The organism is Cohnella sp., assembly GCF_041640265.1.
Classification (GTDB): domain Bacteria; phylum Bacillota; class Bacilli; order Paenibacillales; family Paenibacillaceae; genus Cohnella.
On sequence record NZ_JBEQAP010000010.1, the window covers coordinates 1 to 57,671 of the forward strand.

Here is a 57,671-nt window from a genome sequence, read left to right on the forward strand (position 1 = left end):
ATTTGCCGCCGACTTCCTTCAGATTCCACCTCACGGAGGACACCCTTGTCTTAAGCTAATGACTACTACTGCCTTCGCCATTCGGGACTTGCACCCTATAGATAACGCCCATGCTGGGCGACACTAATAAAAAGCGGTCAAGCAGGGAGGGCATTCTCTCGCTTGACCGTTTTTGGTTTTTATAATCGAGGTAAATGGTGAAGCTTATCCGGGTTTATGACGATGTAAATATCGGTTACGACATTGTCCTCTATTCGAAACGTCATGACATTGTTCGGCTCCTTGCCAAAGTAAGAGACGATAGCCGGCTGGTCATTATATGTGACGATACGATAAGAATAGTCAGCAGGAAGCTTGCTTAAGATACCAAATAAGAACATTGCAATTTTCTCAGCACCCAGTATAGGCCGGATGGCAGCGGTAACCTTCCCGCCCCCGTCTGAGTATAACGTCGCATCCGATTTCATCTGGCTAACCAGCTGTGCGGAATTACCAGATATCAAAGCTTGCACGAATTGCTCTACCTGCAGCTTGATCGACTCCGAGCGCGGAGACTCGGTACCTTCCGAATCAGCCGAGACTTTCAGACCGCTAATTCCGTTCTTCGCTCGATGGAAGATTTGCCGGCAGTTTGCACTGCTCTTCCCCACGATGTCGGAGATCTCGTCATACTCATATTGCAGTACTTCTCTGAGGATAAACACGGCTCTCTCGACCCATGAAAGCTGTTGAAGCAGGAGCAAATAAGCCGTTGAAAGTGATTCTTTATGCAGGTAGGTTCCAGATGGGCGATCGAAATCCTCGACATCGGTCAGAAGCGGCTCGGGTAACCATGGGCCGACGTAAACCTCGCGTTGTCTGCTCGCAGCTCGAAGTCGGTCAATACAGCGGTTAGTTACCATCTTGCACAGATAGGCCTTCTCATTAAGAACCTGTGGAGGCTTACCCTCACTCCAGTATAGAAAGATTTCCTGAACAACATCCTCCGCGTCCATTACGCTTCCAAGCATTCGATAGGCCAAGGAGAATAACAGAGGTTTATAAGTGCGATACAACACATCCGGCGACTGATTAAGAGTCACACAAACACCTCCCAGGAGAAAGATGATTAGCGCGCATAAGCAATAAGAGGTTTAATTGGGGCACCGAGTTCCAATTGGTTTCCGATAATATGTCGGGCAGCTCTTCTGGCGCTTGCAGCTGAAGCATCAGCTAACATTTCTCCATGGCTAACCCAATCACCTGCAACGTAAAGCCCTTGAATTTCCGGAACGATTGGACCTATATTCTGTTCCGTACGACCGAGGTGGGGATAATCGTGAACGACTGTCATATTCGGCAAGTACTGCCGGGAGACGACTTCCTTCTCCCAGCCAGGATGCAGCAAGCTCATCGTTTGCTCTAACATTCGTTCGTCAGCTTTAGGGTCCTGTTCCCCTTGACCGTTATACTTCGTTAGGTGCACAACAATTGCTCCATTCTCGCTCAACTTAGCTGCTCTTGAGTGATTCGAGAAAAACACAGGCTGATCCACCCCGATGGCGAAGTCACGCTTCGCCACGGGCAGACGCTTCAAGGCAAGGTCCAGACTTGCAGCAATCGAAGGTCTTGCTTCATCTTTCCAGCGTTTCAAGATGGTTTTCTCCGCTTCCTTTGTCATCCGATAAGTGTCTGCAGGAGAAACCGTACTAATCACGTTCGGGACCTCAAGCAATGTCCCATCTTTACAAAGCACACCTCTTACCTGCCCGCTGTCATGCATGATATCCACTATTGTTTTGTTCATTAGGATGCTGACTCCATTCTGTATCGCCAGATCTCGAAGCTGATCCACAATCGTTTGCCAGCCGCCATCCAAATACTTTACTCCTGACTTTAGCGCGCGTTGAACCTGTTTCAGTACAGGTCCTGCCCGTTGAAAATCAGGATCTTGGGTGTAGGTTGCCGTTCGACAAAGCGCGTAGAAAATATGGCGTACCATCGGATCGTGTATTTCCCCTTCCGCCCAAGCACGGAGACTCATGAGCGGAAGTGTAGCGGGCTTCGCTTTGATCATTTTACCTAACGCTTTTATCAGCTTAGCTTTACCAGACCACCCCAGTAAGGGCGATGTTAATAGCCCCATCGGATCTCCCGGCATCGACATGACCTGGTTATTCCATATGGCTGATCCTTTAGAGGAAGGTTTTTTACCTTCCAACTTAAGTCCATACTCCTGTAAAATACCGTTCGCCTCGCCGCCGAGATACAGCGCATGTCCGCCAAGGTTAAATAAAGTCCCATGCTTATTGATCGTTATTGCCCTTCCACCCACATGGCTAGATTTCTCGAGAACAACGACTGATCTGCCGGCTTTCGCTAATTCAATTGCTGCAATCAGACCTGCCAGACCACCCCCGATAACCGCCGCGTCGTAGCCTTGTATTTCTCTGATTTCCATGACTATCGCCCTCCGTCTTATACGTTCTAATAAATAAGTCGATAACGGAGAGTATTTTGTGACACGCGGAGTGAAAAGTTTGCAATCCATATCCGGAGTAACCTCCGTCGAATTGGGTCATTCTAACCCACAGGAGGTGATACCATGACCGGAAGAAACAGCAAGCCGGACAATAACGGACCCGCGAGTCACCCGAGTCAACTAGATCAGTTCGGAGATAAGCTTGGCTCCGACAATGATGAGGAATTCAGCTCCGCCGCCAACAAAGCTTGCGAGGTTACCGAGAATGTGGAGCCAGACCACTAATAATCAGTCTACATGCTGAAAAAAAAGAGGCCAGGGATCATCCCAGCCTCTCGTTTCCTATTTTTGTAAGAATGACATCACAGATTCTCCAAAAATCTTTCACAATCCAATGCAGCCATACATCCCGTTCCTGCAGCGCTGATCGCCTGACGATAACGATGGTCCTGTACATCTCCGCAAGCGAATACGCCTGGGATATTGGTTTCCGTCGTGCCTGGATTCACTAGCAAGTAACCCGTTTCATCGGTCTCTAGCTGCCCGTCCAAGAATCGCGTATTCGGAGTATGTCCAATCGCAACGAAGATACCGTCCGCAGCGATGACTTCCTCTAAACCTGTTTCATTGTTCGTTACCTTCAAACCGGTTACGCTCAACGGACCACTCTGCACCTCTAGCGGAGTCCGATTAAGACTCCAGCTGATTTTCGGATTGCCGCGAGCGCGATCCTGCATGATTTTCGATGCGCGAAGCTCATTACGACGATTGACGAGAACAACTTCCGAAGCGAAACGGGTCAGGAAGTGAGCTTCCTCCATTGCGGAATCTCCGCCGCCGATGACGATGATTTTCTTGTTGCGGAAGAAAAATCCGTCGCATGTCGCGCAAGTACTTACGCCCCGCCCAACATTATCTTTTTCACCTGGGATACCTAAGTATTTAGCAGAAGCGCCAGTAGAGATAATCAACGACTCTGCCGTAAGCTCACCCATGCCCTCAACAGACAATGTGAATGGACGCTTTGACATATCTACGCTATTTACCCATCCCGAGCGGAACTCTGCACCGAAGCGCTCTGCTTGCTTACGCATGTTAGCCATTAGCTCAGGGCCCATAATGCCGTCCGGGAATCCCGGAAAATTCTCTACCTCGGTCGTAGTCGTCAGTTGACCTCCTGGTTCCGGTCCTTCAATAACGAGTGGATTTAAGTTGGCCCTTGCCAAGTAGATCGCCGCTGTTAGTCCCGCAGGTCCTGTCCCGATAATAATTGTTTTGTGCATCTCTCTCCACGTCCTTCATCTTTCTCTATTTAGAGTCCACTGAAAAAAATCATACCATCCATGCTACAGAACTGCATGAAGGGTTGATTAAAGTTCGATGAAGGTTTTATGAAGATAACTAAAACACTCCCATTTTAAGCTTATTCCTAGAACTATCAATCTCTATACTTGGTGAATGAAAGCAAACTTAAGCCCTTGCGAATAGTCTCCGAAATTCTCCACAAATAGGTTAAGTCCTCTAACATTCACGACGTCTTCTCGAACACCACTCCTGACAAGATAGGACGATTAAATGGAGGTCTAGCTGTTCCAGAATAAAAGATTACGGCTGCTATTATTTGCAGAACAAACTGTAAAAAGTGCAGGTTCTTTCGCCAACAACTGCTTTTAGAACGTTTGAACTGCAAAAAATACAGGTGTTTGGGGTTAGTCGAGTCATTATAGCCAATTTTGGGTTGAACACCTGTAGGAAATGCAGGTTGGTTGGTGAATATCTCGTTTTAAGCTACATTTACTGTAGTAAATACAGGTTCCACCAATAAACATGGGCTGACTCCAAGTCTTTAACGACCTTAAGGGACAATCCCTATACATTCCGGTAGTGGTTATCCTGAATGAAGCGTGCTGTTGCAGGAGCAGTTCTAATTATTGAGTTGAGTTACGAAACCGTTTCAAGCTTTCCACTAGATTATCGTATGCCCACTGCACATGCTCTTTATTTTCGTATTTACGATAAGCGCATTCGATATGGAGGATGAGGTCGAGATAGAGGTCATAGAGTGTCCGTCTAGCCATTTGCGATGGTTCCGTCAGCCATAAACCATATCCCTGTCTGAATGCCGCCGATGGGTTAAAGCGACCGAAATACACTTCCATCAGAGGATCTCCCCACAGCGCTCTCTCGAAATCTATAATACCTGTTACCTTACCATCCTTAACGAACACATTGCCGTCCCATAAATCCCAGTGAACGAGCTGAGGTTCTTTCACTTCGTCTAAGACACCCAACCGAAGCTCGATCTGTTCCTTCAGCTCAGAATACGGAATTGTTAAAGTTACTTCGGCATCTTCACCGTCCTCCAGAACGCCAAAGATCATCTCCCGGAAAGCATCCTTCCATGAATCGTGCTGAGTGCCCGAATAAAACCCGAACCGCTTACCCCTAACTTGGTTAATAAGCCGGTTCATCACACCCAGTTGATGCTCGACCGCCTCCCGCTCCGTCTCGGGCATGGATTCTTTCACATGGTTGTAAGGAGTGCCTTCAAGATGCTCCATCATATAATATTCGACAGGTAACAACGTAAAAGATGCATCATAACGGTAGATTCGAGGAATCGGCAGGCCTTCGATCCCTGCTAATTGGTTCATGGCATTAACCTCAGTCCTCATCGTATCGACCTCACTGCGCATGAATTGAGTAGTGACAGGGGGGCGCGCCTTAAGAACAACCCGTCTCCCATCATCCAATTGAATTGAATAGGCACTGTTTGCCCAACCATCCGACAATTCAATCAAGGAAACAATGGAACAGCCAAACGCTCTTTGGGTAACCTCGTTTAACTGTTGTTCCGATAATTTGGTTTTATAAAGTCCTTCTATTTCATTCGCCTCCCTGCTAATTGATTAATAGAATATCCTTTATTTGTCATCTTGCATGACGGTGGCCTTGACTGTCAATTTAAAACTAGATTTCTGACGAGATCACCCTCACGGCTTCATTCCTCTTCTTCCCCATTCCCGTATTCTGGTTTATGATGATCGAAGAGATTTCCGCACGCTAATCATTCCTTAGGAGGCTCTACACCATGCACGAAAATCCCGTACCCAAACCGTATATTGCCGAGTTCGAACACCTCGGTTTCGGCATGTTCATCCACTGGGGGCTGTATTCCCAGCTCGGACAAGGCGAATGGGTCATGAAGCTGCGCAAGATTCCGAAAGAAGAATACAGGCAGTTGAAGTCGACGTTCACCGCTGAGGACTTCGACGCGAAAGCGATCGCCCGTTTGGCCAAACTCGCAGGCATGAAGTACATCGTGCTCACGACCCGCCATCATGAAGGGTTTTCCCTCTTCGACACACTGAGATTGAGCGATTATGACGCGGTTCATAGCCCTGCCGGTCGAGATCTGATCGCGGAATTCGTGGAAGGCTGCCGATCCGAAGGCATCGTTCCCTTCTTCTATCATACGACCGCGGATTGGTACCAAGAGTCGTACGTGAATGATTTTCCGGCGTACTTGGCCTATTTGCAGAAATCGGTGGAGATCCTGTGCACTCGTTATGGGAAAATCGGCGGCTTCTGGTTCGACGGCAACTGGGACAAGTCGGACGCCGATTGGCAGGATGACGTGCTGTATGGCATTATCCGTAAACACCAGCCGGAAGCGATCATCGTCAACAACTCCGGCCTTCATCAGCAGGGCGAATACGGACATCCGGAAATCGATTCCGTCACGTTCGAGCAAGGCCGCCCGAAGCCGCTCGACCGCCGGGGCCGCTCGAAGTACGTCGCCGCCGAAATGTGCCAGACGCTGGCCAGCTATTGGGGCTACAGCAGCATTGATTTTCAATACAAATCGGTGAAGGAGTTAATCCTCACATTGGCTGCTTGCCGGAAAGCGGGAGCCAATTATTTACTCAATATCGGGCCGACAGCCACGGGTAAAATCGTAAAGCTGCAGGAAGCCATGCTCGAGACGGTCGGGGAATGGGTCCGTTTGTTCGCTTCCGCCCTTTATACGGCCAAGCCTTGCGGTATCAACGGACACGGCAGTGATTTCGGCTTGGCAGGCGAGGACGCGAAGCTATACTTTTTTGTACACGATCTGGCGGTATCCGGCGACTGGAATGTCACTGTACCTTCCGGCGGCGTGGGGCCGCGCACGTTCACCGGCGTAGATAAGCGCATCCGGTCGATCAAGTGGCTGGATAACGGCGAAGAACTGAAATTCGTACAGGATGCGGATTCCGATCTGTTCACGTTCCAGGCGACGGGTTATCCGTACGGCGTCGACTATGTGGTGCGGGTGGCGGAAGCGACGCTGTAAGAAATCATAATAATATGGGGCTTTCCGTCAAAAAGGAGCTATCCCGAAAGTAAGTAAGCTCACTTCAGGGACAGATCGCTTTTAGTTGACGAAAACGGTACGGAGCAGATCCAGCATTCTTCTCCGTCCCGTTTCTTTTTTGTTAATGGTGTCCAAACAAACTTTCTTCAGAACCGTGAACTGTAAAACATACGGTTAATTCAGTTATATAATGTTGAACAATATCCTCTGCCTGCACATACATCTAATTTAACTGTTTCTGGCCTCATATCGGGAAATGATCTTTTTTACCTGCACCTTCTACAGTAAAACTTAAAATTGCATGCGATTGATCGATAATTACTGTTTGTTTTACAGTTATTTTTTCCACATCGACTCCAATCCTAGGGGCCATCCATGATCCTCCACATCTTTTGGCCGGGTTGGCCGAGCTAGGCTGGCAGCTAGACGGATCACTTCGTTCTCCTCAAAAAAGGCCCGCTTTACTGGGGTTTGGCTCGTTTCATACTGGCTTAAAAGCATGCGCATAAGAGCGACGATAAGCCCAGCGTTGCTCTCCACATCGTCATATGCGATGGAAATGACACGAAAGCCCAATGCCTCGAGATAGAGCTCTCGCCTGCACCTTTCCATCCGGGGATTCTATAGGTAAAATCCGCTAAGTAGGACTCCCACGCCAATCCGTTACCTCGTATTGATGCCCTTCAAAATCCCCCCTTAACTCCTACCAAATAACGCCCCAACCCCCGTGTTTGTACGGTGGATCAGGACGTTCTTCGTCTCTTCCCGTATTCTACCATAAGTGATTGTACCGCAAAGTCATCGGTTATGACTTATGGGACAGCTCCTTGTATGAAGAGCCGGCTTCCAGGAAGCTGCCCAATAATGCTATTCCCTTCTTGCATGAACTTGGATCGGTATGATTAGAGACCTTTTTTCTTCAGGTCGACGAGATGCTTCTGATACATTGCTTTCTCAACTTTCTCTGCCCCTACTTTGTCCATTTGACCGAGAAACGTGTTGTAAGCATCGTCGAAATCAGCGTCGGATTTGGCTAGGACAAGCTTCGGAATCGTTTTGTTCCACAAATCCTTCACCTTGCCGTTGATGATGCCTTCCGGCGTGGAGCCCTCAGGCTCGATAACGTTAAAGTCCATTGCGTAGTTATCGAAGTTGAACCTCGCGAGCATTTTCATTGCCTCGAATTGATCCGGATAATTCTCAATAAATGTTTTGTTGCCGGCGTTATCCCACAGCTTTCCGGATCTCCACATCAACGTGGTGTCGTCGAAACCATATTGGGCGTTATACGCCGCATTGTCGTTTTTCTCCAGATCCTGGATTTCCTTCTTCTTCACCGGAGAGCCGTCCACCATGTCGTAAGTCTCTCCTTCTTTGCCGAAACGGAAATCCAATTGGCCTTCATCGGACAAAGCGTACTCGAGGAATTTGATCATCCGCTCCGGATTTTCCGCTTTTTTGGTAATGAAGAAGCCTTGCCATCCCATTAAACGAGACACCGGGTAACGGGGGTCCTGACCGTTTACCTTCAAACCGTCGAGGGCCTGGTACGTTTTGTCCTCTCCAATCGTGCTCGCGATCTTGGGATTGTACATTCGGTACATATTGTCCATGTACTGGGAAGGAACTACGTAATTTGCTCCGTACAGCTTCTCTTCGTATTGCTCCTGCTTATAAATGAGCAACTGAGGATCGAACAGCCCGGCTTGACTTAGCGTGTTAAGGTAACGGAATGCTTCCTTGAACCCTGCGTTGCGCATCGGGAATTCAATTTTTTGTTGATCGGCTTTTAACCGTTCCTGATCGAGGTTAGGCGAGAAGGAATAGATCAAATAATCCATCGAACGGCTGCCCTTTAATCCATTAGCGTTAACATCGAATACTTCCAGACCGACCGACGAAACGTCCGGATACTTTTCCTTCGCTTGCTTCAAGACGTTTAACAAATCGTCCGGCGACTCGATCTTAGGATTGCCGAGTGCTGCATATATATCTTTTCGAATAAACCAAGGGCGGATCCCGATCGGAGGGATTTCCGATTGCAGGCGATCCTTCGTTTCGTAGAAATTCGGCACGTAGTACAGCTTGCCGTCTACCGAATGGTATTGGACCATTTCCTTGTCGAGCACGTCCCACATCTTCGGAGCGTATTTGTCTATCAGTTCGTTCAGCGAGTATACCTGATCATTCTTAATAAGCTTGGAAACTGCCGGGTTGCCCCAATCGAGCATGATCGAATCCGGCAGATCGCCTGACGCTATCATCGTATTCAAGTATTCGTCGTCATTTCCGGTCGCCAGGAAACGATCGATCTTAACTCCAGTCTTGTCGGTGATGAGTTTGGCAGCGTACTGGTCTTTCCATAAGTAGTTCGTTGCCCACGTTCCGTAGAAATACTGTGTAAAAGTGAATGGCGATGTGTCTTTCTTCCACGCAGGCTCATTAGGATCGACGGATGCCGAAGCGGAGGCAGATGGAGATACCGCCACCGATGGCGATGCCGATTCACTGGAAGCCGAAGGATTGTTGTTGCTCTTGGAACAACCGGCGAGAACCAGATTAACCGACAGTGCCATAGCGAGCAAAGCTGTCAAAGGCTTGCTGATCTTGCGATTCATGTTACAACCTCCCATTAGTATGTTTAAGTATATACTTTGAACAGCGGATGCCGTTAAAGCCATTTTCAACCTTTTACGGAACCAATCAGAATGCCTTTGACGAAATACTTCTGCAGGAACGGGTAGGTGAATACGATTGGCAGCGTTGTAATGACCATCGTTGCCAGCTTAACCGATTCCGCTGTCACGGCTCGGAAGCCGAGATTCCCCGCTGCAATGCTGACATTGCTGTTGGAATTGATGATTTGAATTAATATTTGCTGAAGCGTCTTCAGGTGCTGACCGCCGTAAAGCATCGCGTCGAACCAGGAGTTCCAATGAAACACGCCGTTATATAGAGCGATGGTCGCGAGTACCGGCTTGGAAACCGGAAGAATGAGCCGGAAAAATATCCTCAGGTCATTCGCACCGTCGATTTTGGCCGATTCCTCCATCTCCTTCGGGATGCCTCGAAAGAAGGTCACCATGATAATCGCATTAAAGGGATTGAACAGGTTCGGCAAGATATAAGCCAAAAAGTTGTTTTTCAGATGAAGGTATTTCGCAATCAACAGGTAGGAAGGGATGAGTCCTCCGCTGAAATATAAAGTGATGACAGCCAAGAGGATAATGAGCTTACGCCATAGCAGGTTCGGTTTAGAGATTCCGTATGCGAAGGCCCCCGTGAACAGAACTGCAGCAGCCGTGCCGATTACGGTCCGGGCAACCGTTACAACGAATGCATTCGAGATGCTGTCGTCCCTGAATACCATCTTGTAATTCTCTATCGACAATACCCGAGGCCAGAAAGTGATTCCGCCGCGGGCCGCATCGATCGGATCGTTGAACGAGTTAATCAATATGTTGTAAAAGGGATATATGGTAACGAAAGCTAACAGCGCCATCAGCACAATATTGATCGTATCGAACAATCTCTCCGGTAAGGTTCTTGCATGTGAGAGCATCGTGAGAGCCTCCTAGAATAAGCTTTCTTCTGTTAATTTACGTGATGTGTAATTTGCGCCCAATACCATGACGAAAGCAACGACGGATTGGAAGAGTCCGACGGCTGTGCCGTAAGAAAACCGACCGAGTATGATCCCTGATTTGTAAGCGTAAATGGACAACACATTGGCGGCATCCTGCGTCATCGAGTTTTGCAGGACATACATCTGATCGAAGTTCGAGTTAATGAGCCCGCCGACGGAGAAGATGAGCAGGATGATGATCGTCGGCTTCAGCGCAGGCAGCGTAATGTACCATATCCTTTTGAACCGCCCGGCACCGTCAACGACCGCAGCCTCGTAAAGTTGTGTATCGATTCCTGCAATCGCGGCAAGGAATATGATTGAATTCCAGCCGATGTTCTTCCAAATATCCGAGATGACGACAAGGCTCATGAATGTGTTCGTGTTGCCCATGACCATTGTGTTGCTGTCGATTAATCCGACGAATGCGAGCAATTGCGTAAGTATGCCCGTCTCAGGGCTTAGAAGCGTATACATGAACCCTGCCACCAATACCCAGGAGACGAAATAGGGCAAGTAAGTAAGCGACTGCACCAGCTTCTTAAACCGCGCACTTCGTATTTCGTTGAGTAACAGCGCCAGTATGATCGGAGCCGGGAACCCGAATAAGAGCTTGTAAATGCTGATTTTTAACGTCGTATTTAAGGAACTGATAAAGGTCGGATCGTTGAACAATTCACTGTAGTTGTCCCAACCAAGCCAAGGACTGCGGATGAAGCCTTGAATCGGGTTATAATCCTGGAAGGCAATGATAACGCCGTACATCGGAAAGTAGCTGAAAATAATGAGCCAAATGACCGCCGGCAGCGTCAAAATCATCAAATATCTTTGTTGCCAGAACGTATGCCCGATTCCGCGCCTTGGCATAACGGAGGCCGATTTCATGCTGTGACTTCTCTCCTTCGATGCGCACCTCTCTGAGAGATCATTGTGGATGCGCTTTCATTTTGAGCTATGTTCCTATCGTAATTTATTTATCCGCGCTCGAATATGCAAAAAAGCAATTCGAGTATTGTAAAACAACACAAATGAAAGCGCTGTACAAAGCGCCACGAAAAAAAAAAAAAAAACCGGGAGTGCATACTCAACTCCCGGCCCTCTCTTAATATTAATCCATCAGGTTAATACTCTGATATTCTCCCGGAGACATTCCGACCGCGCTTTTGAATACAACTGCAAAATACGAAGGATTAGGAATGCCGACCTCTTCCCCCACCCGCGACACTTTCTTGCCCGGAATCCGCAGCAATTCCTTCGCTTTCTCCATTCGCCATCCGGTCAAGTAATCGTTGAACGATTTTCCCATCGATTTTTTAAACATGACCCCGACATAATTAGGTGAGAGGAACAGAGCGGCGGCCGTTGTCTTCAAGTTAATGTCCGGCGAGCCGTAACGCTCTTCGATCATTCGGATGACTTTCTTGACCACATAATCTTCCGTGTCGTTCCGTTTCTCGCCCATGACAGCTATCGCCCGTCCAACATAGCCGGTCATATGGACTCGGACACCCGGCATGTCTCTTTCTTCGGCCACATTGCCATATAGCGTATTGTCATGAACAAGAATCGATATTTCATAAATCAAGCTGTTCAAATAGCTGCAGATAAAGTCTTTGGATGCTCCTCTGTGTGAGCCGAGTAAATCAAGCAGTTCTTTCAGCATGCGGACTGCTTTTCCTTCATCCATGCCGCTTACGGCTTGCAACATTTGGCGGGATAAAGTGTTTGCCTGATTCAGAACTGCGTGGGCGATGCTCACGAAATGCTCTTGCTGTGCCAACGTTTCGGAATAAGCCGCCGTTCCTTCAACTTCCCAGAACTCCCCGAATTTGCAAGCCAGCCGAGCTTGCCGGCAGCTTTCGCGAAATTCGGACGGAGAGTTTGAGGAATTACCGATTCCGATCCAGGACACGCCTGGATAAGATCCGTCACGGCGGGTCAATTGAGCGGCGAAGCGTTCCACCAAAGGAACTTGTTCCTCTGCCACTGACCATAATACGAGCCAGTCGCCTTCGGCTCCTTCTGCGAACAAGACATCGAGCTTTTCGGGAAGCTCATCTACTTTTCGTTCCATATCCGGAAGCTCAAGAACACCACAACCGCGCTTGACCGCCCAGACGACATATTGATGATCATTCTTCCGAAAAGGGTCCCCTTCCAGATGTTCGGGGCTTGCTTTGCCCTCCAGCACATCGAACCATAGCTGCTTACGCTCATCGGCCATTAGCGCCATGACCTGTTCCCGCAATCTTGCCGTTTCCTGCGAACGGCTGAGATCCAGCCTGCACTCATCAGCCGTCTTTCGCATCACTTGAAGCAAGTGTTGTTCTTCGACAGGCTTAAGTAAATAATCGTTAGCCCGGAATTGAATCGCCTCTCTCGCATAGCCGAAATCGTCGAAACCCGTCAGCAGAATGATCTTAATCTGCGGGTATTTAACCTTCAATCGTTTCGACATTTCTATTCCGTTCATCCCGGGCATCTTAATATCTGTGATCACGATATCAGGCACCAGATGATCTGCCTGTTCCATGCCTTCTATCCCGTCCCTGGCCGTGCCTGCGATTTCAATTCCAAGAGCACCCCAATCCAAATAATCGACGAGCCCTTCCCGTTCCCATCTCTCATCTTCGACGATAAGCAACTTGAGCATGCCGACTTACCTCCTATTGAGCTGCAGGTATGGAAACCATAATGACAGTTCCGATACCGGGTCTGCTGAAGATATTAAACCGATGGTTCTCCCCATAGTATCCGCTCAGCCTCTCGCGTATATTGTTCAGCGCGTAACCGCTGCCTGCCGTATTATCCACCTGTCCCGCCGCAAGGGCATTAAGAGTATCGGCGTTCATTCCTACTCCGTCGTCGATGATTTGGAGCTCGACCCGGTCTTCCTCCAACCGTCCAACGATCCGGATCGTGCCGTGCGCCCGCTTCGGCTCGATACCGTGAATCAAAGCATTTTCCACAATAGGTTGAAGCAAATTCTTGATGATACGACAGGCGTAAATCCGTTCGTCGATATCGAAATGGACGTCAAATACGCTCTCAAATCGGAATTTTTGGATATGCAAGTAGGCTTTCACCATTTCTATTTCATCCCGCAAGGGTATGAACGAGCTTCCTTTGCTTAGAACAAGCCGATAAAATTTGGCAAGCGTATGCGCCAGTTGCTCCGTCTCGGTTGAATTGTCTCTTCGCGCAACCCAAGAAATCGTAGCTAGCGTGTTGTACAAGAAATGCGGGTTCACTTGAGCTTCCAGCGATTTCAGCTCGGCTTCCTTCTCCATTAGCTGAATTTTGTAAACCGTCTCAACTAAATCATGGATACGGCTTGTCATATGGTTGAACGTCAAAGCAAGTTGGGTAAACTCATCGTTAGCCTTTACCGGTACGGAAATATCAAGCGAGCCTTCCTGAACCTTTTTCATCGCTCTAACGAGTCGTTTCAGCCTTCCCAGCAAAGCATTCGTGACGACATAAATAATAGCTCCCAACACGATCAAAGAAGCGGCTAACACGAGAATGATCGTTTTGACAGAGCTTTTCACTTTTTCGTTGAACCGCTCGGTTGGGAATATGCCGACGATTCGGCAATTCAACTCATCGATCGGTACGGAGATGACGATAGATCGGGCGCCGTCCACCGTTTCAACCAGATTTGCCGTTTCATTCTCCGTTCCGATTGCCCTTATGAAATTTGTCGTCCCGTACAAAGATGGGGTATTGCTGGATACAATCGTATTGTTTGCATCCACCACGAACACCTTACCCAGTTCGCTTGTGACCGCTTCCCGCAACACCTGGAAGAGATCAGATTCTTTTACTTGCATCTCCATCATGCCTACTAATTCGTTAGATGAGAGCGAATAGATTTTTCGGTAATAGGAAAAGACGTCAACAGGCTTTGAATCATACAATGAATATTGGAACATTTCGGCTTTATGAAGAGGCCTCCATCCGTCTGAACGGCTTAAATTGTCGACCGCCTGTCGGTACCATTCATTATCCGCAATACGGTCAACCCTGTAAAAGCTGTCGTACAGCTCCGGAATCGTATCGTTCGTCATAAAAACACGGAGCGCGAAGATGTTGCGATTCTGGCGCATTATATTTTCAACAAACGGCCGGATAGTCGATCGGTAATCCTCGATATTGTAAGCATCTTCAATAAATCCGTTAGACAAAAAGGTCTGCAGCTTATTATCGTACACGATAATTGGTGAAAGGTTTTCGATCCATTTAATTTGCTGGCGAATGCTTTCTCTCGTCTGCAGCATATTGTGTTCCATGACTATCTGAGCCTGCTCGATAGCGGACGCGGAAGCCTGCATATACAAATAAACTCCCGTCACGGATAGCGAAACGGCAAGCACAGACAAGTAAGTCAGAACGAATTTCCAAGCAACGCTAAAGCTGGTGTAATGTCGACCTTTGAATTTCACGTTCAGTTGCTCCCCAAGGATAACGTTATGAAATCATTATAACGAACCCAAGCCGTTTTGGGAGCGTTTACTTTACGTTAAGCTAGGCGCTGCCATAAAGTAAAAAAACCGCCAGGACGATAACATCCGTGACGGCTTCCGATGACTACCATAAACAAAACACTAACTCCGCCCCACCCTATTCGTACGGAAAGGTCCCGCCGGAAGACCGAAGCTATTCACCAGATTCGCATCCGGAAAGTTCGCCCAGCCATAGCGCACGGATACTGGAGCACCGACCTCTTCGCTCCACACTTCTACTGAGTTACCACGAATGGCCGCTTGAGCACGGACGTAAACTCCGTCTTCACCAGCGATCTGGAAACCCGTCAATTCATCATCGCGAGCGGCAAGCCCTTCACCGACATGATCGAAGTGAACAATCGCTTTCCCTGAATTCAATTCCATCCGATGATAAACCGGACCAGAGCTCTCCATATCCAAGCCATAGACGGAACGAAGAGCGGCCAACGCCAGACGCTCGCCAACCGGCTTCTTGTTCTGTGGATGAATATCGTTTAACTCTCCGCATTCTAACACGACGGCCATAGCGGTATTCTCAACCGTCTCGGTTACGATCAATTGGGATTCCCGAAGCAACGCCCACTCTTCCCCATCCGGATTGCCGTCACAGCCAAATCCCGGCAGCTGCACGAATAGGAAAGGAAGCTTCGGATCCCCCCAGTCACTGCGCCAAGTATGAATCATAGTCCCCAAGAGCCGATCGTACAATGTCGCCATGAACGCATCGCTCTCGCCTTGGTAATAAATAAAGCCTTTTAATCCGTAAGGCGCAGCTTTTCTAAGCATCGTCTCATACAACCCATTAGGACGCAGAAAGCTTCTAGGAGATACCGGAGGAGGCCATGGATAGTCGCCCAGCTCTACACCTTCCAAACCTAATGCTTGCTTGCGGATGTATTCATTTACTTGATAAGCATATTGCTTCACCGCCGCTTCAACCTCGGCTGGATCCTTGCCGGTGATTTCTGCATAATACTCATCAACATAACACTTAAGCTCCGGATCATCGGTCAGCACCTTTTCCGGTACCCAACAAGAAGCCGAGGTCCCACCCCAGTTGCACCCGACAATACCAATCGGAGCATCAAGCGCTTGCACGAGATCCTTGGCAAAATAGTAGGCAACAGCAGAGAACTCACTCGCCCGCTCGGGTGTGCATACTTCCCAGGAAGAGTCCGAAGATGACTTGCCCTCTTCCCCTTCGTAAGCGATTCTCGGCACGTCATAAAAGCGCACATTCGGGAATGAAGCAGCAGCGATATCCGCTTTTGTATCTGCTAGGCTGTTAAGCCGCCATTCCATGTTCGACTGCCCTCCGGCCAACCATACATCGCCGAATAACACGTCTTGAAGCACGATGGACTCTCCGCCAGACGAAATCGTCAGCTCGTAAGGTCCGCCCGCACCCTGGGCAGGAAGCTCCACCCTCCACTTCCCCTCAGCGATAACGGCTTCTGCCTCAGCTCCAACATATTTCACCGTGATTATTGCTCCGTCTGTTCCCGTTCCCCAGATCGGTACAATACTGTCCCTCTGCAACACCATATGATTCGTAAATATGGGGTTTACGCCAAATCGCGCCATCCGAAGCTTCCCGCCTTTCTGATCTTACCCCATATATCTCACAAAAACGGGTACCTGTCTATATTTATATCTGCCAATTAAAATGATAATTCCCAGAGCCTGCGGTAAGCTGGACTCCCGTAGCCGCTTGCTCCGCGGAGGCTATGCCAGTTACTTGATCGAGCAACAAGCCGTCCTCCGTTACCGACTCCAGCTTAGCATCAGGAAGAATGATCTTAGCCGTAGTATTAGGCGGTATGCTCACTTGAAGCTCAATAGCTCCTGCATCTGATTTCTTCCAAAAAGAGCGAATCTCTCCATACATCGTTTCCAGACGTCCATCTGCCCAAGCGAGCCCTTCACCAAGCTGCGGACGAATGGAAATACGCTTATACCCGACCTGCTCTTCATCGGTATCGATACCCGCGACAACTCGATAGAGCCAATCCCCAATCGCTCCATAGGCGTAGTGATTGAATGAATTCATATCCTTGCTCCAGAAGCTGCCATCTTCCTTGATTCCGTCCCAATGCTCCCATATCGTAGTCGCACCCTTAGTCACCTGATAGAGCCAGGATGGGTAATCCTGCTGGAACAGCAGCTTCAATGCTGCTGCATGCTGACCATTATTGCTTAGAACAAGATTCAAATAAGGCGTGCCGACAAACCCGGTCGTGAGATGGAACTTGCTCTCTTCCAGCAGCTCCATTAGCTTGGCAACGGCCCGCTCCTTGGCCTTTCCTTCCAGCAGCCCGAACATAAGCCCGAGCACTTGCGCCGTCTGCGTCGAGACCGACAACCGTCCTGAAGGAGTCACGAACTCTTCCGTAAATGCCGTCACTATCCGCTCGTATAACTCTCCATAGGCCTTAGCATCGTCCGGCTTTCCAATTATGGCTGCACTCTTCCGCAGCAGGGATACAGAATACGCATAGAAAGCAGTCGCGATATAATCTCTGTCCGTTGCCCCGATATAGGTATCCGGTTTAGAATCTAGTCCCAGCCAATCCCCGAAGTGGAAGCCCGTATTCCAAAGGTATTCATTATCCCCTTGGCTCCGAATGTAAGCAACCCAAGCCTGCATGCTCTCATACTGCTCTTCCAGTATTCGCTTATCTCCGTAACAGAGATAGATCGTCCAGGGACAAATCACGGCCGCATCGCCCCATGCTGCGGAAGAATAGGAATTCCCGTCCAGTACATGAGGGATGACGAACGGAACGCCGCCATCCTCTCGCTGATCCGCCTTCAAGTCGCGGCTCCATTTCGTAAAGAAGGGTGCTACGTTCTTCAAGTAACCTGCAGTTCGAATAAACATCTGAGCATCGCCCGTCCAGCCCAGCCGTTCATCGCGCTGCGGACAATCCGTCGGAACATCGAGGAAATTCCCCTTCAGTCCCCACTCGATATTGTGTTGAAGCTGATTAATGAGCGGATCGGAGCACTGGAAGCTTCCTGTCGAGACCATATCTGTATGCAGGACAACACCCGTGAAATCTTCAAGCCGGACGGAGTCCCCGAAGCCGATCAGCCGAACATACCGGAAACCTTGAAAAGTGAACCGCGGCTCATATGTTTCCCTTCCCTGCCCCTTCAAGACATAACGTATCGTCTGTTTCGCGGAGCGTATATTATCCGTGTAGAAATTGCCTTCCTTATCGAGCACCTCAGCATGATGAATCTGCACTTCCTGGCCAGGTTCGCCTTGGGCGGTAAACCGAAGCCAGCCGACCATGTTCTGACCCATGTCGATTACCGTTTCATCTAACGGTGTCCGAAATAATGCGATTGTCCGGATTTCCTCGATCTTCCGAACGGGATCATTCTCTTGTGAGATCAGGATATCGAGAGATTGCTCAACCAACTCGACTGATTTCCAGCTCTCGTCATCGAAACCAATCGAGCTCCAGTCTGCCAGCTCCAAGCGTGCATCATAGGTTTCTCCATGATAAATTTCGGACATTAATATCGGGCTGGCGGCTGCTTTCCATGTCTCATCGGAAACAACGGTAACTTCGCTCCCATCCTCGTACGAAATGGTCATTTGGACAAATAGCGCTAATCTATCCCCGTACAGGGCCTTATTGCCTTCCCATGCCAGATTTCCTTTATACCAGCCGTTCCCAAGCCATGCGCCCAGGACATTATCGCCTTCTCTGAGGAAATCCGTCACATCATAGGTTTGAACCTGAAGCCGATTCCTGTAGCTGGTCCAGCCCGGCGTGAAATAGCTGTCTCCGACTCTCTTCCCGTTCAGCTCCAATTCATAAAGCCCTAAAGCGGTCGCGTAAATGCGAGCTTGCCGAACCTTGCGGCCCACGCCAAAGCTGGTGCGTACAATCGGACATTGCTCCGAATCAGCAGCAATGACCTGCTCAGGTGCGCTAATCCACTTCGCCTTCCACTCGGATACATCAAGGATTCCCGTTTCCCAATAGGCACCTTCGGACCAGGAGGACTCTGCGCCTTTCGTATCCCAACCTTTAATCCTATAGTGATAACGCTTGCAGGAAACAATGTTGAACCCGATTAATTCCACATGTATGGATTGATCGGATTCCACCTTGCCTGAGTCCCATAGCTTGTTCTCAAAACTTGCATCCTCAGCCACTTCTATCCAATAGGCGGCCTGAATAACGGATCTTTCATCCGATCTCAGCTGCCAGCTGATCCGAGGCTTAACGCAGTCAATACCCACCGGATTTTCCTTATACTCGCAACGCTGCTTTATTATCTCTAGCATGAAATAGCTCCTCTCCAAATAGCAACTTCTACACTTCTGATGATATAATGGACCCGACAACTCTTATACGGGTAAAACAGACATCAACCACCGGCTAAATAGACATCCTCATTCAGGGGAGAGGAGCGGTTTTTACATGAAGCGTTCGATTGAAACTTACAAAGGCGAATATTTTTTCCGCGATACTCTACTGCTTTATATAAATCGATCGACAGAGGATTTCCATGTAGCGCTTCACGACCATGATTTTCTAGAGATAGCCTATGTCGCAGAAGGCAGCGGATTCCATTACCTCCAGAATGAAGTTCACAAGGTTCATAAAGGCCAGCTGTTCTTTATTCCCATCGGCATCTCCCATGTGTTCCGACCTCCTTCATCTGATACCGCCAAACATCCCTTGATCGTGTACAACTGCGTAATAAGCCCGCTTTTACTAAGCAAAATCGCCGATTTCTCAACGGATCTAAAGGTTGCTGAATATATTCAGCACCTCAAAAGCGGGGATGTAGCTTATTTCTCCTATACAGATGCTGGAGACCGCGCGGAGAAGCTATTCTTGTCTATGCACCGGGAATATACCCTTTCTCAGAGCGGCTCTTCAGACTACTTGTATGCCCTTCTGCTTCAGCTTCTCATTGTCATTTACCGCTTTAAACAGGACTCTAAGGAGCTTCCTGAACCGAAGCCGACTCCATTCGCCCACCTCCTCAGCTATATGGATCAGAATTCCCACACGGAGCTATCCCTTGCACATTTATCGCAGATTAGCAGGTGGAGCGAGCGCCATCTGCAGCGCTTATTCAAGCAGCATACGGGGCAAACATTTAACGCCTGCCTGCAATCCCTGCGCATTCAAAAAAGCTGCGAGCTCTTAAGAAGCTCACAACAGAAAATCAGTTCAATCTCCGAGACAGTCGGCTACAAAGATCTCGACTCCTTTAATTCCGTATTCAAGCGAATCACAGGAATGACACCAAGCCAGTATCGGAAGGAGCTTTCAGTTTTGCTCTGATGATGACAAGATGCAGGGGTGAAGGAATTTCCCAAAGCATAGTCCCCCTTATTAAACATACGATGAGAAGGAGTGAATAGCATTCCTTCTCGTTAAAGGGGACTTGTCATGTGGGATACTATATCGAAGTTGAAAGAGGCGTAAAGCTATACATTGAGGATGTAGGGTCGGGAGCTCCCGTACTCATGATCCATGGATGGCCGCTTAATCACAAGATGTTCGAGTATCAGGTCAATCAGTTCCCAAAGTACGGATTTCGCTGCATACAGATCGACCTTCGCGGGTATGGGAAATCTGATACCCCTTGGAGGGGTTATGGTTACGATCGGATGGCAGATGATATTCGTGTTGTTATGGATACTTTGCAGCTTAATGACGTTAGATTGGTCGGCTTCTCCATGGGCGGCGCCATCGCCATCCGTTATATGAGTCGTCACCAAGGTTACCGGGTGTCACAGCTTCTTCTGCTAGCAGCCGCCGCTCCCGCATTTACCCAAAGACCTGACTATCCATACGGGATGACCAAAGATGCTGTCAATCAACTCATTGCGCAAACTTATACAGATCGTCCTCAAATGCTGGAGAAGTTCGGGCAACTCTTCTTCGCAAGCGAAATAAGCCCAAGCTTCAGGAATTGGTTCCATTCGCTCGGATTTAATGCTTCATCTATTGGGACTATCGCTGGCGCAGTTTCTCTTAGAGACGAGGACATGAGGTCGGATTTACCGAAAATTCAAGCTCCAACAACCATTTTCCATGGGGTGCTAGATCAAATCTGTCCCTTCGTGTTCGCTCAGCTTATGAACCAAGGCATAAGGAATTCCACGCTTCTGCGCTTCGAGCAAAGCGGTCATGGCATATTCTACGACGAACTCGAGCAATTCAATCGAAGCTTCCTGCAGGTCTTGCAGTCCAGTGGGAATTAGTTGGATTTCATACATCTAAATTTTTCGGGTTTGACCTTGTTCTGATAAATAGTTGTATTACATACAACTAATTCGATGCCACCGAGCTGTTTAGGGATATATAGAGAACATTAGATGTATGAAATACAACTAGTTGCTCAAAAAACGAGTTTTTGAAGAAATTAGTTGTATGAAATCCAACTAATTTCGCAACAGGATGAATTTTGATCCAAGAAAGTTGCGAAGTTCCGGGTTCCGGGCATTAAATCACTGAAAGTGAGATGCTACCCCAGCGATTTTCAAATCATATAGAAAAGAGCCCGAAACTTTAGGTTTCGAGCTCATCAAGTATCCGACTTACCTGCTTGCACCGCCTCCGCCGGAGGAACCTCCTCCGCCGCGTCCGCCGCCTCCCCCGCCGCCTCTTCGACCGAGCAGGCTTAAGATGCCAAAGGTAATTGCTCCTCCCGTGAACTTGAAATCCAGGAAGATCAAGAAAACGACACCAATGCCCAGTATCAGCTTCATGTACCCAGGTATGTTGGCGAAAAAGCCAGAGCTGTCCTGAACGGGAGGCAATGTTATTCCTTCCGTGATCCCGGCGGGATCCAACCCGTATTCAGCTGCAATCTCATTGATCAGAGCGCTTTGCGTCTGGGAGAACGCCAACTCCAACTGCCCAGTATCTCTATTCGGCACGAAGTATTGATCCAGAATAGCCCCTGCTTTGCCATCCGGTATTCTTCCCTCAAGCCCATACCCGACCTCTATACGGACATGCCCATCCTCTGCGTTATACAGCAGCAGTACGCCGTCGTTTCGTTCCTTGCCGCCCAGTCCCATCTCGCGGAATCTACTGACGGCGAAATCCTCCAGCGTTTTATTATCCAGCGATTGGACGGTCACGATGCCGACTTGCGCTGTCCCGGTCTGCTGATTAAGCCATAGAGCACGTCGATAAAACTCTTCCTTCGCCTGCAAAGAGAGGAGGTCTGCTTCATCCTGAACATACACGCCGTAGGCCGAGTATCCTTGCGCTGCACTAGCTCCGCCCACTGTAAGCAGAAGACCCATCACCATCAGCCAGACAACAGCTACGTATCTTACTTTAGAGAAAAGCATCGTTAAAATTGAACTTCAGGAACGGTTTCAGCGCCAGGAGCAGCTTTGAATAAATCCTTCTTCTCAAAGCCGAACATCGAGGCATAGATAGCAGCTGGAAACCTCCTGATCCTCGTATTGTAGCCAGTCACGGAATTGTTGTAATCCTGCCTGGCCACAGCTATCCGATTTTCCGTGCCTGACAGCTCATCCATCAACCGGGTGAATTGCGCATCCGCCTTCAGGTTCGGATAGTTCTCGACGATGACAAGCAGTCTGGATAATGCGCTTTCTAGTTGACCGTTCGCCTCCGCCTTCTCTGCAGTTGTTCCCGCTCCTGCAAGACGGCTTCTTGCATCCGCAATCGCTTGGAACACTTCCTTCTCATGCGCCGCGTATCCCTTGACCGTATTCACCAGGTTCGGAATCACATCCTCCCGACGCTGTAATTGCGTATCGATCTGCGCTGCTTTATTATCCACGGCAGTCTCCGAGGATACGAGTCTATTGTAGGAGCCCACTGCCGAGAAAATAACGATTAACGCAAGAGCCCCCACTACTAGCAAAGTAACCATTGAACGTTTCATTTTTCCGCCTCCATTATCCTTCTACCTTGCTTAAGTTATAAGAACGCATAATGCTTATCTTCTTTCATTCTTAACGCAAAGGATACTTGTGACTTCAGTCATGAGAGGAATTTGCGTTTTTCTTGCTCCTGTCCATCTCTCCAAAAATCACTCCTTCGCCCCTCCCTCCGTATGAAACATGCAATCAGAATCTGGAAATTAGACTGTCGATGCGAACTGATGTTTGGTATAATGGGGATGAGTGGAAATCGCCCATTATCTCATCATTCCCCTTATATTGTGAGGTGAATCCTATTGAAGCTAACGTTGACAGCGAAAGTAAAAATCATGCCAACGCCTGAACAGATAGCATTATTACGGCAGACGCTACAGGCTTACCGTCATGCCTGCAACTTTGTCTCCAAACAGGTGTTTGAAACGAACGAACGCTCCAAGGCAAAGTTGCATCTGCTGACCTACCGGAAACTGCGTTCTACCTTTTCACTGCGTTCGCAAATGGCCCAGTCCGTGCTCATCACAGTGTTAGCGCGATACAAGTCTCTTGCCGGCAATCGCCACCCCTGGACGGAGGTAAGATTCAAGAAGCCGGAATATGACCTCGTATGGAACCGGGACTACTCCCTAACCACGCACACATTCTCCATCAACACGCTAACCCGTCGCATGAAGGTCCCCTTTGAAAGAAAGGGCATGGAAGCCTACTTCGACGGGACCTGGAGATTCGGTACTGCAAAGCTGGTCCACAAGCGGGACAAGTTCTTCCTGCATATTCCTATGACTAAAGATGTGGATGATGTGTCCGAGTCCTCCTTGCATGAAGTCGTCGGCGTGGACTTGGGCATCAACTTTGTCGCGACGACCTATGATTCAAGGGGGAAGTGCATGTTCTTCCGCGGAAGGCCGATCAAGGACAATCGATCGAAATTCAAACATACGCGAAAGCGACTGCAGCAAGTCGGAACCGCTTCAGCCAGAAGAAGATTAAAACGAATCGGAGAGCGAGAAAACCGCTGGATGACGGATGTGAACCACCGTGTATCGAAGGCACTCGTTCACCAATATGGAGCCAACACCTTGTTCGTTGTGGAAGACTTGACCGGCGTTCGAGGAGCTACAGAGCGTGTTCGGGTGAAGGACCGTTATGTAACGGTATCCTGGGCGTTCTATCAGTTACGCAAGATGATCGAGTATAAGTCAATCAAGTATGGCGCCAAGGTAATTGTCGTCGATCCGCGATACACGTCCCAAAGCTGCCCGAAATGCGGTCATACGAAGAAAGCGAATCGGAACAAGAAAAAGCATCTTTTCTGTTGCAAGGCATGCTCCTACCGCTCGAATGATGATCGCGTCGGGGCCATGAATCTTCAGCGCAAGGGAATCGAGTACCTCGCCGAAGTGGTTGCATAGGTATACCTGTGCAATGGGGCAGTCGTCAACCTGCCTATCGTAACGCCACCTTAAGGAAGGAGGCTGCCAGCCGTTCTCACTTCCGGGCAGTTACAAGCTCGTGACTTCAGTCATGAGTTGTTGACCTTTCTCTTAATCCATTTTGGTTAATCCCACTTCGTATCTCAATGTTACATATTTACAATTCCATACGGAGGATTATGTCCAAGTTTCGGCTTGAAAATAAAATAAGCCGTCTCCGCGGAGACAGCTGAAAAATTATGAAACGGCAATGGCTCGAATTTCTGCAAGTGTCGTTTCATCAAGCGTGACATCTACCGCAGACAACACGCTTAGGATGTGGCTTGGTTTACGAACGCCTACCAGTGCGCTGGTCAGTGCTGGATGAGCAAGCACATAAGCGACGGCTAGCTGGGGAAGTGTAAGGTCGAATCTAGCTGCGACTTCCTTCAGCTTGTTCGCGCGATCTACATTGGCGATCAAGCCTTCGCCTGTGTGAGCTTTGTTGCGGGAGCGCCAATCGTCCTCAGTAAATTTCGTGTCATAAGTATAATTGCCTGAGAGTAATCCGGAAGTGAGTGCGCTGTAAGCGACGACCCCAATCCCTTTCTCCTGACAGTAAGGCAGAAGTTCTTTCTCGATCGCAGGTCGAAGAATTGAATAGGGCGGTTGTACAGAGTCGACATGCCTTACAGTCAGAGACTTCTCCAAGAGAGACACATCATAATTGCTCACACCGACATACCGAACCTTCCCATCCTGAACGAGCTTGTCCATCGCCTGCATCGTTTCCTCCGCAGGAGCATCCTCCGCAGGCCAATGCATCTGGTACAAATCGATGTAATCTGTGCCCAACCGACGGAGAGAAGCTTCCGCCTCCCGAATGACCGAGTCGAACGCGCCGCTTCTCTTCGTGGCTTTGTTCTCATCCCAGACAAGACCGCATTTTGTAGCTAATATAACTTTATCGCGATCATTCTTAAGGGCTTGGCCGATCACTTCCTCGGAATGTCCAAGTCCGTATACAGCTGCCGTATCATAGAAATTCACGCCTGCATCTAAAGCAGCTCTTACGCTGTCGATGGAGAGCTGATCATCCTGATTACCCCAAGCACTCGCCCAGCCGCCGCCTCCGATTGCCCAAGAGCCGAAGCCGATTACCGATATTTCCGGTCCGTTCTTACCTAGCTTGCGGTATTTCACTAGATCATCTCCTTAATTCGTCTTCAACTCATTATAACCGTCGGTAACCAACTCAAGCTTACCTGTCTCCGGGTCCATAAGAAAGCCATGAACGGGAATAAAGGAAGGTACGAGCGGATGCTTGCGAATCATTGATATACTGTGCCGCACACCTTCCTCAGGAGAATCAAAGCCTTTAAGGAAACGGTCCATCCGAATTCCCGAATTCTCTAACGTTTCGATCACAGTTTCAGAAATTCCATTCTGCTTAAATTTCTCCACAAGGGATTTGGAATCCAGCTGGGTCATTCCGCAGCCATGATGTCCGATAACCAGCACTTCCTGCACGCCCATTGAATGAATGGCAACCAATATGCTTCTCATAACGCTGCCGAAGGGCTGTGTTAGAATAGCCCCAGCGTTCTTAATAATCTTGCAATCCCCATTGCGTAAATTAAGAGCCTTAGGCAATAATTCAACTAGACGAGTATCCATACAGGTCAGAATGGCAACTTTCTTATCAGGATACCTGCTTGTTGCATACTTCTCATATTTTTTGCTCTCAACGAATTGACGATTATGCTCCATTATTTCAATAATGATAGACACTAAGATCCTCTCCTTTTAAACTTTTTGTAGATACCAAAAAAACATTGATGTCCCTCCTAGTGTAATACATAACACACATATTTCAAAACTACCGTAAGCTTTATTGCTTTAATGGGTTATCATTTTACAACCTAAGAATTATTTGATATAGTTACATTAAGTAACTAAGTGACTAATTGAAATCTTTGGAGGGATGATAATGTCTCACTCTATACATCCGAACACCGTTCTCGGTATAGTTAAGCTGAAGGTTAGCCATCTGAAAAGGTCCCTTCAGTTCTACACAGACGTTGTTGGCTTGCGTATTCTGAACCAACAAGCTACTACCGCTGAAATGACGGTTGACGGTATAACTCCAATTCTCAGCTTGGAGGAAATTTCGTCAGCCACAATTACTCCCAGAAGATCCACTGCAGGATTATATCACTTCGCTATCCTTGTTCCTACTCGAGAAGCACTCGGACTATCCTTGCGCAACCTGATCAAATCTGGGATTCACATCGGACAGGGAGATCATCTCGTAAGCGAAGCCTTATACATCTCTGATCCGGATAATAATGGAATTGAAATTTATTGCGACCGTCCGCGATCCACCTGGAAGAGAGATGTGAACAACAACATTATTATGGCGTCTGATCCGGTTGATACCGAGAGCTTGCTGAGGGAAGCAGGAGATAAGATTTGGTCCGGGTTAACAACGGATACCATCATTGGCCATATTCACCTGCACGTGAGCGATCTTGCTAAATCCAGAGCATTCTATTGCGACATATTGGGCTTCGACATGGTCGTAGATGGCGGGAGTTTTATGGGCGCCTTGTTCATCTCCGCAGGAGGATATCATCATCATATCGGCTTGAACATATGGGCAGGAGTCGGAGCGCCGCCTCCGCAAGAGCATGGAACAGGACTTAAGTATTACACGATCATCCTGCCCTCAGAATCAGAGCTCGATATTGTCCTTGAGAGAATCAAGAATGCTCAGATTCCATTGATTCAGCAGGATGAAATATGGATCGTTGTAGACCCATCAGGAAATGAAGTCAGACTAACCGCTGCCTGAGCTAACTCCCTTTTCCCCTCTTTTATCGAAAAACCAAACAGACTTGCCGCACGTCTCCGAAGAGATGTCGGGCAAGTCTGTTTTTGTGAGTGTCCAGTTTCTTAAGTAGCTGCGGAAGGTTCGGCTGCCTCCGTCTCGGCTGGCTTCTCTCCGCCAAAGCCTCGACCTATTCCGCCACGATGATGATGACCTTTACCTAACCCTTTACCATTCACAACTCTTTCAGCGAGCTCTGTGACTTTCGCTAATTGCGTCTCTGCTTGCTCTTGTGTAAGCTTACCATCTGTAACGGCTTGGTTAATACTTGCGGTAATGACTGCTTTCTGTGCATCGATTAGCTTCTGAACGTCTACGCCTTTTTCTTCAGCTAGGTCAGCTAAAGATTTGTCTGCGCTTAACTGCTCCTTCACTTCATCAACCGTTAGTCCGAGCAATTTAGCCGCTTCAGTGAAATCCTTAGCAGCGAGGAAGCTGCCGCCCCGGCCCGCCTTCAGCGTTGCCTTCAGGTCAGAGTCGAGCACCTTGTCCAGATTCGCAGTGAAGTCTGCCTTCTGCTCTGCTTGTTTCGTATTGAAGGTGTCCGTCATCACTTTCTTAAGACTGTCACGTGAAACCCCTTGCTCCTCGGCAATCTCGGCTAAAGTCGAACCTGCTTCAACTTTCACTTGAAAGGCTGCTTTATCAAGCTTCAACAGGTCGAGCACTTCCTGGCTGACAAAGCCTTTATGTTTCCCGAATCCACCGCGACCTTCGTATACACCGCTTGTAGCAGACAATTCTGTCTTATCCTCAGATGTATTTCCCGTAACAGTTGCCGCATACGCGCTTAAAGGAATCATAACGGCCAAAACAGCCGTAATCCCTAGCGTTCTTACCTTGTTCTTCATCTTCATTGTTATTCCTCCTGCTCAGTGGGTTTATCTTACTTCACCCATTATCAGCAGCTTTCCTGAAAGTGGAATGAAATAAACCTTAGCAGAACATAAGGATTGGCTGAATGAATTCTGAAAAATTCCTTATTACCTTAACAACTCGCCGGCCAGCTTGATGTAGCCTTTCTTCAGAATGAATCGCAGGCTCTCTACTACTTCTTGAGCGCTGCCCGTCGCCAGCCTTTGAATCAAAGTTTCGTCCTCGATTAACGACATGCTGATCTCTCCGACCAGTTCGGAGTATTCCTTGGGGGTGTCCAAAGGTACGAGGATCGTAAGCACCGTACTCACCGGTACCTGTCGCCCTTTCGCCTGCCAGATGACGTTCTTGTCTAACCGGATGATGGAGATGGCCAATTCGCTGATTCCTTTGCTGCGGCAATGAAGCATGGCTAGCCGGCCATCTTCGACAAGCAAGGGCCCCTGCTCTTCCCTTCTTTCAAGATCCCTTCGCAGCAGCTCGATATCCGTTATTCGAAAACGGATTTGGACAAGCTCCATGATTTGCATGATCAAACTCTGCTTGGAATCCGCTTGCAAGTGATCCGCCACCTCGATATTGTCCAGCAGTGCAGCCAGCGCTTTTCCGAAGCGATCGACCTTGTCTACCGTATCCTCGATTCCGGAGCGGTCTTCCTCTCCTTTGCGATCCGATTTCTGCAGATCAGGCAGCTTCTCCCTTAGCTTGGCAATGTCTTCTTCGCTCAAAAACGGGCTGACCACGAACACATGACTTGTCTCCAGATGAACAGGCAACGTGGATAAGATCAGGTCTACCGGATGGTTATTAGCGAGCCAATCATCCAAGTCGAAAAGAGATACCGAATCCATGACCTGAAGCTCGGGAAGTTTTTTCTTGATTTGCGCCTGAAGCAAACGGGATGTGCCGATTCCGCTAGAGCATACAAGAAGCACCCGGTACTTCTCCGCGCCTGAATTCTGCTTGTTCAGAATAGCCGTACCGAAATGTATGGCCAGATAACCGATTTCTTCCTCCGGCACAGGCTTACCCACTTGTTGCTCTAGGTATTTGGCTGCTTTTGCAGTTGCCTTGAATATTTCAGGATACTCTTCCTTCACATGCTGCAGAAGGGGATTGCGGGCTGCCATGCCAAGTTCGATTCGTTTCACTGCCGAGTTTAAGTGGGTGGTCAAATTCTGGACGAGCATATTGTCGGTTTCAAGCTCTAGCTTAAGTTCCTGTTCAATGATACCAATCATGTTTCGCACATACTCGAGTGTCAGACTGTAATCAAAGTCGTTGCCCATTACATGATTCGAGCGTGCACCTAGGATGTGCATCGTAATATATCCGATCTCACTTTCCGGAAACGTCAGCTCGAGGCGCCGGCTCAGTACGGACGCCAGCTGTTCAGCCGTTTCAAATTCCTTCATGGACTTCAAACGGTCCAGGATCTCGTTCTCGATCGTAACCGATTCATTCATTTTTAATCGTTGGACGGCCATTGCCAGATGCACTACGAATCCCACATAAGCATTGTCGGCCATACGGTAGCCTCGGTTTTGCTCAAACTCCTGAATCACTTGCTCAATCTTCAGCAGCCACTGGGGATCGATAAAATTCAGAAGCCGGCGGCGAATCGAGGAATGAAGCTTCTCGCGCTGTTCGTTGGATTCTTCATACATAAACTCCATCAGCTGCTCTTGGGTCACATTCTCATACAATAAATCAACCAAGGCTTCACGAATGCTTTTCTCCGAACCTTCGATGTATACGCCGATTCCTGGTTTGCGATGCAATTGTATGCCGTGCTGTTCGAACCACGGCTCAATCCTCTGAAGATCGTAGCTGATGGTCGACTCGGCAGCATTAAGTTCTTTGCTTAAGGCGTACAGCTTCTTCGGTTCCTTGCCAGAAAGCAGAATTTGCTTGATGCCGGATTGCCGCTCATCCGCCGAGTAGGCCGGCAAGGCGGAATCGGTCTCGGATAAGATTTGGGCAAGCTCTTCCACTTCCTTGCCATTACCTAACAGCTTGAGCCCAACTCCGATCTTCTTGTCAAACCAAATGCCATACTGCGCGATAAAATAGGCCATCTCGGACAATTCCCTCTGCAGCGTCCGCAAGCTAACGTTTAATCGGTCAGCCAAAGCATTCAAAGGCGCGTAATCGGCTGCTTCGAGAAAGTACAATAAAATTTGCTTCTGCCGGGCATTCAGCTTGATTTTTATTTTCTTTTCCATTATTTGATCACGTCCTTATCGACTGCTTCGGGCTTGTTCCTGGCATCTTGGCTGCTTACTCTTTCAGATGCCTCCTTCCGTTCAACTCTTGCCTACCAAGTGCCTTAATTTGTTCAGGATCATTTCATGGGCAGCGGGGTCCGTATAATCCTCAAACGAGACATAATCGCGCCCGGGTGCGTTATTCATCGCCCTCTTCAACAGATAATGATGGGTTACAATAATTTTGGAATTTTGTGGAATATGATCCAGCGAAGAATATACGACCGTCACCTTTTCCCCGAGTTCCGTCGACCGAAGCTTCTTCCGCAGGATGGCAGCTCCCATGGCGCTGGATCCCAAACCCGCATCACAGGAGAAGCATACCGTGATGATATCATCGTATACGGCAGCAGGAGCTGACTGCCCGGTCTTCGCTTCCACCGTTGCCGCCTTATTCGGGATCACCTTCGATACCGGGCGAAGAACGCGTTTGACTTCGTTCCATTGCTGGACGTACACTAAACGTTGAACGACATCGTGCTCCCTATTTTCCACCGCTTCCTCCGGAATTTCCGGAATCGCCTTGATCACGAGCAGCGAGATCGATAGGGACACCACCGTAGATACTGTGATTCCGAGCAGGATGTAAACCACATCGTCAGGGGGTGAAAGACCCACGATCAGCAGCAGACTCGCTGGGGAAGGGATGGACACCAGCCCCGCGTCCAAGTATTGAAAAACATAGATACCGGCCATATTCCCCGCAATCAAGGGCAGCAGAAGCTGCGGCCGCATGAGCACATAGGGAAAATATACCTCCTGGATTCCGCCTAACGAATGAATGGCCAGCGTAGATGATGCATTGACCCGGGATTTCCCTCTCATCCGGATGATATAGGCCAGCAGCATACCCATTGCAGGCCCCGGATTCGATTCCAGCAGAAAGAAAATCGATTTGCTCAGGTCTTTGATTTGGGAAATGCCAAGCGGACCCAGAATGCCGTAGCTCAGCATATTGTTCAGAAACAGCACCTTGGCGGGCTCAATTATGGCTGCTGAAATGGGAAGCCACCCGGAATAGGCGATTTGTACGATATAGTCGTTTAATTGTTCGATTATACTGGAGAGATACTGCCCCGCATAACTAAAGCAAAAAACGGCCAACGTCCCGGCTAGAACCGCCGAAATGAAGTTGGCCATCAAGAGTTCGAAACCGGAAGGAAGCCTATTCTCAAGCAGACGGTCGATCCGGTTAACGATCCAGCCGATTGCAGGTCCGAGAAGGAAAGCCATGAATATCATCGAGACCGTACTCGCAAGCGCCAGCCCGAACACGACAATGGCTGCAACCGTTCCGCCTCGCTTACCCCCCATAAGATGTCCGCCAGTATAACCGAACAGAACAGGCAGGAGCCAGCTAAGAAGGGGGCCGGTCAGCAGGTTCACGTTATAGTTGGGAAACCACCCATAAACCCCGAAGACAGCCCGAATCAAACCGATCGCGATTAGAATCGCTATGTTTTGGGAAACGATCGTGCTAAGAAGCCTGCCGAACTTGTACATGGATGCAGTCACCAACTTTTGATAGGGTCGAGCGAAATTCCAAACCGCTGTTCGAGCCTTATCGTTACACAGCTATGGCCGAATCACAATCTTTAAGGTGCTGTTTTTCTCGTGAATCGCCTTCTCGAATGCTTGCTGAGTTTCATCCAACGACATATAATCCGTGATCACCGGTTCGAGATCGATATGGTCGCCGGCCATAACCGCTACGCCGGTCGGGTAGGTATTATGATATCGGAAAACGCCGCGAATATCGATCTCGTTGTCTACAATATAAGGGATACTAAGCGGCGTCTCGTTCTCTTGCGGCAGCCCGACCAGAACGACACGCCCACCCCGGCGTACGGCTTGAAGCACTGCCTGAGCGGCGCGGCCATTGCCTGCAGTCTCGATCGCCAAATCTGCCTTCCGCCCTTCGGTTATGCGAAGAATAGCCGCCTGACCTTCCTCTTCCTGCAGGTTGATTACATCCGTCGCTCCCATTTGCAGCGCTCTCTCCAAACGGAACGATTCAAGGTCAACACCAATGATGCGCCTCGCTCCTGCAGATTTAGCTGCCATCAAAGCAAGGATCCCTATTGGCCCCATTCCCATAATAACAACGGTTTCACCAGGAAGCAGTTCACCGCGACGTATGGCATGGAGCCCGACGGAAAAGGGTTCGATCAGCGCCGCTTTTTCATAGGACATGGAGTCCGGAATAGGAAACAGCATATCTGCTCTAATGGCGATATACTCACAGAATGCCCCGTCATAAGGAGGAGTAGCCAGGAAGACGACATGCGGACACAAATTATAGTGACCGGACTTGCAATAGTTGCAGCGTCCGCACGTAACACCAGGCTCGATTGTTACACGCTGGCCTGCGGAGACATTTCGGACCTTGCTGCCAACGGCAACAACTTCCCCGGCAGCCTCGTGTCCGAGAATGATCGGCCTCTCAACCACATAGGGCCCAATTTTTCCGTGTTCAAAGTAGTGGACATCGGAACCGCAAAGTCCGACCGCTTTTATTCGGACAAGCGCCTCATCGGGTCCGTACGACGGAATATCCAGTTCTTTCAGTTCGATGGTGCCGGGCTTTGTGAGCACGGCTGCTTTCATTTTCCCTTGCATCAGCTTTCCCCTTTTCCAATCATTATTTGACTGCTCCCATGGAAAGTCCGCGAACCATATATTTGCGCACAAGCAAACCGCAGATGAGCATCGGCATGATAATGACAGTACCGGTAGCCATCGCTTGACCCCACTTGATCCCTTGCTGGGAAACCAGCAACGAAGCCGCAATCGGCACCGTCTGCGTTCCGTTTCCAGTAAAAATAGAAGCAAAAGCATAATCGTTCCACGAGAACATCAGACACAACACGCCCGTAGCGACAATCCCTGGGGCCGCAGTCGGAACCGCCACCCGAAGAAAAGCTTTGAACTTGCTGCATCCGTCAATCATCGCGGCTTCTTCCAGATCAATCGGAATATCCTTGAAAAACGTCCACATCATCCAAAGGGCAAACGGCAGGTTAAAGGTGGTATAAGCGAAAATCAGCCCTTCCGTCGTTCCGATCAAGCCTGTTTTAGCGAAGATCAGATACAAGGGAAGAATGACAGCCGGAATGGGAGCCATCCGGGTGCTGATAATCCAGAATGAAATATCCTTCTCCCGCTTGAAATTTCCACGGGCCAAAGCGAATCCCCCCGTGACGCCTAGAATGAGGGAGAGCCCTGTGGTCAGTATGGCGACGACGACGGAGTTAGTCAGAAACTCGGTAAAATGCCCTTTGCCTGTGAACATATCAATATAAACGGCAAACGTGGGTTCGAAAATAAGCTGCGGTGGCATGGAGAACATGTTCACCTGAGTTTTCACGGAAGATATCATCATATAAAGAATGGGAACAAGAGCCCACGCCAATGCTCCGAAGATTAGGACATAAAGAACGGTGTTCATAATTCTGCGATTCATTGCCATCTTTATGCCTCCTCGCTTCGTAAGACTTTAAGGAAAAACTTACCGAGCCAAATGGTCACGAACAGCATCGTGAGGCCCAGTGCGGCTGCTGTACCGATATCCTGGAACCGGAATGCTACCTGCATAAGGTAGTAGCCCGCTATCTTGGTAGCGTCGGCCGGACCGCCTTCGGTTGTAATAGTGATCGTATCTACGTACCGTAAAATATCCATCGAACGGATCAACAATGCCACGACGATCATACGCCGCACCATCGGAAGCAGAATGAAACGAACTTTCTGCCAGCTGCTTGCCCCATCAACTTCGGCCGCTTCGAGTGGTTCCGTTGGGACTGCCTGAAGCCCGGCCAGCACGATAATTGTGATAAGCGGGGTCCATTCCCATACGTCCATCATAATAACGGCCGGCATCGCATAAGCCGCTTCGCCGAGAATTTGAACGTTCATTCCTAATAATTGCAGAAACCAATTGTACAGTCCATAAGTCGAATCAAGGAGAAAACGCCAAAGCAAGCCTGCTACAATCGGCGCCACGAATAAAGGCAGCATCCACAGGGTGGCGAAGAAATTTCGATGTTTGGGAATATGGTATAGCAACAAAGCCATAACAACGCCAAGCACCAACTGTATAATTAATCCTCCTCCGGCATAGATCGCAGTCCGGCCCCAGGATTCCCAGAAAGTGTCAGTTGTGAATATCCGGATCCAGTTGTCTAAACCTGCAAATTTCGGTTTATCCATGTCCAGAGTGTAATCCATAAAGCTTGCGTATATCATAAAGAGAAAGGGGAAGATGCTGATCGTCGCCAGCACGATCATGGAAGGAAGCAACATCCAGAACTCCGTTCGGTTGGGTTTAGCTCTTTTTATTCTTACTCCGGTTGCCTGCATAAAGGCAGCAACCTCCTTTCCTATCATAGAAACTTATACTTTCTGATCGTCTGAAAGAGGAAAAAGCGGGGCTGCTGAGCCTGCGGCAATCCCGCTTTTTCCAACTATTAGTTGCCGGTCAGCTTGTTGCTTTGTTTCGCAATTTCGTTCATCGCATCGGCAGGCGATTGTCTGCCCGCCAGCATTTTAGAAAGTTCGGTGTATACGATGGTATCCACTTGCGGCCACATCGGAATCTTCGGTCTCATGTACACATTTCCTTCTTTCCAGGCTTCGAGTACAGCAATCATGGAAGGAGCGTTCGGTAATTTCTTGGACTCTTCCGTGCCAGGCTGCATCGCTTTCTGGATTTCGGGCAAGTTGTAAACCGAATGACGGGTCGGCGTGAATCCGACGTCAAGTATTTTATATTGCGTTTGCGGTGCGGTAGCCCAGATCAAGAACAGCCAAGCCGCTTTTTGGTCCTCTTCCGGAATATATTTGTTGATACCTACGCCAGTACCGCCGTACATATTGCCGCGGCCTTTCGGACCTTTCGGAAGAATCGTCCAGCCCACGTTGCCTACTACTTTCGAAGATTCCGGATTTTCGTACATGGAAGCGAATTCGTGCCATTCTGGCGCCATCGCGATTTCTCCTGCCGCGAAAGCTTCCGCAAGGCCGGACCAATCCCATGATGTGCTGCCCGGAGCCGCTTCTTTCAGCAGCTTGTTGTAGAATTCGGCTGCAGCTATAGCATCTGGAGAAGTGAGCAGCGATTTGCCCGGCTTGTCCGTACCGATACTTCCAAGGTTCTCGGCTTGGAAGTACTCGCCGCCGAAGGATGTCAGAACGTTGCTGAAATCATTCATCAAGGAGTCATGTTGTTTGGCCTGGTGGCCCGTTCCGTACTTGACTTCTTTGATCACGCCGGCTTTAACCTTTTGGTTGATCCAAGCAGCGATTTCATAATATTGCTCCCAAGTCATTTCTGGACCCGGAGTCCAGTCATAACCTTTCTCGCTTTGGAACAGATCCTTGTATTTCTCGAATACATCTTTGCGATAGCTCAGAACCATTGTCGGGCTGTCATAAGGAAGCGTATAGAGATGTTCTTTGTCACCCATATAACCGTTAGCCGTAAGTTGGGCTTCGATGAAGTCCTCCAGACCTCCCGGTACTTTCGGCAGCGATGAATCATTATTTAAGGTGTTAAGATCCAGGAAGTGACGGGATTGCTTAGCAAGAATTTGGTATGGATCAGCATAAATGATGTGATAGTTGTCATTCCGGGCGTTGAAGTCGAGACCAGTTTTCTCAATTACCACATCAAGGTTTACCTGTTCGATATTCACTTTAATTCCGGTAGCCTTCTCGAAAATATCGATATTGGCGGCCAAACCGGAAGATGGAGGCGTATTTTCGGTGATGACGTTAAGCGTAGTTCCTTCGAATTGCTTCCAGTTAAAGCCGGCAGGCGCTTCGATCTTCGGCAGGCCTACTACCCATCCTCCGAACGGATCACCGTCTGTTGCCGCGGGAGCACTGCTGGCAGCGCTTTCAGTTGGTTGACTGGAACTTGCAGCAGGGCTGCTCGAGGCCGATCCATTTGAATTGGAGGAACAACCGCTTAAGACTACTGTACTAATTATTATTAAAGCCATCAGGCTAGCAAACAAAGATCGTTTCAAGAGAATCCCCCTTAAATATTATGAATTTGAACTAAAGAAGGATACCGGCCGGTACTCTTTAATTATATTTTCATTATAGAATGGGCTAACCCCTCAATTCTATCCTAACATCTACCGATCATGACGCCTTCACCGTGCGACAACTTTGAAGAATATAGCGTTTTCAATCATCAAGTGATTTTAAGGAAGGCTGATACAGATTGTCGCATAATTAGGCTGTCGATTAATTTCACCCAGTATTAATGTGAACGTACACCTGCTGAGAATGTATATGATTTTTCGGATACATTTATAGAATCCGGGCTCAAATCGTGTTTTGTGTATGAAATTTCGCATAGAATCGACTGATTCGATGTGTGTGCTGCTCATTTTATATGATTTTTCGCATACATTTTGTGGTCTCCCGTAGATTTCCGAAGTTATGAACTGTTAATCGACAGCCTCATAATGCAGCAATGAGAGCTTATGTTAGCGATGCTCTCTATCCAAGTACGTTATTGCTCGTCAATCAACAGATAATTCATTGATTTGCGTCACTAAAAAACCCTGCAAAAGGCCAATTAGGCTTTCTGCAGGGCGATTGTTTGATATTGTTTGATTAAGCCTTCGTACGGTCGGAAGGGAGCAATAGCGCAAATAGTCCGACTAGTGGCAGGGCGCTGCAAAACCACATGACGGGCGGCAATCCGAACATGTCTGCGGCTTTACCAAGCGCAACGGCGCCGATTGCCCCCATCCCGAAGGCTAACCCCGTCGTTAACCCGGAGGCCATGCCCACTTTCGAAGGCATGAGAAACTGGGCATACACAACGCTTACGGAGAAACCCGAAAGAACGATAAAACCTAACAGCGCTATCACTGGATATATCCAAAACAATGGAAGATGCGGCAGAATAAGTGCAAGCGGAGCTGCTCCGGAAATGGAGAAGACGATCATATTTTTAAGACCGAACCGATCCGCCAGCACCCCTCCGAAATACGTTCCCAATACACCGGTTGCTAGAAATAGGAACACCGGAATTTGGGCTCCCCCGATCGTCAGACCATAGTGCTCTACAAGGAAAAATTGATAATAGCTGCTGATACCGGCATGGAACCAGGATCGCGCGAAGACGAGAAAGATCAGCATACCCATGGCGAATTTGACCCGTGGATGATCCATTTTCTCAATTAGAGTCGATCCCGCTTTTCTCGAAGCTGAATTCGTGCGCTCTGTTTCCCAGTCCGCAAGCTTACGCTTATACCAAGGCAGAACCCCGAGCAGAATCGCGATGGCGAACCCCGCGAACAGCGTTCCCCATATGGCGCCGAATTGACCGAACGGAACGAATATAAATACGGTCATGAGCGGGGCTAAGGAACTTCCGGCATTTCCACCCACTTGATAAACCGATTGAGCGAAGCCCCGTCTTCCTCCCGCGGCGAAATATACGACTCTTGAGCCCTCTGGATGGAAGATCGCTGAACCCAATCCAATGAACACGACCGCAAAAAGGATAAACCAGAAATGCGTGGCGAACGCGATGCCCACCATCCCAATTAAGCTTAAGAACATTCCAATCGGCAGCATATTGGGCAGCGAGCGACGATCGGAATAGGCACCGACAACCGGCTGCATAACAGACGAAGTCATATTCAGCATGAAGCCGATCCATCCAACCTGGACATAAGACAAGTCTAGCGACTTTGCTAGTATCGGATACAGCGCCGGTATGACCGCTTGCATCGAATCATTCAGCAAATGCACCATGCTAATGGCCAACAGTACAGGCAATACGGCATTCGATGAGGATGCCGCTGTCTTTGATCCAGCGATTGAAGCCAAGAAAAGTCCCTCCGATGCGATAAAGGCAATGAATAAACACTTGAGACTTCCAAGTTTAGAAGGGTATCTTATTGAAGTCAATACATTGCGGGCTAAAATGGAACTTTACCCAATGTTTGTCGTTCTATATTCATGGAGGAATGTCCGATGAGTTTTAATTACTTGAAATACCTTACGAGTGGAATAGATCGGCATGCCTTGTTCGATGAGCTAATGATGACGTATGGAAAAGATGTATGGAATTATGCCTACTTCATTACAAAACGCAGGGATCTAGCCGAGGATATTGCCCAGGACGTATTCGTGAAGGTATATGAGAATCTTAACTCGTACCGCGGGGGAACGAGCGTTAAATCATGGCTGCTGACCATTACTCGTAACACGGCACTCGACTATTTGAAGACCGCTTGGTTTCGGAAGGTTCAATTATTCCCCTCATGGTTAGGGCAAGAGAAGCACCGCTCTGCTGAGAACGAATGGTTCGGAAATGAAGAAAAGAATTATATCTGGAGCCTCGTAATGGAACTGCCGCGCAAGCAAAGAGAGGTTATGTTGCTGTCTACCCATTACCGTCTATCGATGCAAGAAATGTCTCAGCTTCTGGGCGTGACAGAAGGAACCATTAAATCGAGATTGCATAGAGCCAGGTTGTGCATCAGTTCGAGCTTAACCGCTAACGCCGTTGAGAGGAGTGAATGAATATGAACCGCAAAGACTCGGATTGGGAGAAAGAGCTGACTGAAACCCCTCTCGGGTGGGGAGGATTTTCGAAGAAATCAATGCGTGAAATCAAGGAGCGTGTCGAACAATTGGATAAAAAGAAACGTTACCCGCGCCCCCTTGCTGCCTGCCTTCTCATACTTGCGCTGCTTGCATCGGGTTGGCTGCTAAACGATCCGATTAATGGGTGGGTACGAAATCAAGAGGCTTCAAATCAAGCTATTCCGGATACCTGGGACGAAGAGGATCTAGAGCTTTCCGTTCAATATTGGGATACGAATAGCTTCATGAGTGATATTGGACAGCCATTCGTCATCCGGCATCCGTCCGTTCACTTTGAAGTCGCAGAAAATTCGGACATTCGTGATATAACTGCTTATATAAAATGGATTGAGGATAATAAGCCCGACGTTCTTCAGGTTCCGCTCGCTTTCGTTGAAGATTTGGCTAATGCCGGCATCATTAAACCGCTTGATGATTGGATTACCAAGAGCAACTATGCGCTTCAGGATTTTCACCAGCCTGTTATTCGAACGCTGCGTGAAGCCGGTGCTGGTAAGCTCTATGGTCTCGCTCCTTATTTCGAAACCTCGGCGTTATATTACAACAAAACATTATTCGATAAATTTGGTATCGCTACGCCGCAAAGTCATTTGAGTTGGAAGGAAGTCATGCAGCTAGCCTCCCGGTTCACAGGAACGGACACCGATGGAAAACCGATCTATGGGCTGACCACAGACAGGTACACCACCCCTTTCCGACTGCTTCTTAAGATCGGGGAAACCGAGGGACTTCGTATACTCTCATCGGATCAGCTGCAGCCTACCCTAAACACTGCAGCCTGGCGAAATGTCTGGGAAACCATTTTAGGAGGATATAAGGAAGGCTTTATTTCCAATGAAAATAGGGCGTCAACAAAAGGCAATGTTCTCATGAGTGACTTATACAAAGCTGACCCTTTTCTAAGCGGACGTGCCGCTCTTGCCTATCGGACATCCAGCTATCAATGGGATATTGGACAAGCCATGGAGAGTATTGGCTTTAATGATGAATGGGGTGTTGTTACTCAGCCGATAAATCCTAATCAACCTGATTTAGCTTCAGATTTTGACATCTCAACCGTTTATGCCGTTAACACCGAATCTTCTCATCAAGAGGCAGCTTGGAGTCTTATTCAATATATCGTCAGTCCTGAAAAAGCTAAGCGAGACGCGCAGAACGGATATGCTCCTTTTTCAAGTCGATCCCTTAGCTCGGAGAATGCTTCGATAGATAATGCAGATATTTTCTATAAGCTGGAGGTAGATAGCACCGCTATCCTTAATAAAGCCGAGCTAAATCAATTACCCGAGTATTCTAGTTTTTATCAAGGTTTGACGGAAGCTGGAAATCAAGCGCTGGAGTCCGTTATTAAGGGCAGTAGCAGCTTAGAGGATGCCATGGAACAATTGCAGCTGCAAGCCGTGCAGCTCTCTGCTTTAATGAATTCAATCTCAAGCCAAGCTGAGGAGAGCCCTCTTAATGAATAAACTTAAGCCTAGATGGTTCTCAGTCCTTTTGCTGCCTATCATTTTTTTATCGCTTCTATCCGCAGGCTGTCAGCCAACATTAGAGCCGGAAGGGCCGCTGAACATAAGAATCGCATTTGATAACGAGATGACTTTTAATCGCGAATATAGAGATCATTTCGATGCCGCTTTCCCGACTTGGAATATCACGATTGTTCCTATGAATCAATTAAAGATTCATGAGATGAAGGAGCCTGAAGCTACTCAGGCATTCGTCGATTTCATTCAGCGCGAGAAGCCGGACTTGATAATCATGTTCGGAATGTTGTACAAAAGCTTAGCAAACAGCGGCGCACTCCTTGACCTTGGCGAATGGATGGCCCGAGACGGAATGGATCCTAATACATTAGCGCCGGGAGTCGTCGATATTCTCAAAGACAATAACGACGGCAAATTTTACGGATTATCTCCCACCTTTCGAACGTCCGTCCTTTATTACAATAAGACAATGTTTCGCAGCTATGGTATTGAGGAACCGCATGATCAAATGACCTGGAAGGAAGTTCTAGCGCTGGCTAACCGTTTCATGCAGGATGGGCGTATGGAAAAAGGGACCTACGGGTTTCATGAGGATTGGGTCAGAACACCAATGGATATGTTAGATATGATAGGGAGCACGGAAGGTCTGCATTATATTGATTTGCGTAAAACCAAGATTACTCTGCAATCTGATGAATGGACAAAAGTTTGGAATATCGTGTCCGATTCCTTCAAACAGGGAGCCTTCAGTACTTTAGAGTCTAAGCTTAAGGTAGTGGATGGGGAGACTTACGTGACTGAGGAAGCCCAGAAACAGATGGACTTATTCTCGCAAGGGAAAGCGGCCATGACCTATGCTCAAGACGACCTAATGTTACGGTTGAAGTCCTCAGCGCCTGACTTTGAATGGGGAGTGTTCTCCGGGCCTGTAAGCTCTAGAGATCCCGAGAAGGTTGGTTGGTTTGCTACGGATATAACCTTTGTAATCCCAACGGTATCCTCTCAGCCTAAAGCTGCTTGGAAAGCCGTGCAATACTTCCACTCCGATCGAATGGGTAAGATTCGCGTTTCCCTCGACCAAGGCTTATATTCCCTTAAGGAATATCCGAAATGGAGCAATGATCCGAATTATGAGATGTTTTATAAGCAGCGCGGATGGCCAAGTACAGACAATTATATGACATCCATTGTCCCAACGGTATTTTTCAAGCCGTTTAACGACCTCGTGAATGAGCAGATGAACGCTACGATAGCAGGGGAGAAGACCGCCGAACAGGCTTTAAGCTTCCTTCAAGCCGAAGGACAAGCCATGCTGAACCAAATGATGGCAGCTAAATAGTAATGCCCTATAAAAGGAGCCAGACGAACCGCATAATTCTGACGCATCCGGGTACGATAGCTCTAAGAGAAAGGCAAGATTCGATGGAAGCGGGTGAATTGAACATGGCTAGAAGAAGAAAGCTAATCGTGCCGGGGGCGGAGCGGGGAGTGGCTGATTTTAAGGCAAAGGTTATGCAGAACGAAGGTTATTCGGTCGATCCGGCTAGACCCGACGACGTGAAGTATGAAGTTGCCGATGAATTAGGCGTACCATTGACCCCCGGGAACAACGGGAATCTGACTACCGAACAAGCAGGCCAAGTTGGCGGTAAAATCGGAGGAACAATGGTACGCGAGATGATTCGGCTGGCCCAAGAGAAATTATCCAATCGAGAATAAACGTGTAGAGACCGACACGAGACAGTGCGCAAGATCAAATTGAATTGAAGCTCCCAGCGGGAATCAAAAATATCATCAAGACCACTGAGGAATACCAGTGAACTTGATGGTTTTTTTACGTTGAATTGTTTGAGAAAGGTAAGGGAGATACCTTATGAAGTTTGAAAGCAACATCAACCCTTTTATCGTCATTGCCGAAAAGAGACTGGTATAAAAAGTAATTGTCTGTTGTTACGGGCTGTGAACAAGCTAAAGGAAACGCGGCTAATGCAACAAAAGTTAATGAAAAGAGGTATAATCGTTTATAACTGAACTTCTCTGGAATAAACAAGAACAAAATTGGAGAAAAGCCATGAATGAACAAATCGCGAAAGTTACGGAAAATGTAATCATAATTGGAGCTGGTCCTTGCGGTTTATCCGCTGCGTTGGAGCTGCAGGCCATCGGATTAGATCCTCTTCTAATCGAGAAAAATGCGGTTGTTCATTCGATTTACCAATATCCGACCTACATGCAGTTTTTCAGTACGGCTGAGCTTCTAGAAATCGGTGGAATCCCTTTCACTACGCCGAACGAGAAGCCCTCCCGTCGTGAAGCACTGCAATATTATCGAGATGTAGCACTAAGGAGACAGCTGCGCATTCACGCTTATGAGTCCGCAACCTCCCTTACTCGCAATGAGCAAGGCCTGTTCAGAGTGGAGACTACCGATCGGTTCGGTGCGCTTCGTATATATGAAGCTAATTTCGTTGTAGTTGCCACTGGTTATTTCGACCATCCCAATTTACTGGGCATTCCGGGCGAGGAGCTGCCTAAGGTGACCCACTTCTTCCAGGAGGCACATCCCTACACCGGGATGAAGGTTGCGATTATTGGAGGCAGCAACTCTGCTGTTGACGCAGCGATGGAGTTACTGCGAGTAGGAGCCAATATAACCCTTGTCTACCGCGGAGAAAGCTATTCGCCCAGTATCAAGCCTTGGGTACTACCGCTCTTCGAGGGAATGGTGAGAAAAGGGCGTATCCGCATGTTATTCGCCTCCCGCGTTATTAAGATCGGAGAGCGTACTGTCACCGTCCAAGAGATAAAACCGGACAGCCAGCCTTTCTTGCTTGAAAATGATTTCGTTCTCGCCTTAACAGGCTTCCGTCCCGAGAGGACGCTGCTCACGGATGCAGGTGCAACGGTCGATACTGACTCAACGATACCAAGCTTTAATGAAGAGACAATGGAAACCAACGTTCCCGGACTCTATATCGCAGGAGTTATTGCTGCCGGCCGTGAAGCCAACGAAATATTCATTGAGAGCGGTCGTCATCATGGGGAATTAATCGCCAAGCACATTCAAGAGAAATTATAGGATTCAATTTCATAGTAAAAGATTAAAAATCCGCACAGCGAATGTCGCCGTGCGGATTTTTTGAGGTTTAGGGCTCGCACCCCGATTAAGCAGTAAACTTCGGAAGCCAATTCCCATGAGCTTCGATTAGGTCATCACACATCGCGACGATGTCATCCATCGAAAGCTCGGCAGCCGTATGCGGATCTAGCATTGCCGCATGATAGATGTGCTCTCTCTTGCCGGTAATCGCAGCTTCGATCGTCAAGAGCTGCGTGTTGATATTCGTCCGGTTAAGCGCTGCTAGCTGTGGCGGGAGATTGCCAACATAGGTCGGATTCACTCCGCTGCGATCGACGAGGCACGGAACCTCTACACAAGCCTCTCGTGGCAGATTGGAGATCAACCCGCCTGTATTCATGACGTTACCGCCGATCTTGAACGGGATGTCCGTCTCCATCGCTTCGAGGATGTATGATGCATATTCATGGGAACGATTATGCTGGAGGCTCGTGTCATTAACCAGCTCGTCGCGCATTTTTTGCCAATTGTTAATTTGCCCAATACAACGACGCGGGTATTCATCCAACGGAATGTTAAACCGCTCGATTAATTCCGGGTAGTTACGCTTGATGAAATACGGATGATACTCTGCGGTATGTTCAGAAGACTCCGTGTTATAATAGCCGAACTTCATCATCATCTCAAAGCGGACCATATCACCGTGTTTCTCGCTTTGTTTCGCTGCAGCGCGTTTCTTGATTTCCGGATAGAGATCTACGCCATCCTTCGTCACCTCAAGCAGCCAGGCCATATGATTGATTCCTGCGATTTTTGCTTTGACACCCGTTTGATCCAAGCCTAAATGTTTGAACATATCCGGCACGCATGCTTGCACACTATGGCATAAGCCAACCGTCTTCACGTCACCATAAGTATTCATAACATTTGTTAGTACGGCCATCGGGTTCGTGTAGTTGAGGAACCAAGCATCAGGGCAAACCTCGCGTACATCCGCAGCGAAGTCGAGCATAACCGGAATCGTACGTAAATTACGGAAAATCCCGCCGATTCCGATCGTATCGGCAATCGTTTGTCTTAAGCCGTATTTCTTAGGCACCTCAAAGTCGGTAATCGTGCATGGATCATACCCGCCGACTTGGATCGCGTTAACCACGTACTTAGAGCCGCGCAAGGCTTCTTTGCGATTGGAGTATGACTTAATAACACAAGTGCTTCCCGATGTCTGTTTGATGTTATTCAGCATGTTCTCCGAATCCTGCAGACGAACCGGATCGATATCGAAAAGCGCAATTTCAAAGCCTTGTAAAGATGGGGTCAGCATGCAGTCTCCAAGAACATTTTTGGCAAAAACCGTGCTCCCAGCGCCGAGAAAGGTGATTTTGGACAAGATAACAACCTCCAGATAGTCGTGTAAATTTCTATCCTTAATGTAATGCAAGCGGTAATAAAAGAGTATAGATTGAACGCGCATCTCTATGGACATTTGTCGTTTATTTTTGGTAAAGTAATAGAAAAGCTCACTAAAGAAGGTGATGAAAATAAATCCCGAGCATGACTATTACTCCCTCGGAATGAATCCTTCTCCAATGGATGGAGAGCTTGCCATCCTATTCAGCGGGGAAGGCCGTCCGCACTCCTTGCACGAATGGGGTCCGGCTATTCACGACTATTACCTGATTCATACCGTGCTAGCTGGACAGGGCCAATTCATAATTAAAGATAAGAGTTATAGCTGCAGCACTGGAGATACGTTTGTTATCTTCCCTGGGGAGTTGTTCTTCTATCAAGCGGATAAGGATCAGCCCTGGCATTATGTATGGGTTGGCTTTGTCGGGCATCGTGCGGCTCATTTAATGAGCTCTCTTGGAATTTCTCCGGAACAGCCGATTATCCATCATAGCCTTAATCCTATGGTTAGGAGCTATTATGAACAGCTTCAAAGCTGCTTTCAATCGGATACCCGGCCTGAGCTTGCTAACCTGGAGGCTGGAGGCTGGCTTCGTCTCCTTCTCCAGCAATTCGGACTCGCACAGCATAAGTTTGATATCGCCATACATGCCCCGGATTCTTCTATAGATCGCGTAATGAAACAAGCCATCCAATTCTTGACCCTGCAATTCACCCAGACGATCTCTATCGGGCATATGTCTAACATGCTGGGCTACCATCGTACGCATCTATGCAAGCTATTCAAACAAACGACGGGTCTATCGCCCATGCAATATTTGCTCAAAATTCGAATGCAGCGGGCCGAGCTGCTGCTCGCCTCCTCTATGACAATAGACCAGGTTGCTTCCTCCGTTGGCTTCGGCGATGCGCTCTACTTCTCCAGAAAATTCCGTAAGTGGCGGGGGCAATCGCCTTCTGAATACAGAAACACGCTCCGGAATCGTCCGGAGCGTGTTAAGGCAGATGGAGTTTGACTTATCCGGTTGGTTTTTCCTTGATTCTCTCTAGGTTCTGCCTTGTTCTGTCAACGCTTCGGGCAGTATTGTTCTTGACAATGCTGGCTGAGGCTTCTTCTCTGTACTAATCCACACCAGGCCCGCCGCCATAAATACGGCTCCAACGAGTTGCGAGATCGTAACTCCCTCGTCGAAAAAGATAACACCCGCCACGACTGCAGCGGCAGGAACGACATAACGAAAGAAGTTCGCCCGCGCGGCGCCGATCTTGAGCATGCAAGCATTCCACACAATAAAGGCCACTACGGTACATAAGATGACGTTGTATGCGATAGCCGAATAATGTCCGAGCTGTAAGGCGCTCCAGTCCACTTTGGCCCAGCTGCCCCTTGTAAAGGGAATCATGAATAAAGCACCGAAGAATATAAACCAAGTACTTACCCTAAGAGGAGAATATTGCTTCATAAGCGGCATGCAGGCGAGGTTATACAACGCGCCGACGATACTGATGCCGAAGGCAAGCAGATTGCCCGTCATATGCTCGGAAGAAAGATTAAGACCTTCCGCTCCGCCCAGAATAATGCAAGTAACACCTACAATTGCCGCCGCTCCGCCAACCGCCAAACGCTTAGAAAAGCCTTCCTTCACGAAGAAGGGCGCAAACAATGCGGCGAATATCGGCCAAGGAGCGACATTAAGCAGCGAGGCATTGGCGAGAGTCGTATATTTGATTGAATACATTACCGCGATTTCCAGCCCCGTAACTCCAACGAGACCAATGACAGCAAGCTTTAACGCGACTTTCCAGGGTACGCCAACATTGCCTTCTTTTATTTTCAATAAGAGAAAGAACAACGGCACTGCCATTCCGAATCGGAAAAAGGAGAATAGGATCGGGTCGAACGTTTCCATCGCAGAACGCGACACCCCGAAGTTAGCTCCCCATATGATCGAAACGATCGTAAGACCTGCGTAGTAAATCCATTTTTTATTCATCTAAGTTGACTCTGCTCCATTCTTTTAACCTATCCTAGTGATCAGTTTGACCGATATTGCCTCGAGTTTCAATAGAAAAAAAACTACGACGGCATAATCTTCTAACAGTATTTCCTTAATGGTAGCCGATCCTTATAGTCGATTAATTGTGGACAGTTTTAACGTGAACTTATACATGCAGAGAATGTATATGATTTTTCGGATACATTTATAGAATCCGGGCTCAAATCGTGTTTTGTGTATGAAATTTCGCATAGAATTGACTGATTCGATGTGTGTGCTGCTCATTTTGTATGATTTTCGAATACATTTTGTGGTCTCTCGCAGATTTCCGAAGTTATGAACTGTTAATCGACAGCCTCAAAATGCAACGATGAGAGCACCTAACCAAGAAACGTCCCACCATTGTCGCAAAATGCAACAATGAGAGCGCCTCGTAAGTGTTGTACTCCGTAAAGCACGCTATAGCTCTCCTGCGAACAGCGAGAAAGTTATATTCGTTGATTGTGCCGTCGCAGAAAAAAAGAGCTCCCCCAGCTCATGGATGCCAATCACATCCGATTAAGGAGGAGCTCTTAACTTGACTACGTTATTAAATCCTAATCCAAGCTGAAATCAGACAACCCCAGCGGAAGCGGCGCAGGCTTCTCGCATGTACTCTTCATCACATAATGCGCGCCTTGCTCGGAAGCATCGTGGAAGCCGTGCATTGCTTCAAGAACATGGTATGCCATGTCGCCGTTGGCGCGATGCTTGCGTCCCGTTTGAATGGCCTTCGCCATGTCGGCTGCCCCAACGCCCCGTGCATTCTCGGCTTTTCCGTGCGTAAGCGGGATCTCAGACCATTCCTTGGAGCCTGCACGCATGATGCTAATCGGACCTCCGAATCCGTTAGGATCGGGCACACGCAGCGTTCCCTCGCTGCCATATACTTCGATACGAGGTAGCATGGAGCCGCCTTTCACGTCAAAGCTAGTCAAAATCGTCCCAACCGGACCCGCTGCAAAATCGATAATTCCCGCTACGTGGGTAGGGGTTTTGACTGTAATCTTCTGTCCGAATTTCGGTTGGCTTGTAATCGTGCGTTCCGGGAAGGAAATCCGCGCGGAGCCGGTTACTCTGGTAATAGGTCCGAGCAATGCGATTAGAGCCGTTAAATAGTAGGGGCCCATATCGAACATCGGTCCTCCGCCAATGTCATAATAAAATTCGGGAGCCGGATGCCAGCTCTCATGACCGCCGCCGACCATGAAGGCTGTCGCTCCGATTGGCGTGCCGATCCAGCCATCTTCAACAAGCTTGACCGAGGTTTGAATTCCACCGCCCAGGAACGTATCCGGTGCGCTTCCCACAAGCAAGCCCTTACGACGTGCAAGCTCCAACACCTGTAATCCTTCCTCACGTGTAACGGCCAGAGGCTTCTCTACATAGACATGCTTGCCAGCTTCTAGAGCTTGAAGACAGACTGAAGCATGAGCTAACGGAATGGTCAGGTTAATAATCATTTGAATTTCCGGATCAGCTAGCATTTCCTGAACGGAGCAGCCGCGAATGCCGTGTTCAGCTGCCTTAGCCTTCGCTCTCTCCACGTCTAGATCCGCGCAAGCAACAACCTCCATCGAGTCGAACCTTTTCCCATTTTGAAAATAAATTCCGCTTATATTACCTGTACCTATAATACCGACTTTGATTTTATCCATGACCGTTTCTCGTCTCCCGAATTTAGAGTTGGTTATCCTGCATGCCTGTATATGCACCCTGAGCTTGGTTAGAAGGAGCGAGCGACTTGCCCTCTGCGCACCAGTTAAAGCCTCTTCTCATCAATTCCTTTACGACAGGAATTTCCATGATGTTAGCTTGATGGCCAAGCGAGTTGTAATAGACTCGGCCTAGACCCCAGCGCTTCGTCCAGATTACCGGCATATCTACCGATTTATTCAAGGAATGCGGCCCCTCAGCTAATGGAAACCGAGTCGTAGCGAGCACTTCAACGGCAGGGTCAACATGAAGGTAATATTGCTCAGTCTTAACCGTGAAATCCTTAATACCTTCCACTAACGGACTTGAGCTGCATTTAATATTCACGTCATATTCAACGCCATCGTTACCCGGGTGGGCAATCCATTGACCGCCAGTCATGAACTGCCAATCCGTGTTTTCTCTGAATGCATCACACATCCCGCCATGACAGCCTGCGATTCCAACTCCGCTCTGTACGGCCGCAGAAACATTATTAACCCATGCCTGCTCAATTCGGCCCATCGTCCATGCTGGAACAATTAAGTCTAAGCCTTTCAGCTTCTCTCCGTCTGCGAAAGCCTCCAACGTATCTGAAACCTCTACATGGAAGCCTTCCTGCTCTAACTGTCCACGAAAAATCTCAGCGACTTCCTTAGGTTGATGGCCTTCCCATCCACCCCATACGATCAGCGCTTTTTTCATTTGTTTCAATCTCCATTCCGTTTAGCTGCCGCTAGATTTCCTTACCTTAAGCTCCGTCTGCAATTTCTCATGAAAAACAGGCATCTCTTCGCCCTTGACCGGCAGCCTCGTTAACAAACATTCTGCCGCTAATCTTCCCATATCGTAGAAAGGAACTTTAACCGACGTAAGCGCAGGCTCTGTGAAGCTGGCCGCATCGGAATCATCGTAAGCGACGATCTTGAGATCTTCGGGGAACTGACAGCCCTTTTCCCGAAGTCCTTGCATAAGTCCAATGGCCATACGATCGTTACTGACGAAGAGAGCATCGAGCTTTCGCAAATCGGCAAAGATGGATTCAGCTGCATGAATACCACTTTTACGACTGTAATTTCCTTCGTAAACTAGTGAATCGTCTACAGCAATACCCGCCTCTTGCAGTGCTTTGCGATAACCGGACATCCGATCCCAACTGTTGGAATATTGCGGTGAGCCAGTCAGAAATCCGACTCGTCGATAGCCCTTGTCTAGTAGATGCTTAACTGCATCATAACTGCCTTGTTCATGATCCGCCGCGACGATGCTTACCGAAGGATTCTCGAACCGTTGGTCCATTACGCAGAAAGGCAAGCCTTCCCCGGCCAGCCGATTTATTCCCCTCAGCTCCGAGTCGATCGCGCTAGCGCCTAGAACGATACAAGCATCAACCCGCTGTGTGCGGAACAATGAAACATAGTCATATTCATCAACTGGATCACGAAATAGCAAAAGCAATCCGTAACCTTTGGCGCGAATAGCCTCCCCGATCCCGCTTAATATTTCCGAGAAATAAAAAGTGGAGAAGAGATGAACCTTTGGTACATAGGGCAGCACAACGCCTAAATTACCGCTCTTCCCCCTGGCAAAGCTTGAGGCAATAGCGTTCAATTCATAGTTGAGCTGCTTCGCCGCTTCCAGTACCCGGTCCCGGGTGGATTCCTTCATTGGACCAATTCCATTTAACACGCGAGATACCGTCGCTTCGGATACTCCGGCAAGCTTGGCTACTTCCCTGCGATTCGTCAAAGACCCAACCTTCCTGTCTGTTATCATCTAATGTACGCGTGTACATTATTGCATGAGCAGTGGGAGTAGTCAAGATGAAGATAGAGAATTATGCTACCTTTCGGGAGTGATCATTCAATACAATCATATTATCATGTGGTACAATCTGCTGAAAAAGCGAATACCATACGAAAGGAAGATTTTACTTGGCAAATTTAAGGCTCATTGATTGGCAAGAAAAAAATGAAATCATTGATCATTTATTAAATCGAGAACACACCTTAATCACTCATCCAATGGATCAGGGATTTGAAGCTGAAGTCATGAAGATAAGTTCAAATACAGAAAGCTTTGTATTGAAAGTATGGAATAAGAGTTCTAAGCGGAAAAGAAACTGAATGATATTGCGATAATTTTATCAAAAATACATCAAACTCCTTTCGAAGAGATAGTAAATATACAGCTTCCAAAATATGATTTCATAGACTATTTTTATCCTGGGGTAAGAGAACATCCAGATCTATTTCATGTATTAAATCATCTTGTTGGAATGGCTCAGATAAAACAAGAGCGAAATTAGGGGACTCCAGATATGATTTTGCGTGGTCACTTACCCTAAAAAAGATATATATTTCAGAGCGGTATGCATCTGTGTTTCGTTCTGTATATCTATCGGAAAATCCAATTCAACAGGAAGAACTCGAAATTTTCGAAGCTATTGCTTGTCTAAGGTGGATCTTACGAGGGTAAAACTATTAATCATAAACAATTCACTCCTGAAAGAGCTGGAGTTGACAATATGACAAAGAAAAGCCCATCGGGATAATTTCGATGGGCTTTATTGTCTAAGTTGCTTACGTCAATTTTGCCGCTTCGGCAGATGTAATTACTTTATCAATGATCCCATATTCCAGCGCCTCTTGAGCGGACATAAAATAGTCCCGTTCCACGTCTTTCTCGACTCTTTCCAGCGGCTGTCCTGTCCTCTCAGAGGTGATTTGATTTCCCTTCTCCCGAAGGAGCAGAATACGTTTAGCGCTGATGGCGATATCACTCGCTTGACCCTGAGCGCCCCCGCTTGGTTGATGAATCATAATCTCGCTGTTCGGAAGCGCGAAGCGTTTTCCTTTGGCTCCGGCGAGCAGAAGGAGCGCTCCGAACGAAGCTGCCATTCCCATACAGATGGTATTCACTTCTGGCTTGATATACTGCATCGTATCGTAAATCGCAAAACCCGCTGAAGTGGAGCCGCCAGGGCTGTTGATATACAAGTAAATATCCTTCTCCGGATCTTCTGCGGCGAGGAACAATAATTGCGCGATGATGCTATTCGCCATTTGATCCTCAATCGCTGCTCCCACGAACACAATCCGATCCTTCAGCAGACGGGAATATATATCGTAAGATCTTTCGCCGCCTCTCGTTTGCTCGACGACATAGGGAATATAGGTGCTCATCGATCATTACCTCCGTTATCTTTTTTTCTGATCGCTTACCCCAAGTAAACGAATGGAGGTTTGTGAAAGATACGGTATAATTAGGTAATGAAGCTGACAAAAATAATTCGGCAAATGCGTATCCTTTAAGAAGCTTCATTCGTTTACGGTCATAGAGAGAAATCGGCTTCGCTGACATATAGAGGATCAAATATTAGCTGGAGGGAGCGAAAGGGTGATGATCTTAACGGAGGCTTTTGTTGAGAATAAAGGGAAGGGGACGGGTGTCGAGAGTATGGAGCAGCTGCATAACAGTCTAATTCGTTATTGCTTGTCCCTCACGGAATCCCATTGGGATGCCGAGGACTTGGCTCAGGACACGTGGGTAAAAGCGATGAGGACCTTCAAGAGCCTTGGTCACTCGAATCCGGAAGCTTTTATGCTGCGAATTGCGAAGAACACATGGATTGACCAAGCTCGGCGCAAAACCGTTTTGGATCGAATCGTTAAATCGGAGCAACCCAAGATATTAGCGAATCAATTAGTCAGTGACACAACTTTTGAAATCGAGGCAGCCTTTCAAGCTTTAATAAAGCACCTATCTCCCTTGCAAAGAGCGGTTTTCCTGCTTCGGGATGTATTCGGATTTTCGAATCTAGAAGCAGCGAACATGCTGCACACGACGGAAGGTGCGGTGAAGGCCGTGCTCCATCGCGCACGCCATTCCCTTATTCTCGTTAGGGCCGATATAGAAAAAGAGGCTGATCATCCAATACCCGCAAACGAAGACTTGAAGGCTTTTCTACGGTCATTGACTTCCGCCTATCAGATTGGGGATGTCGCGTCGTTGATTGCACTCGTACAGCGGGATGAGGTCGAGCCTGCCGTAGCCATCGGAATCGTCCAAAATAAACGGGTTCATAGCATCGTCTCCGCGCGGAAGGCACAAAGCTACCCGGCTACTATACTTGGTTTACAATTGGCAGCTTAATTGAAAGCATCGCCTCTAACCATCTATTCCCTTCGTTCAGGCTCCCACAAAATGTATGCGAAAAATCATACAAAATGAGCGTCTTACACATCGAATCAGTCGATTCTATACGAAATTTCATACAAAAAATTTGATTTGAGCCCGGATTGTGTAAATGTATGTGAAAAATCATATACATTCTCTGCATGTGTACGTTCACGTTAAAACTGTCCACAATTAATCGACAGCCTCGATTCTGAACCTAGAGGTACTTTTGGAGCCCAAAGCGGCGCTGTAGGTACAGAAAGTGTACCTACAGCGCCGCAGTCTGGCCGCGCGCAATGATTTGGCGGTTATTGCCCGAGTCTCCTTCATTCAAATAGACGCTGTAACCAACTCCACATCACCCGCTATGCCCCACTTCACAAAATGAGAATATTTTCCAAGAGTCTGCTCCGGAGCATCCGGACGATCTGCGAAGTTCTTGACGCCGCGATATTGGTCGGGGCTTGTTAAATATCTGTCTCCGTCAACGTGACGATGAGGACCGTAAACATTGAAGGTACTCGGATACAGCAGGAGTTCTAGCTTGTAGGTTCCGGCTGACATTTCCGATGGTAACGGAAGCTTCCAATCCGGCCCCCAGCACCAGCCAAGCTCCTTACCGCTCAACCAAACCTGTACCGCATCTGCAATCACACCCGTGAAGCGAATAAAGCTGCTGCCACTGCCTTCCACGATCCGAACCGTCTTAGCAGCCCTGACCGGCAAGCCAGCATACGGAAAACCTGAGGAGATCAAGTCAGTTCCATCTAAACGTTCAGGCATCGTGGTAAGTAGTACGAAAGGTCCCTTAGTCATCCATTGCCGTTCATCTCTTAAGACATAGGGAGAGAGTGATTTGACTGCGAAACCGCCTTGAATGAATGCAACTGGGCAGGACTGCCCCACTTCAAGCGGCACGACCCGAACTTGCAACGTAGTATTTGACTGAATTAATTCATCCGGGATTGGCACAGTAAACCCGCCAACAACCTGCTTCACCTCAATCGCTAGCAGCTGTCCGTTAATCCAAATTTCCTTCACCGGATCATGAAGAAATATCGACAACCCTTCCAGCCTCTCAGGCCGCTCCAATGGAAACTCCGCTTGCAGGCAACCATTCGCGGTTACCGCAAACTCAATGAAGACTTGATTATTCTGCGGCGCATCCACTATCCACTCCGTTTGTTCCGGATTAGAACTCACTTCGGCGATTTCATTACCCGAAAGCTGCCTTTCCGGGAAAGCTGAGCGCCAATCGTCAGCAGACAGCACCTTTATGCCCGCTAAGCTCAGCTTGTCTACCATATCTCCGCCATCCCACCTGCAGCCTTCCGCCATGAGCACACAATCGTATTCACGGAAACCGATTCTCAGCTTCCCTTCTGTGATAATTCCGTCTTCCCCAATTACCCGTTCTTCGGACAATTCGTAATGAAGCCCGGCTTCATGACACTCCTCGACGAGCTGAAGCAGCTTGCTGCTCCTTTCACCGCTTTTAGAATCCGGTACATTAGAGCCGTTATGCTCATTCATCTGCATCGAATCGAGCGGATTAAAGGCAGCCATGATACCGCGAGTTGGCGTAACGATTAACAACTGAGGCTTGCCCGTCAAATCAGGCAGCAATGCCGCTTTCTCTTGCACAGACTGCAGCAGCGCCGGAAAAGCATCCTTCCAAGTCATATGGCTTGGCATGGAAGGCGGCCAATCCTGAATCGCCTGAGTCTTCAACTTATACTGATTCAAGTGAAAGATAAATTGATTGATTCCATGGCCAGCCAGCCACATCACGTAATTCGTGAATGATTCGGGGGAAACTCCCCATCCGCCGCCGCCCATCGCTTCTGCAAAGCAGTCGCTTCGTCCCTGCTGAATAGCCACCGAGTGCAGAATCCGCGGGTAGAAGTTGTTGCCGGGATAGCGCTCGAGCGCATCGATCATGGGACTCTCGATCCCTTTCAGAACCTGAAAGCAAGACCCGCTGTAAGACAACTGAAAGAAGGGATTCTCTTCCCCCTTCAGATGGGCGGTAAACCGTTTGCCATGGGTTGCACACCAAGTGGAAATAGGCTCGTAGAAGCCTTCAATGAGCGCATCCGTGAGCATCTCCCAATAACGAACTCTTACACGCTCATAACCTTCATCCTCCGTGAATAGGAGCTGGAGCAAAGGCTCGATCGATTCACCGTATTTCTCGTGATACAACTTTGCGAATCGCTTGTCCCAAGGAACTGCGCCTGTTTTCACCGTAATTCCATGCCCGTCAAGGAAAGCGACCTCATCCGCGAAGAAGCCTGTCACATAGTCGAAGGCCTCTGCCGTCAGCCCCTTGCGATACCCTTCGTGAGTAAAGGCAAGAAAGGTATCCGTCGCTCCACGATCGAAAGAGGATACCGCCGATTTAGAACCGAATACGATGCGGCCTTCTTCTCCCTCACCCGGAACCCATTCCAGCCACTGACACTCTGATTCCGGGCGCCGTGCCAGCACTTCACCGCCTGCAGTGCCAGAAGGCCATCCATTCTCATCATAGATCCAGAATTCCATCTCGACAGACTTTGCATATAAAATCAGCTCGGAGACGATATTCAGATAGGTTTCACTCATATATGCAGGCTCATTCGGATAGAAGCGCGGATGGAAGATCACGCCGCTCATTCCCGCAGAGCGAATGTCATCTAATTGCTCGTTAAGCTCCACAAGATTCAACGTGTCGTTAATCGCCCAAAGACTAAGAAACTTTAAACGGTTACCCCTCATCGTCTGCCCCTCATTCCCCGCGCCGAAGGAGATCCTCGCGAAGAGGCGTAAAAGTATCCAAGAGCGCAGAAGTCTCCAAAGCAGTTACTCCATGCTTGGCCCCGCTTGGGATTACGATCGTTTCCCCTTGCCGAATGACATACTTCTCGCCGTCAATCCGGAATTCGATGCTTCCCTTTAGGCAGTAGCTCATCTGCTCATGCGGATGTGAATGCTCGTATCCCTCTGCTCCAGCTTCGAATTGCACCTCCATCATCATCAGAGACGTACCTGGCTGGAAAATTTTACGAGTCACTCCCGGCTCCGCATTCTCCCAAACTCCGATAGGGCTGCTCATACGTATTCCCCCTTATTTTGTCTTGCTTTCTATCTTATCGAAAATAGAGCCATCCTCATGCAGCTCCAAATCGTAACAATGCCGCAATCCCGAGCAAGTAAACTCGATCGAGTGCCTGCCTTCGGGCTGCTCCGTAACTTGAAGATTACAGGATTGGAATAATTCTACCACATGGTCTTTATCCGAATCATAACTAAACGCCTGCACGAATAACACGTTATCCTCCGCCGCCGCTCGATGGATGAGCGAGGTGCGATTCGTATTCGGTGGATTGTTAGGAGTTAACGCAGTAAACGTATCGGCCGACTTCGAGCACCAGCTTAGCTGTTGCAAGGTTCCTCTTCGCATCTGATAGACAAACGACTTCCCCTCATCGGGCGCCAGCTTCCGCTTCTCCTTCAACCACTTCTGGTCAAGCTCACTAAGCTTTTCTACCGACGGGCGCCAAGCCCCTTTGCGGCTATCCGCCAGCATCCCGCTAATGTGATTCGTTAGATGAACCTCACGATGCCCTGCGAGAGTAACGCTTACAATGTCCAAAAAGTGATCGTCCGCCAATACGTTGATTCTGCGAATCTCTGCTCCCTTGTATGCCTCCTCATCCCAAGGACAAAGCTCAGGCGGGAGAATAATCCGATCCCTCATTGTATAGCTATCGGTCTTCCAATCTACCGCAGTCTCCATCCATACCCCCCATGGAACCTCCTTAAGCTGGACTATTCGACCGTCACTCGGAGGCTGATCGGCGCCATTCAAGCTTACAGTATTGTGTGAATAAGTATGCTTGAACCAGCCATAATGAACCGGAACTCCATAAGCCGTTGTCCCTGGATCAATCATCAGGGGAATGTCCCCGCAAACAACGGATAATCCAAGCCGATCCATGTGATCATGCTCTCCGCCGAATTTGCTATGCTTAACAAGCACTTGCCAACGAGAACAATTCACAAGCTTCGTCAAACCGCTGGCAGGCAAAGATACATTCCGGTATGCATATGTCCACAAACTCTCTGATTGCTTGCCCGCAGCTGCAAGCTCACGGCCAAATAGCAACGCAAATAACGAGTCTCTTGGCACCGTTCTAATCCCTATGAAGCTCGGATCCTTCGATTCTGTGCCATAAGCGGTATTCAATAGAGTGCGATAGATTTCATCTCCGTAAATATCCAGAGCAATCTCATAGAATGGCGCAAAAGTCCCAATCCCGTCCCGGGGTCCGCCGTCGTTGAGCGATGGCATGGTTCCATCCGACAAAACCAAATGGAGAGGGTAGTCGAACATAAGCTTCAAAGCCCTGTAGTTGTAAATATCCAACAGCGTGCCTTCCGCCATCAACGCATAATTAAGCAACGACTTGAACGCATAGAAGTGATACTGGGCGTTACCCTCGTACCAAAGGCCATCCTCGAACAGCCCCCGATTGATCTGATCGAATAAACCATACTCTCCTTCTAAACCGGCCTGAACGATATCCTCGTCATCAAGCAGTAAGCCAATGGATGCAATCGCAGAAGTAATGAGTACCGAATGATTGTGGATTTGCTCTTCTTTGTGAGCGATAAGAAACCGGGCGCAAGGCTGAAGAAGCCCAATACGAATATGGGCTTCCTCTTCGAGCGATAGATGCTCTCTAATTAAATCGTATCCCATCGCAAGATCGATAATCCAATGCGCTTCGTCCAGCGTTTGAGCGAACAATTTGCCTGGTCCATTGTAGGGAATATCCCCATGGATCCGATAACCTTCGTAGTG

General features: G+C 48.3%; 47 protein-coding genes (1 of these 47 running past the window's edge). 14 read left to right on the forward strand and 33 right to left on the reverse strand.

What is annotated here, in order from left to right:
- Positions 1-179: 179 nt before the first annotated feature.
- Together ACESLK_RS09815 and ACESLK_RS09820 are read right to left on the reverse strand one after the other, a co-directional pair.
- Complete coding sequence (locus ACESLK_RS09815; RefSeq protein ID WP_373229232.1) at positions 180-1,082, reverse strand: RNA polymerase sigma-70 factor; 903 nt, start codon at positions 1,080-1,082, stop codon at positions 180-182.
- Between the two features lie 26 nt (positions 1,083-1,108).
- Positions 1,109-2,440 (reverse strand): phytoene desaturase family protein, encoded by a 1,332-nt coding sequence (locus ACESLK_RS09820; protein ID WP_373229234.1) that lies wholly within the window; start codon positions 2,438-2,440, stop codon positions 1,109-1,111.
- 144 nt (positions 2,441-2,584) lie between these two features.
- On the opposite strand from ACESLK_RS09820, the gene ACESLK_RS09825 reads away from it, so the two are divergent.
- Entirely contained in the window at positions 2,585-2,746 is a 162-nt protein-coding gene (locus ACESLK_RS09825) for a hypothetical protein (protein WP_373229235.1), read from the forward strand.
- Positions 2,747-2,823: 77 nt separating this feature from the next.
- Here the strand turns inward: ACESLK_RS09825 and trxB are convergent, their stop codons facing one another.
- Together trxB and ACESLK_RS09835 are read right to left on the reverse strand one after the other, a co-directional pair.
- A complete protein-coding gene (gene trxB, locus ACESLK_RS09830; protein ID WP_373229237.1) occupies positions 2,824-3,744 on the reverse strand; it encodes a thioredoxin-disulfide reductase in 921 nt (306 codons plus the stop codon).
- A gap of 645 nt (positions 3,745-4,389) precedes the next feature.
- Positions 4,390-5,367, reverse strand: coding sequence for a phosphotransferase family protein (locus ACESLK_RS09835; RefSeq protein ID WP_373229363.1), 978 nt, complete (start codon positions 5,365-5,367; stop codon positions 4,390-4,392).
- Positions 5,368-5,552: 185 nt separating this feature from the next.
- On the opposite strand from ACESLK_RS09835, the gene ACESLK_RS09840 reads away from it, so the two are divergent.
- Entirely contained in the window at positions 5,553-6,797 is a 1,245-nt protein-coding gene (locus ACESLK_RS09840; RefSeq protein ID WP_373229238.1) for an alpha-L-fucosidase, read from the forward strand.
- 357 nt (positions 6,798-7,154) lie between these two features.
- Here the strand turns inward: ACESLK_RS09840 and ACESLK_RS09845 are convergent, their stop codons facing one another.
- The 8 genes from ACESLK_RS09845 to ACESLK_RS09880 form a co-directional block, all read right to left on the reverse strand.
- Positions 7,155-7,430: a hypothetical protein gene (locus ACESLK_RS09845; RefSeq protein WP_373229239.1), complete on the reverse strand. Its 276-nt coding sequence runs from the start codon at positions 7,428-7,430 to the stop codon at positions 7,155-7,157.
- Between the two features lie 290 nt (positions 7,431-7,720).
- Complete coding sequence (locus ACESLK_RS09850; RefSeq protein ID WP_373229241.1) at positions 7,721-9,436, reverse strand: type 2 periplasmic-binding domain-containing protein; 1,716 nt, start codon at positions 9,434-9,436, stop codon at positions 7,721-7,723.
- A 65-nt stretch (positions 9,437-9,501) separates the two neighbouring features.
- Positions 9,502-10,380 carry a carbohydrate ABC transporter permease gene (locus ACESLK_RS09855; RefSeq protein WP_373229244.1) on the reverse strand — a complete coding sequence of 293 codons (879 nt, stop codon included), beginning with the start codon at positions 10,378-10,380 and terminating at the stop codon, positions 9,502-9,504.
- 12 nt (positions 10,381-10,392) lie between these two features.
- A complete protein-coding gene (locus ACESLK_RS09860) occupies positions 10,393-11,328 on the reverse strand; it encodes an ABC transporter permease (RefSeq protein WP_373229246.1) in 936 nt (311 codons plus the stop codon).
- Positions 11,329-11,551: 223 nt separating this feature from the next.
- Entirely contained in the window at positions 11,552-13,096 is a 1,545-nt protein-coding gene (locus tag ACESLK_RS09865) for a response regulator (protein ID WP_373229247.1), read from the reverse strand.
- 13 nt (positions 13,097-13,109) lie between these two features.
- Complete coding sequence (locus tag ACESLK_RS09870; RefSeq protein ID WP_373229249.1) at positions 13,110-14,888, reverse strand: cache domain-containing sensor histidine kinase; 1,779 nt, start codon at positions 14,886-14,888, stop codon at positions 13,110-13,112.
- Positions 14,889-15,050: 162 nt separating this feature from the next.
- Positions 15,051-16,535, reverse strand: a complete 1,485-nt coding sequence (locus ACESLK_RS09875; protein WP_373229250.1) for a sialate O-acetylesterase — start codon at positions 16,533-16,535, stop codon at positions 15,051-15,053.
- Positions 16,536-16,599: 64 nt separating this feature from the next.
- Complete coding sequence (locus tag ACESLK_RS09880) at positions 16,600-19,257, reverse strand: family 78 glycoside hydrolase catalytic domain (protein WP_373229251.1); 2,658 nt, start codon at positions 19,255-19,257, stop codon at positions 16,600-16,602.
- A gap of 136 nt (positions 19,258-19,393) precedes the next feature.
- Between ACESLK_RS09880 and ACESLK_RS09885 the strand changes: the two genes are divergently transcribed.
- Positions 19,394-20,269: a helix-turn-helix domain-containing protein gene (locus tag ACESLK_RS09885; protein WP_373229253.1), complete on the forward strand. Its 876-nt coding sequence runs from the start codon at positions 19,394-19,396 to the stop codon at positions 20,267-20,269.
- A gap of 110 nt (positions 20,270-20,379) precedes the next feature.
- Positions 20,380-21,195 carry an alpha/beta fold hydrolase gene (locus ACESLK_RS09890; RefSeq protein ID WP_373229254.1) on the forward strand — a complete coding sequence of 272 codons (816 nt, stop codon included), beginning with the start codon at positions 20,380-20,382 and terminating at the stop codon, positions 21,193-21,195.
- Between the two features lie 336 nt (positions 21,196-21,531).
- On the opposite strand, the gene ACESLK_RS09895 is transcribed toward ACESLK_RS09890, so the two are convergent.
- Positions 21,532-22,296: a TPM domain-containing protein gene (locus tag ACESLK_RS09895; protein WP_373229256.1), complete on the reverse strand. Its 765-nt coding sequence runs from the start codon at positions 22,294-22,296 to the stop codon at positions 21,532-21,534.
- A gap of 2 nt (positions 22,297-22,298) precedes the next feature.
- Complete coding sequence (locus tag ACESLK_RS09900) at positions 22,299-22,862, reverse strand: LemA family protein (RefSeq protein ID WP_373229257.1); 564 nt, start codon at positions 22,860-22,862, stop codon at positions 22,299-22,301.
- Between the two features lie 294 nt (positions 22,863-23,156).
- Here ACESLK_RS09900 and ACESLK_RS09905 point away from each other — a divergent pair, with 294 nt between their 5' ends.
- Positions 23,157-24,269: an RNA-guided endonuclease TnpB family protein gene (locus ACESLK_RS09905; RefSeq protein WP_373229259.1), complete on the forward strand. Its 1,113-nt coding sequence runs from the start codon at positions 23,157-23,159 to the stop codon at positions 24,267-24,269.
- A gap of 258 nt (positions 24,270-24,527) precedes the next feature.
- Here ACESLK_RS09905 and ACESLK_RS09910 read toward each other — a convergent pair whose 3' ends face one another.
- Complete coding sequence (locus tag ACESLK_RS09910) at positions 24,528-25,472, reverse strand: aldo/keto reductase (RefSeq protein ID WP_373229260.1); 945 nt, start codon at positions 25,470-25,472, stop codon at positions 24,528-24,530.
- A gap of 12 nt (positions 25,473-25,484) precedes the next feature.
- Complete coding sequence (locus ACESLK_RS09915) at positions 25,485-26,060, reverse strand: beta-class carbonic anhydrase (RefSeq protein WP_373229262.1); 576 nt, start codon at positions 26,058-26,060, stop codon at positions 25,485-25,487.
- A 199-nt stretch (positions 26,061-26,259) separates the two neighbouring features.
- Here ACESLK_RS09915 and ACESLK_RS09920 point away from each other — a divergent pair, with 199 nt between their 5' ends.
- On the forward strand, positions 26,260-27,123 hold the full coding sequence (locus ACESLK_RS09920; RefSeq protein ID WP_373229264.1) for a VOC family protein: 864 nt from the start codon (positions 26,260-26,262) through the stop codon (positions 27,121-27,123).
- Positions 27,124-27,224: 101 nt separating this feature from the next.
- Here ACESLK_RS09920 and ACESLK_RS09925 read toward each other — a convergent pair whose 3' ends face one another.
- From ACESLK_RS09925 to ACESLK_RS09960, 8 genes are all read right to left on the reverse strand, one after another.
- Complete coding sequence (locus tag ACESLK_RS09925) at positions 27,225-28,016, reverse strand: hypothetical protein (protein WP_373229265.1); 792 nt, start codon at positions 28,014-28,016, stop codon at positions 27,225-27,227.
- A gap of 126 nt (positions 28,017-28,142) precedes the next feature.
- Positions 28,143-30,260, reverse strand: coding sequence for a BglG family transcription antiterminator (locus ACESLK_RS09930; RefSeq protein ID WP_373229266.1), 2,118 nt, complete (start codon positions 30,258-30,260; stop codon positions 28,143-28,145).
- Positions 30,261-30,341: 81 nt separating this feature from the next.
- Positions 30,342-31,817, reverse strand: a complete 1,476-nt coding sequence (locus ACESLK_RS09935) for a PTS transporter subunit EIIC (protein ID WP_373229267.1) — start codon at positions 31,815-31,817, stop codon at positions 30,342-30,344.
- A gap of 60 nt (positions 31,818-31,877) precedes the next feature.
- Positions 31,878-32,921 carry an NAD(P)-dependent alcohol dehydrogenase gene (locus tag ACESLK_RS09940; RefSeq protein WP_373229268.1) on the reverse strand — a complete coding sequence of 348 codons (1,044 nt, stop codon included), beginning with the start codon at positions 32,919-32,921 and terminating at the stop codon, positions 31,878-31,880.
- A gap of 22 nt (positions 32,922-32,943) precedes the next feature.
- The gene (locus ACESLK_RS09945; protein ID WP_373229270.1) at positions 32,944-33,771 is read right to left on the reverse strand and encodes a carbohydrate ABC transporter permease; all 828 of its coding nucleotides are present in this window, start codon (positions 33,769-33,771) and stop codon (positions 32,944-32,946) included.
- Between the two features lie 2 nt (positions 33,772-33,773).
- Positions 33,774-34,661: a carbohydrate ABC transporter permease gene (locus ACESLK_RS09950; protein ID WP_373229272.1), complete on the reverse strand. Its 888-nt coding sequence runs from the start codon at positions 34,659-34,661 to the stop codon at positions 33,774-33,776.
- Positions 34,662-34,768: 107 nt separating this feature from the next.
- Entirely contained in the window at positions 34,769-36,331 is a 1,563-nt protein-coding gene (locus ACESLK_RS09955) for an extracellular solute-binding protein (protein WP_373229273.1), read from the reverse strand.
- A gap of 598 nt (positions 36,332-36,929) precedes the next feature.
- A complete protein-coding gene (locus ACESLK_RS09960; protein WP_373229274.1) occupies positions 36,930-38,156 on the reverse strand; it encodes an MFS transporter in 1,227 nt (408 codons plus the stop codon).
- Positions 38,157-38,303: 147 nt separating this feature from the next.
- Between ACESLK_RS09960 and ACESLK_RS09965 the strand changes: the two genes are divergently transcribed.
- The 5 genes from ACESLK_RS09965 (at position 38,304) to ACESLK_RS09985 (ending at position 43,502) form a co-directional block, all read left to right on the forward strand.
- Entirely contained in the window at positions 38,304-38,855 is a 552-nt protein-coding gene (locus ACESLK_RS09965) for an RNA polymerase sigma factor (protein WP_373229275.1), read from the forward strand.
- A gap of 2 nt (positions 38,856-38,857) precedes the next feature.
- Positions 38,858-40,405 carry an ABC transporter substrate-binding protein gene (locus tag ACESLK_RS09970; protein WP_373229276.1) on the forward strand — a complete coding sequence of 516 codons (1,548 nt, stop codon included), beginning with the start codon at positions 38,858-38,860 and terminating at the stop codon, positions 40,403-40,405.
- Positions 40,398-41,762 carry an ABC transporter substrate-binding protein gene (locus tag ACESLK_RS09975; protein ID WP_373229278.1) on the forward strand — a complete coding sequence of 455 codons (1,365 nt, stop codon included), beginning with the start codon at positions 40,398-40,400 and terminating at the stop codon, positions 41,760-41,762. Before ACESLK_RS09970 ends, ACESLK_RS09975 begins: the two co-directional genes overlap by 8 nt.
- 104 nt (positions 41,763-41,866) lie before the next feature.
- A complete protein-coding gene (locus ACESLK_RS09980; protein ID WP_373229364.1) occupies positions 41,867-42,142 on the forward strand; it encodes an alpha/beta-type small acid-soluble spore protein in 276 nt (91 codons plus the stop codon).
- A gap of 352 nt (positions 42,143-42,494) precedes the next feature.
- Positions 42,495-43,502 carry a YpdA family putative bacillithiol disulfide reductase gene (locus ACESLK_RS09985; protein WP_373229280.1) on the forward strand — a complete coding sequence of 336 codons (1,008 nt, stop codon included), beginning with the start codon at positions 42,495-42,497 and terminating at the stop codon, positions 43,500-43,502.
- Positions 43,503-43,587: 85 nt separating this feature from the next.
- Here ACESLK_RS09985 and melA read toward each other — a convergent pair whose 3' ends face one another.
- Positions 43,588-44,892: an alpha-glucosidase/alpha-galactosidase gene (gene melA / locus ACESLK_RS09990; protein WP_373229281.1), complete on the reverse strand. Its 1,305-nt coding sequence runs from the start codon at positions 44,890-44,892 to the stop codon at positions 43,588-43,590.
- A gap of 145 nt (positions 44,893-45,037) precedes the next feature.
- Here melA and ACESLK_RS09995 point away from each other — a divergent pair, with 145 nt between their 5' ends.
- A complete protein-coding gene (locus tag ACESLK_RS09995) occupies positions 45,038-45,928 on the forward strand; it encodes an AraC family transcriptional regulator (RefSeq protein ID WP_373229365.1) in 891 nt (296 codons plus the stop codon).
- Between the two features lie 30 nt (positions 45,929-45,958).
- On the opposite strand, the gene ACESLK_RS10000 is transcribed toward ACESLK_RS09995, so the two are convergent.
- The 4 genes from ACESLK_RS10000 to ACESLK_RS10015 form a co-directional block, all read right to left on the reverse strand.
- On the reverse strand, positions 45,959-46,906 hold the full coding sequence (locus ACESLK_RS10000) for a DMT family transporter (RefSeq protein ID WP_373229283.1): 948 nt from the start codon (positions 46,904-46,906) through the stop codon (positions 45,959-45,961).
- Positions 46,907-47,505: 599 nt separating this feature from the next.
- On the reverse strand, positions 47,506-48,606 hold the full coding sequence (locus ACESLK_RS10005) for a Gfo/Idh/MocA family protein (RefSeq protein WP_373229284.1): 1,101 nt from the start codon (positions 48,604-48,606) through the stop codon (positions 47,506-47,508).
- A 22-nt stretch (positions 48,607-48,628) separates the two neighbouring features.
- Positions 48,629-49,348: a ThuA domain-containing protein gene (locus ACESLK_RS10010; protein ID WP_373229285.1), complete on the reverse strand. Its 720-nt coding sequence runs from the start codon at positions 49,346-49,348 to the stop codon at positions 48,629-48,631.
- 21 nt (positions 49,349-49,369) lie between these two features.
- A complete protein-coding gene (locus ACESLK_RS10015) occupies positions 49,370-50,392 on the reverse strand; it encodes a LacI family DNA-binding transcriptional regulator (RefSeq protein ID WP_373229286.1) in 1,023 nt (340 codons plus the stop codon).
- 185 nt (positions 50,393-50,577) lie between these two features.
- Here ACESLK_RS10015 and ACESLK_RS10020 point away from each other — a divergent pair, with 185 nt between their 5' ends.
- Positions 50,578-50,769 (forward strand): hypothetical protein, encoded by a 192-nt coding sequence (locus ACESLK_RS10020; protein WP_373229287.1) that lies wholly within the window; start codon positions 50,578-50,580, stop codon positions 50,767-50,769.
- Positions 50,770-51,225: 456 nt separating this feature from the next.
- Here the strand turns inward: ACESLK_RS10020 and clpP are convergent, their stop codons facing one another.
- Positions 51,226-51,828 carry an ATP-dependent Clp endopeptidase proteolytic subunit ClpP gene (gene clpP / locus ACESLK_RS10025; RefSeq protein ID WP_373229288.1) on the reverse strand — a complete coding sequence of 201 codons (603 nt, stop codon included), beginning with the start codon at positions 51,826-51,828 and terminating at the stop codon, positions 51,226-51,228.
- Positions 51,829-52,045: 217 nt separating this feature from the next.
- On the opposite strand from clpP, the gene ACESLK_RS10030 reads away from it, so the two are divergent.
- Positions 52,046-52,798, forward strand: a complete 753-nt coding sequence (locus ACESLK_RS10030; RefSeq protein ID WP_373229366.1) for an RNA polymerase sigma factor — start codon at positions 52,046-52,048, stop codon at positions 52,796-52,798.
- A gap of 354 nt (positions 52,799-53,152) precedes the next feature.
- Here the strand turns inward: ACESLK_RS10030 and ACESLK_RS10035 are convergent, their stop codons facing one another.
- The 3 genes in view from ACESLK_RS10035 to ACESLK_RS10045 are tightly spaced (at most 12 nt apart) and all read right to left on the reverse strand, a layout consistent with a single transcriptional unit that may run on beyond the window.
- Positions 53,153-55,582: a hypothetical protein gene (locus ACESLK_RS10035; RefSeq protein WP_373229289.1), complete on the reverse strand. Its 2,430-nt coding sequence runs from the start codon at positions 55,580-55,582 to the stop codon at positions 53,153-53,155.
- A 10-nt stretch (positions 55,583-55,592) separates the two neighbouring features.
- Complete coding sequence (locus ACESLK_RS10040; protein WP_373229290.1) at positions 55,593-55,919, reverse strand: cupin domain-containing protein; 327 nt, start codon at positions 55,917-55,919, stop codon at positions 55,593-55,595.
- Between the two features lie 12 nt (positions 55,920-55,931).
- Positions 55,932-57,671, reverse strand: the 3' portion of a protein-coding gene (locus ACESLK_RS10045) for a heparinase II/III domain-containing protein (protein WP_373229291.1). 384 nt of this gene lie beyond the right edge of the window; the window shows 1,740 of its 2,124 coding nt (coding positions 385-2,124); its start codon lies beyond the right edge, outside the window; it ends in the stop codon at positions 55,932-55,934.

Excerpts from the sequence above, each read along its gene's own strand:
- ACESLK_RS09860 (WP_373229246.1), bottom strand. The coding sequence starts at position 11,328 with ATGAAATCGGCCTCCGTTATGCCAAGGCGCGGAATCGGGCATACGTTC.
- ACESLK_RS09850 (WP_373229241.1), bottom strand. The coding sequence starts at position 9,436 with ATGAATCGCAAGATCAGCAAGCCTTTGACAGCTTTGCTCGCTATGGCA.
- ACESLK_RS09845 (WP_373229239.1), bottom strand. The coding sequence starts at position 7,430 with ATGGAAAGGTGCAGGCGAGAGCTCTATCTCGAGGCATTGGGCTTTCGT.
- ACESLK_RS10035 (WP_373229289.1), bottom strand. The coding sequence starts at position 55,582 with ATGAGGGGTAACCGTTTAAAGTTTCTTAGTCTTTGGGCGATTAACGAC.
- ACESLK_RS09985 (WP_373229280.1), top strand. The coding sequence starts at position 42,495 with ATGAATGAACAAATCGCGAAAGTTACGGAAAATGTAATCATAATTGGA.
- ACESLK_RS09940 (WP_373229268.1), bottom strand. The coding sequence starts at position 32,921 with ATGCAAGGGAAAATGAAAGCAGCCGTGCTCACAAAGCCCGGCACCATC.
- trxB (WP_373229237.1), bottom strand. The coding sequence starts at position 3,744 with ATGCACAAAACAATTATTATCGGGACAGGACCTGCGGGACTAACAGCG.
- ACESLK_RS09980 (WP_373229364.1), top strand. The coding sequence starts at position 41,867 with ATGGCTAGAAGAAGAAAGCTAATCGTGCCGGGGGCGGAGCGGGGAGTG.
- clpP (WP_373229288.1), bottom strand. The coding sequence starts at position 51,828 with ATGAGCACCTATATTCCCTATGTCGTCGAGCAAACGAGAGGCGGCGAA.
- ACESLK_RS10030 (WP_373229366.1), top strand. The coding sequence starts at position 52,046 with ATGATCTTAACGGAGGCTTTTGTTGAGAATAAAGGGAAGGGGACGGGT.
- ACESLK_RS09855 (WP_373229244.1), bottom strand. The coding sequence starts at position 10,380 with ATGCTCTCACATGCAAGAACCTTACCGGAGAGATTGTTCGATACGATC.
- ACESLK_RS10005 (WP_373229284.1), bottom strand. The coding sequence starts at position 48,606 with ATGGATAAAATCAAAGTCGGTATTATAGGTACAGGTAATATAAGCGGA.
- ACESLK_RS09885 (WP_373229253.1), top strand. The coding sequence starts at position 19,394 with ATGAAGCGTTCGATTGAAACTTACAAAGGCGAATATTTTTTCCGCGAT.
- ACESLK_RS09820 (WP_373229234.1), bottom strand. The coding sequence starts at position 2,440 with ATGGAAATCAGAGAAATACAAGGCTACGACGCGGCGGTTATCGGGGGT.
- ACESLK_RS09880 (WP_373229251.1), bottom strand. The coding sequence starts at position 19,257 with ATGCTAGAGATAATAAAGCAGCGTTGCGAGTATAAGGAAAATCCGGTG.
- ACESLK_RS09875 (WP_373229250.1), bottom strand. The coding sequence starts at position 16,535 with ATGGCGCGATTTGGCGTAAACCCCATATTTACGAATCATATGGTGTTG.
- ACESLK_RS09925 (WP_373229265.1), bottom strand. The coding sequence starts at position 28,016 with ATGAAGATGAAGAACAAGGTAAGAACGCTAGGGATTACGGCTGTTTTG.
- ACESLK_RS09995 (WP_373229365.1), top strand. The coding sequence starts at position 45,038 with ATGAAAATAAATCCCGAGCATGACTATTACTCCCTCGGAATGAATCCT.
- ACESLK_RS09920 (WP_373229264.1), top strand. The coding sequence starts at position 26,260 with ATGTCTCACTCTATACATCCGAACACCGTTCTCGGTATAGTTAAGCTG.
- ACESLK_RS09895 (WP_373229256.1), bottom strand. The coding sequence starts at position 22,296 with ATGCTTTTCTCTAAAGTAAGATACGTAGCTGTTGTCTGGCTGATGGTG.
- ACESLK_RS09945 (WP_373229270.1), bottom strand. The coding sequence starts at position 33,771 with ATGGCAATGAATCGCAGAATTATGAACACCGTTCTTTATGTCCTAATC.
- ACESLK_RS09865 (WP_373229247.1), bottom strand. The coding sequence starts at position 13,096 with ATGCTCAAGTTGCTTATCGTCGAAGATGAGAGATGGGAACGGGAAGGG.
- ACESLK_RS10040 (WP_373229290.1), bottom strand. The coding sequence starts at position 55,919 with ATGAGCAGCCCTATCGGAGTTTGGGAGAATGCGGAGCCGGGAGTGACT.
- ACESLK_RS09970 (WP_373229276.1), top strand. The coding sequence starts at position 38,858 with ATGAACCGCAAAGACTCGGATTGGGAGAAAGAGCTGACTGAAACCCCT.
- ACESLK_RS09840 (WP_373229238.1), top strand. The coding sequence starts at position 5,553 with ATGCACGAAAATCCCGTACCCAAACCGTATATTGCCGAGTTCGAACAC.
- ACESLK_RS09950 (WP_373229272.1), bottom strand. The coding sequence starts at position 34,661 with ATGCAGGCAACCGGAGTAAGAATAAAAAGAGCTAAACCCAACCGAACG.
- ACESLK_RS09930 (WP_373229266.1), bottom strand. The coding sequence starts at position 30,260 with ATGGAAAAGAAAATAAAAATCAAGCTGAATGCCCGGCAGAAGCAAATT.
- ACESLK_RS09825 (WP_373229235.1), top strand. The coding sequence starts at position 2,585 with ATGACCGGAAGAAACAGCAAGCCGGACAATAACGGACCCGCGAGTCAC.
- ACESLK_RS09900 (WP_373229257.1), bottom strand. The coding sequence starts at position 22,862 with ATGAAACGTTCAATGGTTACTTTGCTAGTAGTGGGGGCTCTTGCGTTA.
- ACESLK_RS09975 (WP_373229278.1), top strand. The coding sequence starts at position 40,398 with ATGAATAAACTTAAGCCTAGATGGTTCTCAGTCCTTTTGCTGCCTATC.
- ACESLK_RS10010 (WP_373229285.1), bottom strand. The coding sequence starts at position 49,348 with ATGAAAAAAGCGCTGATCGTATGGGGTGGATGGGAAGGCCATCAACCT.
- ACESLK_RS09965 (WP_373229275.1), top strand. The coding sequence starts at position 38,304 with ATGAGTTTTAATTACTTGAAATACCTTACGAGTGGAATAGATCGGCAT.
- ACESLK_RS10000 (WP_373229283.1), bottom strand. The coding sequence starts at position 46,906 with ATGAATAAAAAATGGATTTACTACGCAGGTCTTACGATCGTTTCGATC.